General features: G+C 56.1%; 62 protein-coding genes, 4 tRNA genes and 1 rRNA gene (1 of these 67 running past the window's edge). 5 read left to right on the top strand and 62 right to left on the bottom strand.

The genetic code is table 11. From position 1 onward, the window contains the following. The 5 genes from BW43_RS24020 to BW43_RS24040 form a co-directional block, all read right to left on the bottom strand. A protein-coding gene (locus BW43_RS24020) for a sugar nucleotide-binding protein (RefSeq protein WP_032884551.1) crosses the window boundary here: on the bottom strand, positions 1–384 show its beginning. The gene continues 501 nt to the left of window position 1, outside the view; 384 of the gene's 885 nt are visible here — the first part of the coding sequence; it begins with the start codon at positions 382–384; the stop codon falls past the left edge of the window. Between the two features lie 112 nt (positions 385–496). Then, positions 497–2,581, bottom strand: a complete 2,085-nt coding sequence (locus tag BW43_RS24025; RefSeq protein ID WP_032884550.1) for a mechanosensitive ion channel family protein — start codon at positions 2,579–2,581, stop codon at positions 497–499. 58 nt (positions 2,582–2,639) lie between these two features. Continuing rightward, the gene (locus tag BW43_RS24030) at positions 2,640–3,470 is read right to left on the bottom strand and encodes a hypothetical protein (RefSeq protein WP_050442793.1); all 831 of its coding nucleotides are present in this window, start codon (positions 3,468–3,470) and stop codon (positions 2,640–2,642) included. Beyond that, positions 3,471–5,042 carry a hypothetical protein gene (locus BW43_RS24035; protein ID WP_032884549.1) on the bottom strand — a complete coding sequence of 524 codons (1,572 nt, stop codon included), beginning with the start codon at positions 5,040–5,042 and terminating at the stop codon, positions 3,471–3,473. 18 nt (positions 5,043–5,060) lie between these two features. Beyond that, the gene (locus BW43_RS24040; RefSeq protein WP_032884764.1) at positions 5,061–6,503 is read right to left on the bottom strand and encodes an OmpA family protein; all 1,443 of its coding nucleotides are present in this window, start codon (positions 6,501–6,503) and stop codon (positions 5,061–5,063) included. Between the two features lie 266 nt (positions 6,504–6,769). Between BW43_RS24040 and BW43_RS24045 the strand changes: the two genes are divergently transcribed. From BW43_RS24045 to BW43_RS24055, 3 genes are read left to right on the top strand one after another with little or no spacing between them, the layout of a single operon-like run. Then, complete coding sequence (locus tag BW43_RS24045; protein WP_032884548.1) at positions 6,770–7,549, top strand: endonuclease/exonuclease/phosphatase family protein; 780 nt, start codon at positions 6,770–6,772, stop codon at positions 7,547–7,549. Then, complete coding sequence (gene clsB, locus BW43_RS24050; RefSeq protein WP_032884547.1) at positions 7,546–8,814, top strand: cardiolipin synthase ClsB; 1,269 nt, start codon at positions 7,546–7,548, stop codon at positions 8,812–8,814. Before BW43_RS24045 ends, clsB begins: the two co-directional genes overlap by 4 nt. Then, complete coding sequence (locus tag BW43_RS24055) at positions 8,804–9,748, top strand: lysylphosphatidylglycerol synthase domain-containing protein (protein ID WP_099603296.1); 945 nt, start codon at positions 8,804–8,806, stop codon at positions 9,746–9,748. Before clsB ends, BW43_RS24055 begins: the two co-directional genes overlap by 11 nt. Before the next feature lie 5 nt (positions 9,749–9,753). On the opposite strand, the gene BW43_RS24060 is transcribed toward BW43_RS24055, so the two are convergent. From BW43_RS24060 to BW43_RS24070, 3 genes are all read right to left on the bottom strand, one after another. Beyond that, positions 9,754–10,509, bottom strand: a complete 756-nt coding sequence (locus BW43_RS24060) for a S9 family peptidase (RefSeq protein WP_032884545.1) — start codon at positions 10,507–10,509, stop codon at positions 9,754–9,756. Then, positions 10,499–11,608 carry a DUF3182 family protein gene (locus BW43_RS24065; protein ID WP_032884544.1) on the bottom strand — a complete coding sequence of 370 codons (1,110 nt, stop codon included), beginning with the start codon at positions 11,606–11,608 and terminating at the stop codon, positions 10,499–10,501. The genes BW43_RS24060 and BW43_RS24065 overlap by 11 nt, the downstream gene beginning before the upstream one ends. A gap of 171 nt (positions 11,609–11,779) precedes the next feature. Next, entirely contained in the window at positions 11,780–12,739 is a 960-nt protein-coding gene (locus BW43_RS24070) for a GlxA family transcriptional regulator (RefSeq protein WP_032884543.1), read from the bottom strand. Between the two features lie 96 nt (positions 12,740–12,835). Here BW43_RS24070 and BW43_RS24075 point away from each other — a divergent pair, with 96 nt between their 5' ends. Further along, complete coding sequence (locus BW43_RS24075; RefSeq protein ID WP_032884542.1) at positions 12,836–13,399, top strand: cysteine hydrolase family protein; 564 nt, start codon at positions 12,836–12,838, stop codon at positions 13,397–13,399. A 20-nt stretch (positions 13,400–13,419) separates the two neighbouring features. Here BW43_RS24075 and tam read toward each other — a convergent pair whose 3' ends face one another. From tam to BW43_RS24095, 4 genes are all read right to left on the bottom strand, one after another. After that, positions 13,420–14,181 carry a trans-aconitate 2-methyltransferase gene (gene tam, locus BW43_RS24080; protein WP_032884541.1) on the bottom strand — a complete coding sequence of 254 codons (762 nt, stop codon included), beginning with the start codon at positions 14,179–14,181 and terminating at the stop codon, positions 13,420–13,422. A gap of 89 nt (positions 14,182–14,270) precedes the next feature. Further along, a complete protein-coding gene (locus BW43_RS24085; protein WP_155989934.1) occupies positions 14,271–15,077 on the bottom strand; it encodes a hypothetical protein in 807 nt (268 codons plus the stop codon). A gap of 122 nt (positions 15,078–15,199) precedes the next feature. Continuing rightward, positions 15,200–15,715, bottom strand: a complete 516-nt coding sequence (locus BW43_RS24090) for a single-stranded DNA-binding protein (protein ID WP_003232445.1) — start codon at positions 15,713–15,715, stop codon at positions 15,200–15,202. A gap of 9 nt (positions 15,716–15,724) precedes the next feature. After that, positions 15,725–17,119: an MFS transporter gene (locus BW43_RS24095; protein WP_032884539.1), complete on the bottom strand. Its 1,395-nt coding sequence runs from the start codon at positions 17,117–17,119 to the stop codon at positions 15,725–15,727. Positions 17,120–17,297: 178 nt separating this feature from the next. Here BW43_RS24095 and uvrA point away from each other — a divergent pair, with 178 nt between their 5' ends. Further along, entirely contained in the window at positions 17,298–20,132 is a 2,835-nt protein-coding gene (gene uvrA / locus BW43_RS24100) for an excinuclease ABC subunit UvrA (protein WP_032884538.1), read from the top strand. A 63-nt stretch (positions 20,133–20,195) separates the two neighbouring features. Here the strand turns inward: uvrA and bfr are convergent, their stop codons facing one another. The 50 genes from bfr to rrf form a co-directional block, all read right to left on the bottom strand. Then, positions 20,196–20,660, bottom strand: coding sequence for a bacterioferritin (gene bfr / locus BW43_RS24105; RefSeq protein WP_032884537.1), 465 nt, complete (start codon positions 20,658–20,660; stop codon positions 20,196–20,198). Between the two features lie 155 nt (positions 20,661–20,815). Beyond that, entirely contained in the window at positions 20,816–22,264 is a 1,449-nt protein-coding gene (locus tag BW43_RS24110) for a catalase (RefSeq protein WP_032884536.1), read from the bottom strand. 237 nt (positions 22,265–22,501) lie between these two features. Beyond that, positions 22,502–22,888 (bottom strand): 50S ribosomal protein L17, encoded by a 387-nt coding sequence (rplQ, locus tag BW43_RS24115; protein WP_003176402.1) that lies wholly within the window; start codon positions 22,886–22,888, stop codon positions 22,502–22,504. Positions 22,889–22,929: 41 nt separating this feature from the next. After that, a complete protein-coding gene (rpoA, locus tag BW43_RS24120; protein ID WP_003176403.1) occupies positions 22,930–23,931 on the bottom strand; it encodes a DNA-directed RNA polymerase subunit alpha in 1,002 nt (333 codons plus the stop codon). Positions 23,932–23,953: 22 nt separating this feature from the next. Further along, positions 23,954–24,574 (bottom strand): 30S ribosomal protein S4, encoded by a 621-nt coding sequence (rpsD, locus tag BW43_RS24125; RefSeq protein WP_003176404.1) that lies wholly within the window; start codon positions 24,572–24,574, stop codon positions 23,954–23,956. An 18-nt stretch (positions 24,575–24,592) separates the two neighbouring features. Next, positions 24,593–24,982: a 30S ribosomal protein S11 gene (rpsK, locus tag BW43_RS24130; protein WP_002555466.1), complete on the bottom strand. Its 390-nt coding sequence runs from the start codon at positions 24,980–24,982 to the stop codon at positions 24,593–24,595. A 30-nt stretch (positions 24,983–25,012) separates the two neighbouring features. Beyond that, positions 25,013–25,369, bottom strand: a complete 357-nt coding sequence (rpsM, locus tag BW43_RS24135; RefSeq protein WP_003210063.1) for a 30S ribosomal protein S13 — start codon at positions 25,367–25,369, stop codon at positions 25,013–25,015. A 129-nt stretch (positions 25,370–25,498) separates the two neighbouring features. Beyond that, the gene (rpmJ, locus tag BW43_RS28090) at positions 25,499–25,615 is read right to left on the bottom strand and encodes a 50S ribosomal protein L36 (protein WP_002555468.1); all 117 of its coding nucleotides are present in this window, start codon (positions 25,613–25,615) and stop codon (positions 25,499–25,501) included. Between the two features lie 27 nt (positions 25,616–25,642). After that, positions 25,643–26,971: a preprotein translocase subunit SecY gene (gene secY, locus BW43_RS24140; RefSeq protein WP_017736663.1), complete on the bottom strand. Its 1,329-nt coding sequence runs from the start codon at positions 26,969–26,971 to the stop codon at positions 25,643–25,645. Next, positions 26,972–27,409 carry a 50S ribosomal protein L15 gene (gene rplO / locus BW43_RS24145; protein ID WP_003176407.1) on the bottom strand — a complete coding sequence of 146 codons (438 nt, stop codon included), beginning with the start codon at positions 27,407–27,409 and terminating at the stop codon, positions 26,972–26,974. 3 nt (positions 27,410–27,412) lie between these two features. Next, complete coding sequence (gene rpmD / locus BW43_RS24150) at positions 27,413–27,589, bottom strand: 50S ribosomal protein L30 (protein ID WP_003176408.1); 177 nt, start codon at positions 27,587–27,589, stop codon at positions 27,413–27,415. Positions 27,590–27,591: 2 nt separating this feature from the next. Further along, positions 27,592–28,092: a 30S ribosomal protein S5 gene (gene rpsE / locus BW43_RS24155; protein ID WP_003176409.1), complete on the bottom strand. Its 501-nt coding sequence runs from the start codon at positions 28,090–28,092 to the stop codon at positions 27,592–27,594. 3 nt (positions 28,093–28,095) lie between these two features. Then, positions 28,096–28,446: a 50S ribosomal protein L18 gene (rplR, locus tag BW43_RS24160; protein WP_003176410.1), complete on the bottom strand. Its 351-nt coding sequence runs from the start codon at positions 28,444–28,446 to the stop codon at positions 28,096–28,098. Positions 28,447–28,456: 10 nt separating this feature from the next. Beyond that, positions 28,457–28,990 (bottom strand): 50S ribosomal protein L6, encoded by a 534-nt coding sequence (gene rplF / locus BW43_RS24165; RefSeq protein ID WP_003176412.1) that lies wholly within the window; start codon positions 28,988–28,990, stop codon positions 28,457–28,459. A gap of 12 nt (positions 28,991–29,002) precedes the next feature. After that, positions 29,003–29,395, bottom strand: coding sequence for a 30S ribosomal protein S8 (gene rpsH, locus BW43_RS24170; protein ID WP_010566853.1), 393 nt, complete (start codon positions 29,393–29,395; stop codon positions 29,003–29,005). A 208-nt stretch (positions 29,396–29,603) separates the two neighbouring features. Continuing rightward, positions 29,604–29,909: a 30S ribosomal protein S14 gene (gene rpsN, locus BW43_RS24175; RefSeq protein ID WP_003176414.1), complete on the bottom strand. Its 306-nt coding sequence runs from the start codon at positions 29,907–29,909 to the stop codon at positions 29,604–29,606. Positions 29,910–29,922: 13 nt separating this feature from the next. Further along, positions 29,923–30,462, bottom strand: coding sequence for a 50S ribosomal protein L5 (gene rplE / locus BW43_RS24180; RefSeq protein WP_003176415.1), 540 nt, complete (start codon positions 30,460–30,462; stop codon positions 29,923–29,925). A 20-nt stretch (positions 30,463–30,482) separates the two neighbouring features. Then, the gene (gene rplX / locus BW43_RS24185; RefSeq protein ID WP_003176416.1) at positions 30,483–30,797 is read right to left on the bottom strand and encodes a 50S ribosomal protein L24; all 315 of its coding nucleotides are present in this window, start codon (positions 30,795–30,797) and stop codon (positions 30,483–30,485) included. Positions 30,798–30,808: 11 nt separating this feature from the next. Next, a complete protein-coding gene (gene rplN / locus BW43_RS24190; protein WP_002555479.1) occupies positions 30,809–31,177 on the bottom strand; it encodes a 50S ribosomal protein L14 in 369 nt (122 codons plus the stop codon). A 23-nt stretch (positions 31,178–31,200) separates the two neighbouring features. Continuing rightward, positions 31,201–31,467: a 30S ribosomal protein S17 gene (gene rpsQ, locus BW43_RS24195; protein ID WP_003176419.1), complete on the bottom strand. Its 267-nt coding sequence runs from the start codon at positions 31,465–31,467 to the stop codon at positions 31,201–31,203. Positions 31,468–31,469: 2 nt separating this feature from the next. Beyond that, entirely contained in the window at positions 31,470–31,661 is a 192-nt protein-coding gene (gene rpmC / locus BW43_RS24200) for a 50S ribosomal protein L29 (RefSeq protein WP_002555481.1), read from the bottom strand. Then, positions 31,661–32,074, bottom strand: a complete 414-nt coding sequence (gene rplP, locus BW43_RS24205) for a 50S ribosomal protein L16 (RefSeq protein ID WP_003232424.1) — start codon at positions 32,072–32,074, stop codon at positions 31,661–31,663. Before rplP ends, rpmC begins: the two co-directional genes overlap by 1 nt. Positions 32,075–32,086: 12 nt before the next feature. Continuing rightward, on the bottom strand, positions 32,087–32,773 hold the full coding sequence (rpsC, locus tag BW43_RS24210; RefSeq protein WP_003176422.1) for a 30S ribosomal protein S3: 687 nt from the start codon (positions 32,771–32,773) through the stop codon (positions 32,087–32,089). Positions 32,774–32,786: 13 nt separating this feature from the next. Continuing rightward, positions 32,787–33,119, bottom strand: a complete 333-nt coding sequence (rplV, locus tag BW43_RS24215) for a 50S ribosomal protein L22 (RefSeq protein ID WP_003103908.1) — start codon at positions 33,117–33,119, stop codon at positions 32,787–32,789. 11 nt (positions 33,120–33,130) lie between these two features. Further along, positions 33,131–33,406: a 30S ribosomal protein S19 gene (gene rpsS, locus BW43_RS24220; RefSeq protein ID WP_003232420.1), complete on the bottom strand. Its 276-nt coding sequence runs from the start codon at positions 33,404–33,406 to the stop codon at positions 33,131–33,133. A 16-nt stretch (positions 33,407–33,422) separates the two neighbouring features. Beyond that, on the bottom strand, positions 33,423–34,247 hold the full coding sequence (gene rplB, locus BW43_RS24225; RefSeq protein WP_032884535.1) for a 50S ribosomal protein L2: 825 nt from the start codon (positions 34,245–34,247) through the stop codon (positions 33,423–33,425). A 14-nt stretch (positions 34,248–34,261) separates the two neighbouring features. Beyond that, entirely contained in the window at positions 34,262–34,561 is a 300-nt protein-coding gene (rplW, locus tag BW43_RS24230; protein WP_002555488.1) for a 50S ribosomal protein L23, read from the bottom strand. Then, complete coding sequence (gene rplD, locus BW43_RS24235) at positions 34,558–35,160, bottom strand: 50S ribosomal protein L4 (RefSeq protein WP_017135963.1); 603 nt, start codon at positions 35,158–35,160, stop codon at positions 34,558–34,560. The genes rplW and rplD overlap by 4 nt, the downstream gene beginning before the upstream one ends. Before the next feature lie 12 nt (positions 35,161–35,172). Beyond that, complete coding sequence (gene rplC / locus BW43_RS24240; RefSeq protein ID WP_003194649.1) at positions 35,173–35,808, bottom strand: 50S ribosomal protein L3; 636 nt, start codon at positions 35,806–35,808, stop codon at positions 35,173–35,175. An 81-nt stretch (positions 35,809–35,889) separates the two neighbouring features. Continuing rightward, on the bottom strand, positions 35,890–36,201 hold the full coding sequence (rpsJ, locus tag BW43_RS24245) for a 30S ribosomal protein S10 (protein WP_003186070.1): 312 nt from the start codon (positions 36,199–36,201) through the stop codon (positions 35,890–35,892). A 158-nt stretch (positions 36,202–36,359) separates the two neighbouring features. After that, positions 36,360–37,553, bottom strand: coding sequence for an elongation factor Tu (gene tuf, locus BW43_RS24250; protein ID WP_003176426.1), 1,194 nt, complete (start codon positions 37,551–37,553; stop codon positions 36,360–36,362). A gap of 30 nt (positions 37,554–37,583) precedes the next feature. Then, entirely contained in the window at positions 37,584–39,689 is a 2,106-nt protein-coding gene (gene fusA, locus BW43_RS24255) for an elongation factor G (RefSeq protein WP_010206921.1), read from the bottom strand. A 30-nt stretch (positions 39,690–39,719) separates the two neighbouring features. Continuing rightward, the gene (gene rpsG / locus BW43_RS24260) at positions 39,720–40,190 is read right to left on the bottom strand and encodes a 30S ribosomal protein S7 (protein ID WP_002555493.1); all 471 of its coding nucleotides are present in this window, start codon (positions 40,188–40,190) and stop codon (positions 39,720–39,722) included. A gap of 118 nt (positions 40,191–40,308) precedes the next feature. After that, a complete protein-coding gene (rpsL, locus tag BW43_RS24265; protein WP_002555494.1) occupies positions 40,309–40,680 on the bottom strand; it encodes a 30S ribosomal protein S12 in 372 nt (123 codons plus the stop codon). 217 nt (positions 40,681–40,897) lie between these two features. After that, positions 40,898–45,097: a DNA-directed RNA polymerase subunit beta' gene (rpoC, locus tag BW43_RS24270; protein WP_032884534.1), complete on the bottom strand. Its 4,200-nt coding sequence runs from the start codon at positions 45,095–45,097 to the stop codon at positions 40,898–40,900. 64 nt (positions 45,098–45,161) lie between these two features. After that, on the bottom strand, positions 45,162–49,235 hold the full coding sequence (gene rpoB / locus BW43_RS24275; RefSeq protein ID WP_032884533.1) for a DNA-directed RNA polymerase subunit beta: 4,074 nt from the start codon (positions 49,233–49,235) through the stop codon (positions 45,162–45,164). A 219-nt stretch (positions 49,236–49,454) separates the two neighbouring features. Continuing rightward, entirely contained in the window at positions 49,455–49,820 is a 366-nt protein-coding gene (gene rplL / locus BW43_RS24280; RefSeq protein ID WP_003176432.1) for a 50S ribosomal protein L7/L12, read from the bottom strand. A gap of 78 nt (positions 49,821–49,898) precedes the next feature. Further along, complete coding sequence (rplJ, locus tag BW43_RS24285) at positions 49,899–50,399, bottom strand: 50S ribosomal protein L10 (protein ID WP_003232405.1); 501 nt, start codon at positions 50,397–50,399, stop codon at positions 49,899–49,901. A 199-nt stretch (positions 50,400–50,598) separates the two neighbouring features. Continuing rightward, positions 50,599–51,294 (bottom strand): 50S ribosomal protein L1, encoded by a 696-nt coding sequence (rplA, locus tag BW43_RS24290; protein WP_032884532.1) that lies wholly within the window; start codon positions 51,292–51,294, stop codon positions 50,599–50,601. Then, a complete protein-coding gene (gene rplK / locus BW43_RS24295; protein WP_003176435.1) occupies positions 51,294–51,725 on the bottom strand; it encodes a 50S ribosomal protein L11 in 432 nt (143 codons plus the stop codon). The genes rplA and rplK overlap by 1 nt, the downstream gene beginning before the upstream one ends. Positions 51,726–51,842: 117 nt before the next feature. Further along, positions 51,843–52,376 carry a transcription termination/antitermination protein NusG gene (gene nusG / locus BW43_RS24300; RefSeq protein ID WP_003176436.1) on the bottom strand — a complete coding sequence of 178 codons (534 nt, stop codon included), beginning with the start codon at positions 52,374–52,376 and terminating at the stop codon, positions 51,843–51,845. Between the two features lie 9 nt (positions 52,377–52,385). After that, a complete protein-coding gene (secE, locus tag BW43_RS24305; RefSeq protein ID WP_032884531.1) occupies positions 52,386–52,754 on the bottom strand; it encodes a preprotein translocase subunit SecE in 369 nt (122 codons plus the stop codon). Positions 52,755–52,799: 45 nt separating this feature from the next. Then, positions 52,800–52,875, bottom strand: a tRNA-Trp gene (locus BW43_RS24310). A 161-nt stretch (positions 52,876–53,036) separates the two neighbouring features. After that, a tRNA-Thr gene (locus tag BW43_RS24315) sits at positions 53,037–53,112 on the bottom strand. A gap of 25 nt (positions 53,113–53,137) precedes the next feature. Beyond that, positions 53,138–53,211: transfer RNA gene (locus tag BW43_RS24320), tRNA-Gly, on the bottom strand. A gap of 24 nt (positions 53,212–53,235) precedes the next feature. Continuing rightward, positions 53,236–53,320 (bottom strand) — tRNA-Tyr (locus BW43_RS24325). A gap of 142 nt (positions 53,321–53,462) precedes the next feature. After that, positions 53,463–53,909, bottom strand: coding sequence for a hypothetical protein (locus BW43_RS24330; protein WP_032884530.1), 447 nt, complete (start codon positions 53,907–53,909; stop codon positions 53,463–53,465). A gap of 7 nt (positions 53,910–53,916) precedes the next feature. After that, on the bottom strand, positions 53,917–54,666 hold the full coding sequence (locus tag BW43_RS24335) for a pantothenate kinase (RefSeq protein WP_032884529.1): 750 nt from the start codon (positions 54,664–54,666) through the stop codon (positions 53,917–53,919). After that, complete coding sequence (gene birA / locus BW43_RS24340; RefSeq protein WP_032884528.1) at positions 54,656–55,615, bottom strand: bifunctional biotin--[acetyl-CoA-carboxylase] ligase/biotin operon repressor BirA; 960 nt, start codon at positions 55,613–55,615, stop codon at positions 54,656–54,658. The genes BW43_RS24335 and birA overlap by 11 nt, the downstream gene beginning before the upstream one ends. A gap of 167 nt (positions 55,616–55,782) precedes the next feature. Next, positions 55,783–55,877, bottom strand: a 5S ribosomal RNA gene (gene rrf / locus BW43_RS24345); the annotation flags it as partial.

Raw genomic sequence — 55,877 nt, 5'->3', positions numbered from 1 at the left:
CTGGCCACGCAGGCCCAGGGGCACCGGCTCGTCCTTTTCGCTGTAGGCGGTGGCACGGGAGCCATCGAATACGCGGTAGCTGGACGGTTGCAGCAAGGTGATGTTGTGGTGTTGGCACAGTTCGGCCAGGCGCTCGATAGCGAACTCCTGCGAAGCCAAACGGGTTTCGCTGACGGCTTCGGCCTGGAACCAGTCGAAGTAGTAGGCGAGATTGATCAAGGCATCGGGACGGGTGTCGTCGAGCAATTGGGTAAGGCTCGCGGCATCCCAGCCGTCTTGGGGCGGTTTGGGTGCGAGGAAACCGATGTCTTCCTCTGCACCGAGGCGAATCAGCGCCTGCCCGAGGGCATTCCCGCCGCCCAATAACATAAGGCGCATTCGCATAGATTGAGCAGGCCCGGTCTGTTTGGAACGTTGGCTATGGTCGGCAGGCCCGTGGGCCTTGCCGCTGGCATTTGCCAGAATCGTTGCATTTTGCGGGTTTGTAGCGCAACCGTCACGGATTAAGTGTCTTGACGCCTGGCTCTGCGGGCTCATGCTCCAACGCCGCACGCTGGAGCAACATGACCTGCTGTGGATAAGTCTGCGCGAAGTGCACCTCGGGGCAGTTATCCACAAGCTTTTTCAGACGCTGGTTAAACGCGCGACTGACAGCATATTGCCCACCCGATACCGTGCGGAACTGCGCTGTGAGCACCACGCCATTGAGGTCCATCTTGTCGACACCAAACACTTCTAGCGGCCCTTGCAGGTTGTACTTGAGGAAGACATCGTCGCGGATCGACTGACCGGCTTCACGAATCAACTCCACAGCCTTGTCCACATCGGTGTCGTAGGTGAACTGCACCGAGAAGAACGCATAGGCAAATTGCCGCGACTGGTTGGTGACCGCCTTGATCTGCCCGAACGGCACCGAATGCACAAAGCCCTTGCCGTCACGCAGACGCAGGGTGCGGATAGTCAGGCCCTCGACGGTGCCGGCGTGGCCGGAGTCGAGCACCACCCAGTCGCCGATGGACAGCGTGTCTTCAATGATGATGAACAGCCCGGTGATCACATCCTGCACCAGTTGCTGAGAACCAAAACCAATGGCCAGGCCGACCACACCAGCACCCGCCAGCAGCGGCGCGACATTGATGCCAAGGTTGGCCATGGTGGTGATCGCGCAGATGACCACCAGGATGATCTTCACCGCATTACGCAACAGCGGCAGTATGGTTTTCACCCGCGTGCTCGGCTGGCGACTGGAGCGTTTGTTTACCGGCGGTTTCAGCGCTTCCTGGATCGCCGTGTCGAGCACCACCCAGAACAACCATGTCATCAGCAGAATCAAACCGATGCTGCTCAAAGAGTCGCTGATCGCCCGACCTACCGAGTTGCGCTGGGCAAACTCGAACAGGGACACGCCCCAGATCCGCCCAAGGATTTCGATAAAGGCGATCGCCATGACAATGCGAAGGATCGCGTGCAACAGGCTCAAGAAGCGATCTTTATAGGCGCTACTGCGCTGGATCGCTACCTGGCTGCGGGACTTGAACAGGTGTTGCAACACGGTGCTCAAGAACACGGTGCCAATTAGCAGAATCGTGGTGAACAGCGCGCAACGCAGGGCTTTCTGGTTATCGTCACCGGCGCCGATGAGGTTGATTGCCGAGACCAGCACCATCAATAGAATCGGCCAGTACCACAGGCCGGAAAACACCCGCAAAGATTGCTGCAACGCCGGATGTTTAAGGCGCTGGGCCAGTGGCCGATTGCGGATCAGATGGGCGACCGGCCGACGCAAGCGCACCACCAGCACGCCGAAAATCACCGCCGCGAACAGGCCGGTAAATACCGCAATACTGCTGGTGATATTGCCGCCAAGCTGGCGGGCAATTTGCGGGCTGGTCAGAGCATCGCTGAGGGCGGCGAGGAAGCCAATCAGGAACAGCGGCTTGGGGCAGTAATCGCGAATAATCTGCACCGCCGGCCGCTTGTGGCCGAAATTGAACATGACAATCACGCACAACAGCATCGAGGTGGAAAAGATCCCGCTGCTGGTGGCATAGGCAAAACACAGTGCCAACGCGCGCCCCACCGAAGTGGGCAGGAAGTGACTGACATAAAGGGTCAGCGGCAGGCAGATCAGCGCCGGGATCGTGTAGGGCACCACATACCCGAGCACCGCATGCAGGCGTTTGCGCTGTGCGACGAATGACCGTCGGCCCAAGCGCTGCACGATAAACCGCCCCAACAACGTCAGCACGGTAAATGCGCCGACCCACACACCTGACAGCAGCAGAAAATTCCCGGCCACACTCCACGGCGAACGTTCTGACGTTTGGTCGACCAACCGCCCGACTTCATCCGCCGCCCTGTCCGCACGCAGGCGCCAGGCGTCGATCAGGCTCTGATTGAGGTCGAGCTTGTCCTGCACGTCGTCGATGCTGGAACTGATGGCACCGAGCAGTCCGCCTTCCACCAGCAACTCTGGCTTGGCCGGCGTCTCGGGTTCGGGCGCAACCGCCGCGGCGTGCAGTGCGCCACTGCCGCAAAACAGCAGCGCACCGAGCAGTAATGCAGTCTTGAGATTCAGCAAAACACCGAGTTCCTTCAGAAGGGTCTGTAAGGAACTGACGGGTTTCAGCAGGGATGGTTCACTTCAGGTCGACATTCAGGCTTGGCGCGCCAAACGCTACCAACTGCGCGTTAGAGCCGGCGAAATAGCCTTTCCAGAAGCCTTCCAACGCTTGGATGGTCTTGCCGGAGCGATAAGCCTGCTTGACGTCCTTGGTCACCAACGCCGCACCGGCCACATAGACGCGCGCGCCCTGCAGGTCGGCGAACAGGCCTTTGTCGGCCACCCGCTTCAGCTCGGCGTCGGGTTGCAGGTCACGAATCCGGTTGTTGGCGTAGAAGCTGCCGAAGTCGCTGTTTTCCAGCATGTCGGAAATCAACAACACCACACGTTCCTGAGCCGGTTGCTGGCCCAGGTCTTTGCCGATATCACGCAACGACTGGAAGATCTCACTGCGCGCAATCTCTTCGGACGCTTCACGCAGCGTGGTCACAAACACCTTGCCAAAGGTCTTGTTGAAGAAGCTGCGTTGCTCGGCCAGGCACGTATCAAAGGTGCGCAGCGATTGCATGCCCACGCGCTCACGGACTTTCTCGTCGATGCCCTGGTTGAGTTCACCGGCAAAGCGCAATTGCATGAACTGCCCCGGCAGAAACGCCGAGAAGCTGTACAGTCGGACCTTATCGCCCGGCTGTACAAAGCGCTGCACCTGGGCCCAAGTGGCCTTCTGAATAACCTCAGGCATCGGGATCGTTTGATCAATGATCACCGTCAACTCGCGCCCCGCAGCCACTGGCCGAAACTCAGCGACCTTGGCGTACGGATAGCAATCCGGAATGTCGTTGCGCTCGCCGGCCACCGCCATCAAGGGCGCCAGCAACAGGGCACAGAAAAAGCGCGGGATCATCATTCAAGCACCTGTTGCGTCAAAGTCTTTAACCAACTGCTGTTCGGCACGCAGCGCCAGCACATCTTCCAGGGCGTGGCCTTTGGCACGGCTGATCGTTGCCAATTGCTCTTCGGTGTAGGCCGTCAGGTCTTTGCCGCGCAGGGCGTCGAGACCTTCCGAGGCAGCCACCGCCACTGGCGCCTGCACCGGGGCTGGTGCTGGTGCTGGTGCAGCGACTTCCGCTACCGCCGGTGCGGCAGGTGCGGCAGGTGCAACCGGAACATTGACGGGTTTGGCCGCCGGTTGCGGATTCCCTGGCAACGCCTGTTTGCGCGCCACGAAGGTCTCGAAACTGCGATTGTGTGCAGTGGTCAACGCCGCCTGCTGCTGGGCGTTGGTGGTGGTGCGCCCGGCGAGCTTGAGCTGCAATTTGCTCAATTTGTGATCGGCATGGGAGGCAATTTCCACGCGCTGGCTCTGCATCCAGTTTTCCAGGGCTTCGCCGCTGGAGAACTTGTGGGTGTGCTCCCAGGCAGTCTTGGACTCAACCCCGGCAAAACCGAAGATCGACGCCAGCCAGATACTGGTGATCTGAATCGCGATGTAGATCACCGACAGCACGATGAAGGTGATCAGCGAGGCTTTGCGGATCGCGTCCATCTTGTCGGTCAGGGTTTGCTTGTCTGCCTGATCGTTGATCGCCGCCGAATCGGCCGGCAGTTCGAACGGGCTGGCCGAGTCGTAATTCTGCTGGGCAAAGGCATGCGGGCTGCCGACCATTTCGGTCTCGATGCTTTTGAGCTGCATGGTGCGGATACCGAACGCCGCAATCGCGATAATCGCGATCCAGATACCGGTGGTGATCATCCAGCCACGGCTTGGTGTCACGGTGTGGTTGGTGTTGATGCGCGCCAGGATACGGTTGTAGTCCTTGCCGTCTTTATCGCTTTCGGTGTCTTTGATCCCGATGCCCGGCAACTCCTTGAGCTGATTCGGGCGATCGCTGTCGCTGTCGTTTTCCCACCAGTGGCGAGCCTTGCTGATCAGCGCGTTCTTGTGCGCAGCACGGCCGGTGACTTCGGCCAGGATCGCCGAGGCGACCGCCAGCAGGAAGGCAAACAACCAGCCCATCCAGCTTTGGTCATTGGCCGACAGGTTCTGGTTGATGAATGGCACCAGTACGTAGGCGAAACCCACGGCCTCGAACATGATCAGCATAAAAATCAGGGCAAACACCCAGAACGGTCGCTCCCGGCGGCCACGCTCGCCGATGGTGCGCAGGTAGGATTCGCTTTTATTAAAGAAGTCGACGTCTTCCGCGCCGATTTTTTCATAGCGCGAGTAGTACGCGTCGCACAGCTCGCTCTCGGATTTCGGCCAGCCATAAGCGTCGAGCATCAGGCTCTGCTTGGACAGGCGCGCTACCTTGCCGATCACGGGCACGCCGTGCCAAACACGCATGACGAAATAACCCACTTTTTCCCAATACGCTTGAATCAGGATCGCCGCCAGCAGCGTGGAAATCACCAGGCCGGTGATTAGCTTATTTGCCCAGAGCAGGGCCGTCAGCGCATTAAAGCTGAAGTCTTCCATGGTGTATGTCCTTGAGTCTTACGCGCGAATCGGCACGAAACGGGTAGTGAAAGCTTCACGGCTGCGCGGGTAGAACAACGCACCGTCCGTGGCTTCGGAGTTTTTCTTGCTGAACACCACGTCGATACACGACACCGGTGCCTTGGGGTCTTGGATGAAAACGCGATAGAGCACCAGGTCCTCACCTTCGTAGGTGTTGGCCACGGCTTTGCTTTTGATCGACTTGCGGTTGCCGTCCTTGTAGCCCTGCACCACTTCGATGAAGGGTTGGCGGTCGACGCTGGCGCCGTCACGCAGGATCGAAACCGGTGACAGCGTCACCAGGTGGCCATTGACCACATTCGCCCACACGCGGTTGTTGTAGCCCGGCAGGTACTCGGTGGTGACTTGGGTGTCGAGCGCCTTGCCGCTGGCGAGGTTGAACACCTTGCCGGTTTCTCGCGGGCGGTCGGCTTCGCAACTGCTGTTGGGCAGATCGTTGGCTTGCGCGCTGCTGACCAGAGCGAACCCGGCCTTTTTCGGCGCGATGCCTTGGGCCAGGGTCCAACGCGTGTCGCTGGCCGGCTGGCCGCCAAAGTCGACCAGGGCGGTACCGGCATCGGCGGGCTTGCTCTCGGCAGCCGGTTTGGTGGTGGCAGCAGGCTTGTTTTTCGGCGCGCGGGCGACGGTGCGCGCAGGCTCGGTCGAGGTACCGTGCGCCAGGTATTTGGAGTTGTTCTGTTCGGCGTTGACCCGTTTGACCAGCATGTTGCGGTCAGTCACTTCAACGATCTCAACCCGACGGTTCTTGCCGCGTTGCTGCACATCGCTGTTGTCGGCGATTGGCCGCGAAGCCCCCGCCCCCTGGAAAAACATACGCTGCGGGGCGATGCCTTGCTCGGCCAGGATCGACGCCACGGCGCGGGCACGTTGCTCGGACAACCGCTGGTTGGTGGCGGCGCTGCCGGTAGCGTCGGTGTGGCCGACGACCAGAATCGCCGCTTGGCTGTTCTGGCCCTGCTTGGGCGCGAACGCGGCGGCCAACTTGCGGACCTGGCGCTGACCATTGGCGCTCAACTGCGCGCTGCCGGTGGCGAACATGCCTTCATCCTGCACTTGGGCAACGATGCCCGCTTCAGTCGGTGCCGGCGCGCGGGCGTTGCCGCTGGCGACCTCCTGGCTTTGCAGGGTTTGCACCTGGATATTCAGGTTCTCTTCCTTGGCGATCCGCTCCAGTTCCTGCAAACGGTTCTGCCACAAGTTACCCGCCACACAACCGGCCGCCGCGCCCACACCACCGCCGACGATCGCCTTTTTGGCATCGCCCGTGATCGCATACGTCAGGCCTGCACCGAGCAATGCACCACCGGCGCAACCGATGGCCGTGCCGTAGTTTTTGCCCGCGTCGTTAAGCGTCGCGCAGCCGCTGAGCGCCACGGCGCCAGCAAGCAGGCTGATTTTTCGGGTAAAGGAGGTATTCACTTGATGGGTTCCGGCCTTCATGAAAAGAGCCGCCGACCCACTGCCAACGCCGAATACGCGCCAACTGCATCATCCATGAACAGGCCCTGCACAATCGTTGAATGGGGTAAATAGCGCGGGATTGGATCACGTCAGTGATGGCAATTCAACAGCATTTGTAACTCCATGCGTCCTTCAGAACCGTCCGTAGGACGCTCGAAACTTTCTCCAGCCGCCAGCAGTCAGCCATTACATGAAGCCAAGCCCCACTCTTCACAGGAATACACATGACTGCGATCCCCGACTGGGTGCCCGTTACCCCCAGCGTCGCCATCACGCGCTTTACAGTGCTGACGGTCAATATCCACAAGGGCTTCACCGCCCTGAACCGACGCTTCATCCTGCCCGAGCTGCGAGAAGCGGTGCGCAGCGTGGGCGCAGACATGGTGTTCCTGCAGGAAATCCATGGCACCCACGAGCGCCATCCGCAGCGCTACAGCGACTGGCCGAACATGCCGCAGTACGAGTTTCTGGCCGACAGTATCTGGCCGCAGTTCGCTTACGGGCGTAACGCGGTTTACCCCCATGGCGACCACGGCAATGCGCTGCTGTCGAAATTCCAGATCGTGAGCTACGACAACCTCGACATCTCCCAAAGCGGCCATGAAAACCGTGGCCTCCTGCATTGCGTGTTGCGCTTGCCGGGCAGCGGGCAGGAAGTGCACGCAATCTGTATCCACCTGGGCTTGCGCGAGGTGCATCGCCAGCAGCAATTGCGTTTGCTGGAGCAGCGCATCCGCGAGATTCCCGCCGATGCGCCGTTGGTGGTCGCCGGCGATTTCAACGACTGGCGCCAGCGGGCCGATTTGAGCCAAAGCGGCCTCACCGAGGTGTTCGTGCACACCCTTGGCAAACCGGCGCGCACCTTCCCGGCACGCCTGCCGTTGCTGCCGCTGGACCGCATTTATGTGCGCAACGTGAAGGTTCACAACCCACAGGTGCTGACCACACGGCCGTGGTCCCATCTTTCAGACCATGTGCCGCTGTCGGTGGAGATTGAGCTATGAACGTTGCGGTCGAGCACATCTCTACCGACCAGCCGCCGGACGAAACCAAGGCACGCGACCTGGATTACGGCTGGCAAAGCGGTAATCAGGTCGAGTTGCTGGAGAACGGCGAAGCGTACTTTCCCAAGGTATTCGAGGCGCTGCGCCAAGCCCGGCGCGAGATCCTGCTGGAGACCTTTATCCTTTTCGAAGACAAGGTTGGCCATGAGCTGCAACGTATCCTGATCGAGGCGGCGCAGCGTGGGGTCAAGGTCGTGGTCAGCCTGGATGGCTTTGGCTGCGGCGAGCTGAGCGCGGGGTTTCTCGGTGAGCTGGCCGAGGCCGGCGTGACGGTGCAGATGTTCGATCCGGCGTCCAAGACGCTGGGGATTCGCACAAACTGGTTCCGCCGCCTGCACCGCAAGATTGTGGTGGTGGACGCCACCGTGGGGTTTATCGGCGGGATCAACTTCTCTGCTGATCACTTGGGGGATTTCGGCCCCGAGGCCAAACAGGATTACGCGGTGCAGGTAATTGGCCCGGCGGTGGCAGACTTGCATCACTTTGCCTTGGCACAAAGTGGTCGCCAGGTGCGCACGCGGCGCGGGTGGCGACGGCGCCAGCAGCGGCCTTCAGCGTGGTCGAGCGAGCACGGCGACGGCCTGGTACGGTTGATTTACCGTGACAACCTGCAACACCGCGACGATATCGAAGAAGCGTATATCCATGCCCTGAGCAAGGCCCAACACCGAGCGGTGATCGCCAACGCGTATTTCTTCCCCGGCTACCGCCTGCTGCGGGAAATCCGCAACGCCGCGCGCCGCGGCGTGCATGTGCAGTTGATCATGCAGGGCCAACCCGACGTGCTGCTGGCCAAACTGGCAGCACGCATGCTCTACGACTACCTGCTCAAAGACGGTGTAGTGATTCACGAATACTGCCAGCGCCCGCTGCACGGCAAAGTCGCATTGGTGGATGACGAGTGGAGCACTGTAGGTTCGAGCAACTTGGACCCATTGAGCCTGGCACTGAACCTGGAAGCCAACGTGTTGATTCGCGACCGCGCGTTTAATCAGCAACTGTACGAGCGCCTCGAAGTGCTCAGTAAAAATCACTGTCAGACCATGCCGGAAAACCGCAAGCCACGCCTGTGGTTGTGGCGATTGACCGTCGGCTTCCTGGTGTTCCATGTGATGCGCCATTTCCCCGCGCTGACCGGTTGGCTGCCTGCGCACAAACCGCGCTTGAAACCCTTCGTGCATGAGGAACAGCGCCATGAAAGCTGAGCGTTTCAAGCGTTGGAAGAAGCCCCTGACCATCGCCTTCTTCCTGCTGCTGATCGTGCTGTTCACCCTGCTCGCCCGCAGGATCGACTGGAGCGAGGTGGTCCAGACGCTGGGTGATTTCAAACTGCGTACCTTGCTGATAGCAGGCGCGTTGACCCTGTGCAGCTTTATCGTCTACGCCTGCTTCGACCTGATCGGCCGCACCTACATCCGCCAGCCATTGCGCTGGAAGCAGATTCTGCCGGTGGGCATCATCAGCTACGCGTTCAACCTCAACCTCAGCGCGTGGGTCGGCGGCATCGCCATGCGCTATCGGCTGTATTCGCGGTTGGGCGTGAGCACCGGCAATATCGCCAAGATTCTGGGCCTGAGCCTGGCCACCAATTGGTTTGGCTACATGGCGCTGGCGGGCGCGGTTTTCAGCAGCGGGCTGGTGACCATGCCGCCTGGCTGGAAGCTGAGCAGCGGCGCGCTGCAAGGGGTGGGTGTATTGCTGGTGTTGGCCAGCCTGGGCTACCTAGCGGCCTGCCAATTTTCGAAAAAACGCGCGTGGTCGATCCGAGGCATCGAGATCAACCTCCCATCGCTGCGCATGGCCTGCTTGCAACTGGCGTTGGGCGCGTTGAACTGGTCGCTGATGGCGGCGGTGATTTTTACCCTGCTGCCCGCCAAGTTGGACTATCCGCTGGTACTGGGTGTGTTGTTGATCAGCGCGATTGCCGGCGTAGTCACCCATATCCCAGCCGGGCTTGGGGTGCTGGAAGCGGTGTTTATCGGGCTGTTACAGCATGAGGCGTCGCGGGGCAGTTTGCTGGCGGGGTTGATTGCGTATCGGGCGATCTACTTCATCTGCCCGCTGCTGATTGCACTGGTGATGTACTTGGGCGTGGAAGCCAAGGCCAAGGCGTTGCGGGTGAAGAAAACACCCGCCTGAACGCACTACTGGGATTGGATGATGCTCAACCGCTCGCCGACCACCATCTCGGTGATCCAGTCCACCAGGATCGAGGTGTAGGCCTGTTGGGAAACCGGATCGCTGAGGGAGTGGTCAGCGCCATCGATGATGCGGTGAGTCAGGGAATGGGTCTGCTGGCACGCGGCGCGGTAACTCATGATGGTGGCGTGGGGCACATGGTCATCGGTTTCCGATTCGACAATCAGCACATCACCGGTAAACGCCGCACAAGCATGTAAGGCGCGGTTGGTCTCGGCATGCACCAGGGTGCTGCGGTAATCCATCAAATCGACCTTATCCAGATCGCGCTTGGGCTTGAGCCATTCCTGATCGCGGTACAACGCCGGCACACGCAGCGCCAGCCAGCGTACCGGGCGCAGCGAAGTGAGGATTGCAGCCAGGTAGCCGCCATAACTGGTGCCCACGACCGCCACCGCCGAGGTGTCGATGGCAGGATGGGCGAGCAGCCGGTCATACGCCGCCAGCAGGTCCCGCAGGTTGTCTTCGCGGGTGACGCGGTTCAATGGAATACCGTTGCCAGCATGACCGCGCAGGTCGAAGGTCAGGCACACACACCCCAGGCCGGCGATGCCTTTGGCCCGCTCCAGATCCCGCTCTTGGCTACCGCCCCAGCCGTGCACAAACAACACGCCCGGCACTTTGGATTTAGGGCTCAGAAACGTGCCGCTCATTTGTTCGTCGTCGATATCGATGGAAATGGTTTCACTTCTAGCCGTCATAAGATTTAACCGTCACGTACTTGAGAAGAAATTCGCTGTTTTCCGCGGGGCCGCGGTACACCTCAATGGCATCCGCCGGCAGCGCTTGGTCCACGTAGGTTTCTACCGAGGACACATGAATGGCTTTAAGGCCCGGGTGGTTGATGAAGCTCTGCAGCGCCGCGACTTCCGCGCTGCTGGCGCCGCCCATGCGCCAGGATTGTTCGAGCACGCCACTACGACGCTGGCCGTGGCTATCCAAGCCTTGAGCGATGTCGTAGTTGCGCCGTGAGGCATAGAAGCCGGGGTAGGCTTCATCAGCTGCCGTGTCGAAGACCTGCGCTTGCTCGATGGCCAGGCGTACGTCCTCGGGCAGATCGAGCTTAAGCAAGTCTTCGTAATAACCGGGTACGACCAGCAGGTCGGATCCGCCATAGACACCTTCGCCCTCCCCGTCTTCGGTCAGGTATTGCTCGCCGCAGTAACTGAACACGTGATCGCCGATAAAACTCTGGCCCACGCTATGGGTGACCACATCATGCAGGTCCTGCTCCAACACCACGCCTTCGTCGAACAATTGCACGGCCTCAGGCCTGGCCAGCACGGCTTTGAAGGCATCGAGGCTGTGGATAACTTCCTGGCCGCGTCCAGCGCAGGCGTGCACTGGTTTCAGGCGAATGGGCCCGTCGTTGAGCAAACGCGTGGCAGCGGGCAGTGCGTCTTCGAGCGCGAATACACTGAGGCCTTCCAACACGACTTTTTTTACCCGCTCGCAGAACAACGACGACCACCCCTCTGGCGCCTTGGCCTCAGGGCTTAACAAACCATGGCTGATGGCTTTGGTGCAGATGAAGTCGTGATCGACATAGCCGCCCCATAGATCTTCGGGGCCTTTGACGTTAAGGGCCCGGGCTTGCGCCGGGCCCACAAGAGTTTGCGTGGGCAGTAAATACAGCTCACGGCCAGCATGTTTTTGCGGATCGTAGCTGCCACCGAATTTAAGCCCCAGAATTTGCGCCAGCCAGCGGGCCAGGGCGAGGTTTGTGTGGACTTCATGCTGAGGTGCGCCCTCTCGTATGGAGTAAGCGACCACCCATTTTTTGCGTTGTGTCGGGGTCATGCTTCCCCCTTGGCCTTCCGGCCATGTGTGTATCAAGAAGGCTGCAGGGATCAGGCCAAAACACGGAGGGGCGGGACCGGTTTGAAATCAATCAGTTACTGAAAAACCGATGGCATTTGGCCTGTTTTATTCTGCACGACGAGGCGTCAAGTGCGCGGCGTTCTGCACGATTCACACGCCAAAACGGCTGCGATAATCACTGGGCGCCAGACCTGTGATTTTCTTGAAAATGGCGCGAAAGGCGCTGGGATCCTGATAGCCCACGGTCCAGGCGATATGGTCGATGGTGCCGTTGGTGAACTCCAACATCTGCCGCGCCTTGCCCACACGCAGGTGCTGGCAGTATTCGGTGGGTTTCAAGCCAGTGGCGCCGCGAAAGCGCCGCAGGAAAGTTCGTTCTTCCAACCCCGCCTCTTGCGCCATGGTCGCGACGGACACATCTACCGCCCCGCTGGCTTGCAACCAATGTTGAACCTTGAGAATGGCCGCGTCGCCATGACCGAGGATCGGCGCAAAGTTACTGCCGCACTGGCTGGCGCTGTCGCTGTGTTCGATGACCAAGAACCGCGCGGTGTCGGCAGCGATGCTCGGCCCCATGAGACGGTCAACCAGACGCAGGCCCAGTTCGGACCACGCCATCAGCCCCGCCGTAGTAATCAGGTCGCCGTCATCGACAATAGGTTTGTCCGCCTCCAGGCGCACGGAGGGGTAGCGTGCGGCAAAAGACTTGGCGGAAGACCAATGGGTAGTAGCGCTGCGCCCATCCAGCAAGCCACTGCGCGCCAGCATGATCGAGCCGATACAGACGCCACCGAGTACGGTCCCCGTCGCGTGCTGCTGACGAAGCCACTCCAACAGCGCAGGCGGCGCTTGTTCTTCGGTGAACTCACCGATCGACGGGGGCACCAGCACGGCCATCATCGGCTGGTCGGGGCCTGGGTGGCTGTCGAATACCCTTTTCAGCGAGCCATCGGCACTTACCTGCCAATGACTGATACGCAGCAGCGGCAGTTGTGCAGACTGATGCTCGGCCGCAATCCGGTTGGCCACGCCGAACAGGTCGGTCAGGCCATGCACGGCGGCCAATTGCGCCCCTTCGTAGATCAACACGCCCAGCTCAACAACAGCCATTGTCAGTTTTCCCCCTGTTATTGTCGGTGCAGCCAATCCCCGGCGCCGGCGCCAGCTAAGATACTGGGCCCATCAACCCATCACGAGGCAATACCCATGGCCAAGCAAGCGCTCATCCTAATCGATATCCAGAACGACTACTTCCCCCAGGGCAAGTGGCCGCTTGATGGTGTGGAAGCTGCGGCGGACAAGGCTGCGCAGGTGCTCAAGGCGTTCCGCCAGGCAGGTGATGCGGTGATTCATGTGCGCCATGAATTCACGTCCGAAGATGCACCGTTCTTCACGCCTGGGTCACAAGGCGCGCAGTTGCATCCAAAGGTACTGAACGAAAGCAATGAGCCTGTGGTGCTTAAACATTTCGTGAACTCGTTTCGTGAAACCAATCTGCGCGCCTTGCTGGAACAACGCAGCATCACCGAACTGGTGGTGGTCGGCAGCATGAGCCACATGTGCGTCGATGCCGTGGTGCGGGCCGCAGCGGATCTGGGCTACAAGGTCACGGTGATTCATGATGCCTGCGCCACCCGCGATCAGGAGTTCAACGGGCAGGTGATTCCGGCCGCGCAGGTGCATGGCGCGTACATGGCCTCGTTGGCGTTTGGGTATGCGGGCGTGGTGTCGGCGGAGGAGTATTTGAAGGCGCAAGCAGCGGCGGCGTAAACGCTGCTTGCCTGGGTGTTTTAGCGGGTCGCGATAATAAAGAGGCGCGGGAACGGCAGTAACACAGTGCCATCCGCCAGGGCTGGATACGCCTGGGCAATCCGCGCCTGATATTCCTGTAGAAAGGCGGCTTTTTCACCATCGGTCAAAGGCGCAAGGAATGGACGCAATCCCGTGCCCTTGAACCACTCCACCACAGCCCCGTGATCCGCCAACGGGTGCAGGTAGGTCGTGCGCCATACGTCAACGGCAGCGCAGTGCTTGCTCAGCAACTCGTAGTAGTAGCTCGCCGCGTACCGCTCATTGTGTTTGACCGTATCAAGCTTTGCAGACCACGGGCCATCGGCCGCGACTTCACGCGCAAGCCGGTGTGCAGGCTCATCGAGGTTGTCCGGGGTTTGCACTGCCAGCGTGCCGCCGAGCGTCAGTTGGTTGACCAGATGAGGGTAAAGCGTGCTGTGGTTGGGCACCCATTGCAGCGAAGCGTTGGCCAGGATCACGTCGAATTTTTGCGCGGGACTCCAGGCGCCGATATCGGCCAGTTCAAAGCTCAATTCCGGCAGGCGTTTGCGGGCGTCGATCAACATATCGTCGGAGCTGTCCATGCCGATGACATGTGCTTGAGGGAAGCGCTCGGCCAGCACTTCAGTGGAGTTGCCAGGGCCGCAACCCAGGTCAACGGCGGTTTTCACGTCACTATTTGGAATGGCTGCAACCAAGTCACGGACCGGACGGGTGCGTTGTTGCTCGAACATCGTGTACTGCTTGGCAGACCAGGTCATCGCGGCTTTCCTTGTTCTTTGGAAGGGGCTACAGCCTAAATCGTGTGACCCATGAGGACAAATGCCAGGGCCGGAGATCTTCTATGCCGTCATTTCATCCGCTTCAGAAAACTCATGTACGGATCGCCATTGAGGATGAAGTCTTCGCGCATCCGGCCGTCAAGCATGGGTTCAAGACTGGTAGGGGTGAGTAATTTGTGCTTTGGCAGACGAAACGCCTGTTCATGGTCCGAGTAGGTATACCGTTGGAAATGCAGTGCATTGCCTATCCAGTGGACGTCGTTGTAGAGGTAATGCCAGTTTTTGTCACTGGGCGTACTCAGGTAAAAAACCCCGTTCACATCTCGGGTAATTTCATACATCACAAAATTACTGGAGCTCCATTTGCCGACGTAGCGGTCCATACCCGGATGGTCGGGAATGGCAGGGGCAGCGACGAAATCACTGTCAGTGTAGGGCGTACTCCGGGCCTGCTCGGCCTTGAGCTGAGGGTAGCGTTCGCACACAGAATCGATGCTGTCGACTTTTTCAAGGTCGTACCTGATTTCCATGCCATCCGTTCGGGAAGTGAACTGCATGGCCTCGGGAGAAAAGGTCAGCACCTTCAGCTCAATGGTTTTGGTCGGTAATATCATGTTGATTACCTCCCCATTGTCAGCCACGGAATAAGCGACCACGTTCGTCGGTTCCCGAGTTGATTTCACGCAGTCGAAAGCGTGCATCAACAATTGGCCATCGGACCTGAACTCAGCCACGGTCGTTTGACCTTCGTTCAATGACTGCATGGCCCAGAGGCCGACAATCAGGTTTTTAGAAGCTTTTGGCTCAGCGTGTAACGCGGTGCAGCCGGCCGCCAAAACGACGGCCAATACGTAGCGCAGCAGTGTGTTCGACACGATGTTCATCCATGACTGTGTGGGTCGGCGGTTCTCAATGCGAACCTACAAACAAAAAAGCCCCAAGAGCAGGGCTCATGGGGCTTTTCGGGAAAGCTTTACGGATTGCTCCGAGCGATATCCTAGAAAGGAATATCGTCATCAAAGCTATCGAAATCCGGAGCCGGTTGCGGAGCGGCCTGTTGTGGCGCTGGACGCGACTCACGCTGTGGCTGCTGGCTTGGCTGTGGACGCGACTGCTGTGGACGCGGTGCCGAGTTGGACATGCCGCCCTGGCCCTGTTGATCGCCTTGTGGACGACCGCCCAGCAGTTGCATGGTGCCTTGCATGTCGACCACGATTTCAGTGGTGTAACGCTTGATGCCGTCTTTTTCCCACTCGCGGGTCTGCAGTTTGCCTTCGATGTAGACCTGCGAACCTTTGCGCAGGTATTCGCCGGCGATCTCTGCAACCTTGCCAAACATCGACACACGGTGCCACTCGGTTTTCTCGACCTTCTGGCCGGTTTGCTTGTCGGTCCACTGTTCGCTGGTCGCCAGACTCAGGTTGGTCACGGCGTTACCGTTAGGCAAGTAGCGAACTTCGGGATCCTGGCCGCATGTACCGACCAATATGACTTTGTTAACCCCACGGGCCATAACGTTCTCCTAAGCTGGGCGCGCTGTCGGCACTGGATTGACCAGTTGCTCAAGCGTCGCGCGATCCAATAATTCGGTGTCCAATTTGATGTAAATGGCCGCCTCTTCAGCGACCACGACTGCATCTGTTACCCCTACGACTGCCTTCAGGCGCTCTACCAGACCGCTTTCACGGATCGCCTCAGGCGATAGCGGCAAACGCAGACTTGTGACGTAGGGAGGTTCGCGCATGGTAACAGCAAAGACCAGCCAAAGTGCAGCAAGCCCGGCGCATCCGAGGAACACAACCGACAAACCGCCATGCTGGAACATCCAGCCGCCCATGATGCCGCCCAACGCCGAGCCAAGGAACTGGCTGGTGGAATACACCCCCATGGCCGTGCCTTTGCCACCCGCCGGTGAAACTTTACTGATCAGCGAAGGCAATGAAGCCTCCAGCAGGTTGAACGCGGTAAAAAACACCACCGTCCCGATCACAAGCGCCCGAAGGCTGTCGCCGAACTGCCAGAAGAATAGTTCAGTGAGCATCAATGTCGCGACGGCACCCAGGAGAACTCGTTTCATTTTGCGTTTCTTCTCGCCGTAGATGATGAGCGGAATCATGGCGAAGAACGAAATCAGCAGAGCAGTGAGGTAGACCCACCAGTGCTGCTCCTTGGGCAGCCCGGCTTTTTCCACCAGGGCCAGGGGCAAGGCGACGAAGCTGCACATCAGCATTGCGTGTAATACGAAGATACCTAAATCCAGGCGCAGCAGGTCTGGGTGCTTGAGCGTCGGCAACAACGCCTTGCGTGCGACACCCGACTCCCGGTGCTGCAACGTGCCGGTGGAGCGCGGCACCATAAAGGCCACGATCACGATCCCGAACAACGCCATGCCGCCGGTGGCCAGGAATAAGCCGTGCAGGCCGAAAGCACGAGTCAGCAAGGGACCGACCACCATGGCCACCGCAAACGACAGGCCAATGGTCATGCCGATCATGGCCATGGCCTTGGTGCGGTGTTGTTCGCGGGTCAGGTCAGAGAGGAGCGCCATCACCGCAGCGGAAATCGCCCCAGCACCCTGCAGGATACGCCCGGCGATCACACCCCAGATGGAATCGGACTGCGCCGCGAGCACACTGCCGAGGGCGAAGACGATCAGCCCGAGGTAAATCACCGGACGACGGCCAATGCGGTCGGAAATGATCCCAAAAGGGATCTGAAAAATCGCCTGGGTCAGGCCGTAGGCGCCAATCGCCAGGCCGATCAGTGCGGGGGTCGCGCCTGCCAGATCCATTCCATAGGTCGCCAGTACCGGCAACACCATGAACATGCCAAGCATACGGAACGCGAACACCAGGGCCAGACCGCTTGCTGCTCGGGTCTCGCCGCTACTCATGCGTTCGCTGTGGGGATCGTGCATGGAAAAACCTCGTGTGAACCGGCGGCGATTCTACCAGTCCCATCGATTGAGAGGGTATATGCGGCGCTTTGCCGCGCAGCTTTCATGTAAGGCTGCACCCGGCACTTTGACAGTGTATATTCATCCAGTCTTTAGCCGTATACTCCGGCATTATTTACGCCCGCCGTGCGAGGCCATCTTGGACAAGATCCTGATTCGTGGGGCTAGAACCCACAACCTGAAGAACATCGACCTGACCCTGCCCCGGGACAAACTGATTGTCATCACCGGCTTGTCCGGCTCGGGCAAGTCGTCCCTGGCGTTCGACACGCTGTATGCCGAAGGTCAGCGCCGCTATGTGGAATCGCTGTCGGCCTATGCCCGGCAGTTCCTGTCGATGATGGAAAAGCCTGACGTCGACACCATCGAAGGTCTGTCGCCGGCGATTTCCATCGAACAGAAGTCGACATCCCACAACCCACGCTCCACCGTGGGCACCATCACCGAAATCTACGACTACCTGCGCCTTCTGTACGCGCGGGTAGGTATTCCGCGCTGCCCGGACCACGACATTCCGCTGGAAGCCCAGACCGTCAGCCAGATGGTCGACTTGGTACTGGCCCAGCCGGAAGGCGCCAAGCTGATGCTGCTGGCCCCGGTGATTCGCGAGCGTAAGGGCGAGCACCTTTCTGTTTTCGAAGAGCTGCGTGCCCAGGGTTTTGTACGCGCACGCATCAACGGCAAGCTGTATGAGCTGGATGAAGCGCCAAAGCTCGACAAGCAGAAGAAGCATTCGATCGATGTAGTGGTCGACCGTTTCAAAGTGCGCGCCGACCTGCAGCAGCGTCTTGCCGAGTCATTCGAAACCGCGCTGAAACTGGCGGACGGTATTGCCCTGGTGGCGCCGATGGATGACGAGCCGGGTGAAGAGATCATCTTCTCCGCACGCTTTGCCTGCCCGATCTGTGGCCACGCCATCAGCGAGCTGGAACCCAAGCTTTTTTCCTTCAACAACCCGGCCGGCGCTTGCCCGACCTGCGATGGTCTTGGGGTAAAGCAATTCTTCGACATCAAACGCCTGGTCAACGGCGAGCTGACGTTGGCGGAGGGGGCAATACGCGGCTGGGACAGGCGTAATGTCTACTACTTCCAGATGCTGGGTTCACTGGCGTCTCACTATAAATTCAGCCTTGAAGTGCCATTCAACCAACTGCCGGCAGATCAGCAGAAGGTCATCCTTAATGGCAGTGGCTCGCAGAACGTCGACTTTAAATACCTGAACGACCGTGGCGACATCGTCAAGCGCTCCCACCCGTTCGAAGGCATCGTGCCGAACTTGGAGCGGCGCTACCGCGAGACCGAATCGGCGAGCGTGCGCGAAGAGTTGGCGAAATTCCTCAGCACTCAACCTTGCCCGGATTGCCGTGGCACTCGCCTGCGTCGTGAGGCGCGGCATGTATGGGTGGGTGAGAAGACGCTGCCGGCAGTGACCAATCTGCCGATTGGCGATGCCTGTGAATACTTCGGTGTCCTCAAGCTGACAGGACGCCGTGGGGAGATTGCCGACAAAATCCTCAAGGAAATCCGTGAGCGGTTGCAGTTCCTGGTTAACGTGGGCCTGGATTATCTTTCGCTGGATCGCAGTGCCGATACTCTGTCGGGCGGTGAAGCGCAGCGTATTCGCCTGGCCAGCCAGATTGGTGCCGGGCTGGTAGGCGTTTTGTACATCCTTGATGAGCCGTCCATTGGTTTGCACCAACGGGATAACGACCGACTGCTGGGTACGCTGAAACACCTGCGGGATATCGGCAACACGGTAATCGTAGTCGAGCACGACGAAGACGCGATTCGCCTGGCGGATTATGTGGTCGATATTGGCCCAGGTGCCGGCGTACATGGTGGGCATATTGTTGCCGAGGGTACGCCGGCCGAAGTCATGGCTCACCCGGACTCGTTGACCGGCAAGTACTTGTCTGGCCGCGTGAAGATTGAAGTACCGGCTAAACGCACGCCGCGCAACAAGAAGATGGCGCTACACCTCAAAGGCGCACGCGGGAACAACCTGCGTAATGTCGACCTTGAAATTCCGCTGGGCTTGCTGACCTGCGTGACCGGTGTTTCTGGATCGGGCAAGTCGACACTGATCAACAACACCCTGTTCCCACTGAGCGCAACCGCCCTGAACGGTGCAACCACCCTGGAAGCGGCGGCACATGACAGCATCAAAGGCCTGGAGCATTTAGACAAGGTCGTCGACATCGACCAAAGCCCGATTGGCCGCACGCCGCGTTCTAACCCAGCGACCTACACTGGGCTGTTTACACCGATTCGCGAGCTGTTCGCCGGTGTTCCGGAGTCACGCTCGCGTGGCTACGGTCCTGGCCGGTTCTCGTTCAACGTCAAGGGCGGGCGCTGTGAGGCGTGCCAAGGCGATGGTCTGATTAAGGTGGAGATGCACTTCCTGCCGGATATTTATGTGCCGTGCGACGTATGTAAGAGCAAGCGCTATAACCGCGAAACCCTGGAGATCAAGTACAAGGGCAAGAACATCCACGAAACCCTGGAGATGACCATCGAGGAAGCTCGCGTGTTCTTCGACGCGGTTCCAGCATTGGCGCGCAAGCTGCAAACACTGATGGATGTAGGCCTGTCGTATATCAAGCTGGGACAGTCGGCGACCACGCTGTCCGGGGGTGAGGCGCAGCGGGTGAAGCTCTCTCGCGAGCTGTCCAAGCGCGATACGGGCAAGACTCTGTATATCCTCGATGAGCCGACCACGGGCCTTCACTTCGCAGATATCCAGCAACTGCTGGACGTGCTTCACCGATTGCGCGACCACGGCAACACTGTGGTCGTGATTGAGCACAACCTTGATGTGATCAAGACTGCTGACTGGTTGGTGGATCTGGGGCCGGAAGGCGGTTCCAAGGGTGGCCAGATCATCGCGGTAGGTACACCGGAGCAAGTCTCCGAAATGCCGCAGTCCCACACCGGTTACTACTTGAAGCCGCTGTTGGAGCGTGATCGGGCCTGATGTATGCCCCATAAAAAAGCCCCTGTCACTTTGCGGTGACAGGGGCTTTTTAGTAGCCGGAAATCAGAACTGCGATTGCAGATAATTCTCCAGCCCTACCAACTTGATCAGGCCCAACTGCTTTTCCAGCCAGTAGGTGTGATCTTCTTCGGTGTCGTTTAACTGCACACGCAGGATTTCCCGCGTGACGAAGTCACTGTGCTGCTCGCAGAGCTCGATGCCCTTGCAGAGCGCAGCACGCACCTTGTACTCAAGGCGAAGATCGGCTGCGAGCATGTCAGGTACGCTGGTGCCCACGTCCAGATCATCGGGACGCATGCGCGGCGTGCCTTCGAGCATCAGGATACGACGCATCAGCGCGTCAGCGTGCTGTGCCTCTTCTTCCATCTCGTGGTTGATACGCTCATAGAGTTCGGTAAAACCCCAGTCTTCGTACATACGCGAGTGGATGAAATATTGGTCACGAGCTGCCAGTTCGCCCGTCAGCAACGTGTTGAGGTAATCGATTACGTCGGGGTGACCTTGCATCGCCCTACATCTCCCTGCTTGAAAGTCTGTAGTTTGAACCATGATGACTCGGAGGTCACGGGACTAACGGCATAAAAGTGAAGATTTCCGGAGAAAAGTAGCGAAAATAACGCAAAAACCGCCCAAATGAGGGCGGTTCTGCTTATCGTTTAGAGTCAGTTAAGCGATACACCCAATGCCTTTGCGATTGCTTCTCCATATGCAGGGTCCGCTTTGTAAAAGTGCGCCAATTGACGCTGAACCACATCATTGGAAACCCCAGCCATTGCACCCGCGATGTTATTGGTGAGCAGGGCTTTCTGATCATCGTTCATCAGGCGGAACAGCGCCCCGGCGTGGCTGTAGTAGTCAGTGTCTTCCCGATGATCGTAACGATCAGCGGCACCGCTCAGGGCCAAGGCTGGCTCGGCGTACTGCGGAGCTTGCTTAGGTGCATCGGCGTAGCTGTTTGGCTCGTAGTTAGGGGCGGCACCACCGTTGCTGCCGAAAGCCATCGACCCGTCACGCTGGTAGCTATTTACCGGGTTGCGCGGCGCATTTACCGGCAACTGCTGGTGATTGGTGCCAACACGGTAGCGGTGGGCATCAGCGTAGGCAAAAACCCGACCTTGCAGCATGCGGTCTGGGGACAGGCCAACACCTGGGACCATATTGCTCGGGCCGAATGCTGCCTGCTCAACTTCAGCAAAGTAGTTTTGCGGGTTGCGATTGAGCTCAAGCTCACCAACTTCGATCAACGGAAATTCCTTCTGCGACCAGGTTTTGGTCACGTCGAAAGGATTCTCGTAGTGAGCGTTAGCCTGGGCTTCAGTCATGATCTGGATGCAGACGCGCCATTTCGGGAAATCACCGCGCTCGATCGCACCGAACAGATCACGCTGGGCGTAATCGGGGTCGGTACCGGCCAAGCGTGCAGCATCGGCTGGAGCCAGATTCTTGATCCCCTGCTTGGTTTTGTAGTGCCATTTCACCCAGTGACGCTCACCATTAGCATTGATCAGGCTGTAAGTGTGGCTGCCAAAGCCGTGCATGTGACGGTAGCCGTCTGGAATGCCACGGTCCGAAAACAAGATGGTCACTTGGTGCAGCGCCTCAGGGGAGTGCGACCAAAAGTCCCACATCATCTGTGCGCTTTTGAGATTGCTTTGCGGCAGACGCTTCTGAGTGTGAATGAAGTCAGGGAATTTCAGCGGGTCGCGAATGAAGAACACCGGAGTGTTGTTCCCCACGATGTCCCAGTTGCCTTCCTCAGTGTAGAACTTCAAGGCAAAACCACGTGGGTCGCGCTCGGTATCAGCAGAACCACGCTCACCGCCCACAGTTGAGAAGCGCAGGAAGGTCGGGGTCTGCTTACCCACAAATTCAAACAGCTTGGCGCTTGTGTACTGAGTGATGTCTTGGGTGACTGTAAACGTTCCGTAGGCACCCGACCCTTTGGCGTGTACGCGGCGCTCAGGAATGTTTTCACGGTTGAAGTGAGCGAGCTTCTCGATCAGATGGAAATCGTCGAGCAACAGCGGGCCACGCGGGCCAGCAGAACGGGAATTCTGGTTATCTGCAACGGGAGCACCGCTGGCGGTAGTAAGGATTTTATTCTGGCTCATGCTCAATTTTCCTCAGGTCGGACTTAGAACTGCCGGCTAATCGGCTTGGGAGGATTATTGATCAGCAACATGACACGTACAAATTCATTAAATTTCACGCATCAATAGAAAATTACTACCAATAACCTCAACCGCATAGTGCCAAGCCCCTACCCCGAAAACTTGTACAAATCGCGCTTTTGTTACGCGCACAAAAAACCGGGCACTAGGCCCGGTTCTTTGTTACAGCTTGTCGTCTTACTCGGCGCTTACAGCTTCGCCGGCAGTAGCACGATCAACCAACTCAACGTACGCCATAGGGGCGTTGTCACCAGCGCGGAAACCGCACTTGAGGATGCGCAGGTAGCCACCCTCACGGGTAGCGTAACGCTTGCCCAGGTCGTTGAAGAGCTTACCAACGATAGCTTTCGAACGAGTACGGTCGAAAGCTAGACGGCGGTTAGCCAGGCTGTCTGTCTTAGCCAAAGTAATCAGCGGCTCAGCAACGCGACGCAGTTCTTTAGCTTTCGGCAGTGTAGTTTTGATCAGCTCGTGCTCGAACAGCGACACCGCCATGTTTTGAAACATGGCCTTGCGGTGCGAGCTGGTACGGCTCAGGTGACGACCACTTTTACGATGACGCATGGTTCATTCCTTACCAAACTCACGTTCGGTGATTACGACGATCAGGCAGTCGCCTTGTCGTCCTTCTTAAGACTTGCAGGCGGCCAGTTGTCGAGGCGCATGCCGAGGGACAGACCGCGGGAGGCCAGAACGTCCTTGATTTCAGTCAAGGATTTCTTGCCCAGGTTCGGAGTCTTCAACAGTTCTACTTCGGTACGCTGAATCAGGTCGCCGATGTAGTAAATGTTTTCCGCCTTAAGGCAGTTAGCCGAACGTACAGTCAGTTCCAGATCGTCAACCGGGCGAAGCAGGATCGGATCGATCTCGTCTTCCTGCTCGATTACCACTGGTTCGCTGTCACCTTTGAGGTCGACGAACGCAGCCAACTGCTGTTGCAGAATGGTTGCAGCGCGGCGGATAGCCTCTTCAGGATCCAGAGTACCGTTGGTTTCCAGATCAATAACCAGCTTGTCCAGGTTAGTACGCTGTTCGACACGGGCGTTTTCCACCACGTATGCGATACGGCGAACCGGGCTGAACGAAGAGTCGAGCTGCAAGCGACCAATGCTGCGGCTTTCGTCTTCATCGCTCTGACGCGAGTCGGCCGGTTCATAACCACGACCACGAGCTACAGTGAGCTTCATGTTCAGGGCGCCGTTAGACGCCAGGTTAGCGATTACGTGATCGGGATTAACGATCTCGACATCATGATCCAGCTGAATATCGGCAGCGGTAACCACCCCCGAACCCTTCTTCGACAAGGTCAGCGTAACTTCGTCACGGCCGTGCAGCTTGATAGCCAGACCTTTAAGGTTCAACAGGATTTCAATTACGTCTTCCTGTACACCTTCGATGGCGCTGTACTCGTGGAGCACACCGTCAATCTCGGCCTCGACTACTGCACAGCCGGGCATTGAGGACAACAGGATGCGGCGCAGCGCGTTGCCCAGGGTGTGGCCAAAACCACGCTCGAGAGGCTCGAGTGTGATCTTGGCGCGGGTTGGACTGACAACCTGCACATCAATGTGGCGGGGTGTCAGGAACTCATTTACCGAAATCTGCATGGATGCACCTATTTTCTAGCCCTTACTTGGAGTAGAGCTCGACAATCAGGCTTTCGTTGATGTCGGCGGACAGATCACTGCGAGCAGGAACGTTCTTGAAAACGCCCGACTTCTTCTCAGTGTCTACTTCTACCCATTCTACGCGGCCACGTTGGGCACACAGATCGAGAGCTTGGACAATGCGAAGTTGGTTTTTTGCTTTCTCGCGAACTGCGACCACGTCACCAGCACGAACCTGATAAGACGGAACGTTTACGGTCTGACCGTTAACGCTGATCGACTTGTGCGATACCAGCTGACGGGATTCGGCACGAGTCGAACCAAAGCCCATACGGTATACAACGTTGTCCAGACGGCATTCGAGCAATTGCAGCAGGTTTTCACCAGTTGCACCTTTCTTGCCAGCAGCTTCTTTGTAGTAGCCGCTGAACTGACGCTCGAGAACGCCGTAGATACGACGAACCTTCTGCTTTTCACGCAGTTGGGTGCCGTAATCGGACTGGCGACCGCGGCGTTGGCCGTGGATACCAGGTGCTGCTTCAATGTTGCACTTCGATTCGATCGCGCGCACGCCGCTCTTCAGGAAGAGATCGGTGCCTTCGCGACGAGCGAGTTTGCATTTTGGACCAATGTAACGAGCCATTCTTTACAATCTCCTGGATTACACGCGGCGCTTCTTCGGCGGACGGCACCCGTTGTGCGGGATTGGCGTCACGTCGGTGATGCTGGCGATCTTATAGCCACAGCCGTTCAAAGCACGGACAGCAGACTCACGACCTGGACCTGGACCTTTGACGTTAACGTCGAGGTTTTTCAGGCCATATTCCAGCGCAGCTTGACCAGCACGTTCAGCAGCTACTTGAGCAGCAAACGGGGTGGACTTGCGGGAACCGCGGAAACCCGAACCACCGGAGGTAGCCCAAGAAAGCGCGTTACCTTGACGGTCGGTGATGGTCACGATTGTGTTGTTAAAAGATGCATGGATGTGGGCGATGCCATCAACCACTGTCTTTTTAACTTTTTTACGAGGACGAGCAGCAGGTTTTGCCATGATTAATTTCCTGTCGATTCGCGTGGGCGATTACTTGCGGATCGGCTTACGCGGACCTTTACGGGTACGCGCGTTAGTCTTGGTACGCTGACCGCGTACTGGAAGACCACGACGATGACGCAGACCACGGTAGCAACCGAGGTCCATCAAACGCTTGATTTTCATGTTGATTTCGCGACGCAGGTCACCTTCAGTGGTGAACTTCGCCACTTCGCCACGCAACAGCTCAATCTGCTCGTCGCTCAGATCCTTGATCTTAGCGGCTGGGTTTACCCCAGTGTCTGCGCAAATTTTCTGCGCAGTAGTGCGACCAACACCATAGATGTAGGTCAGCGAGATAACAGTGTGCTTGTTATCTGGAATGTTAACGCCTGCAATACGGGCCATTCAGTGGGACTCCAATTGACAGCTACCTACGCCCCGGAAGCCAAGAAATAGGGCGCGAGATAATATCGCTGTAATAACAAATAATCAACCCGGCAGCGCACTAGCTGCCGGGCTTCAAGCGGATCACACTCAGCCTTGGCGCTGTTTGTGACGCGGTTCCGCGCTGCAAATTACTCGAACAACACCTTCGCGGCGAATAATCTTGCAGTTACGGCACAGCTTTTTCACCGATGCACGAACTTTCATCACCAACTCCTCGAACCTTATAGGTACTCAGCGCAACATGCCGCTGCCGTAACCCTTCAGGTTGGCTTTCTTCATCAGGGATTCGTACTGGTGCGAAACGAGGTGCGATTGTACTTGGGACATGAAGTCCATCACAACCACGACCACGATCAGCAACGAGGTCCCGCCAAGGTAGAACGGAACGTTTGCTGCAACCACAAGGAACTGGGGCAACAGGCAGACGGCCGTCATATATAGAGCACCGAACAGGGTCAAACGAGTCAGAACGCCATCAATGTAGCGCGCAGACTGCTCACCTGGACGGATACCCGGAATAAAGGCACCGGACTTCTTCAGGTTTTCCGCTACGTCTTTCGGATTGAACATCAACGCCGTATAGAAGAAGCAGAAGAAAATAATCCCTGCACTAAACAGCAGAATATTCAACGGCTGACCAGGAGCGATCGACTGAGAGAGGTCCTGCAGCCAGCCCATATTTTCAGACTGGCCAAACCAGGTACCCAACGAAGCCGGAAACAGCAAAATGCTGCTCGCGAAAATTGCCGGAATAACACCGGCCATATTCACTTTCAGCGGCAAGTGGCTAGTCTGCGCAGCAAAGACCTTACGGCCCTGCTGACGCTTGGCGTAGTGAACAGCAATACGACGCTGGCCACGCTCAATGAACACCACAAAACCGATAATCGCTACTGCCAGCAAACCGATAGCAACTAGGGCGAAGATATTGATATCACCCTGACGTGCAGACTCGAAAGACTGCCCAATCGCTCTCGGAAGACCGGCGACGATACCTGCGAAAATCAACATCGAGATACCGTTACCAACACCGCGCTCAGTAATCTGCTCACCCAGCCACATCATGAACATCGCACCAGCCACAAATGTGGATACCGCGACGAAATGGAAGCCAAAGTCACCAGTGAACGCAACGCCCTGCCCAGCCAGGCCAACGGACATGCCGATAGCCTGAACCAGAGCGAGAGCAACAGTGCCGTAGCGGGTGTACTGGCTAATCTTGCGACGGCCAGCTTCACCTTCCTTCTTCAACTGCTCCAGCTGCGGGCTGACGGCGGTCATCAACTGCATGATGATCGATGCCGAGATATACGGCATGATCCCCAGTGCAAAGATGCTCATCCGCTCCAGCGCGCCGCCGGAAAACATATTGAACAAGCTAAGAATGGTCCCCTCATTCTGTCGAAACAGGTCTGCGAGTCGGTCCGGGTTGATACCTGGAACCGGGATGTGTGCGCCTATTCGGTAGACGATAATCGCCAGGAACAGAAAACGCAGACGAGCCCAAAGTTCAGACATACCGCCTTTGCCGAGCGCTGAGAGAGCACCTTGCTTAGCCATTTATTCCTCGAACTTGCCGCCAGCTGCTTCGATAGCCGAACGCGCACCTTTGGTGGCGCCGATTCCCTTGCCGATAGTGACAGCGCGAGTCACTTCACCGGACAGCATGATTTTCACACGCTGTACGTTGACGTTGATCACGTTGGCATCTTTCAGGGTCTGCACAGTAACGATGTCGCCTTCCACTTTAGCCAGCTCGGACAGACGCACTTCTGCGCGATCCATAGCTTTCAGGGATACGAAACCGAACTTAGGCAGGCGACGATGCAGCGGCTGTTGACCGCCTTCAAAGCCTGGAGCAATGGTGCCACCGGAGCGGGAGGTTTGACCTTTGTGACCACGGCCACCAGTCTTACCCAAACCGCTACCGATACCACGGCCCGGACGATGCTTTTCGCGACGGGAGCCCGGCGCTGGACTCAGATCATTGAGTTTCATCGATTAACCCTCTACACGCAGCATGTAGTAAGCCTTATTGATCATCCCGCGATTCTCGGGAGTATCCTGGACTTCTACAGTGTGACCGATGCGACGCAGACCCAAACCTTTAACACACAGTTTGTGGTTAGGAATGCGGCCGGTCATGCTTTTGATCAGCGTTACTTTAACGGTAGCCATGATCAGAAGATCTCCTTGACAGTCAGACCACGCTTAGCAGCGATGGACTCAGGAGATTGCATGGCTTTCAAACCTTTGAAAGTGGCGTGAACCACGTTTACAGGGTTAGTCGAGCCGTAGCACTTGGCCAGAACGTTCTGAACACCAGCAACTTCGAGGACAGCACGCATAGCGCCGCCAGCGATGATACCGGTACCTTCAGAGGCAGGCTGCATGTACACCTTCGAAGCGCCATGGGCGGACTTCATTGCGTACTGCAGAGTGGTACCGTTCAAATCAACTTGGATCATGTTGCGACGAGCAGCTTCCATTGCCTTCTGGATCGCAGCAGGCACTTCACGTGACTTGCCACGGCCGAAGCCAACGCGCCCTTTACCATCACCTACCACGGTCAACGCAGTGAAAGTGAAGATACGGCCGCCTTTAACGGTTTTAGCTACGCGGTTAACTTGAACCAGCTTCTCAATGTAGCCTTCGTCGCGCTTTTGGTCGTTATTTGACATAACTTAGAACTCCAGCCCAGCTTCACGAGCAGCATCAGCCAGCGCTTTCACGCGGCCGTGGTACTTGAAGCCAGAGCGGTCGAAAGCCACTTGCGAGACGCCCGCGGCCTTAGCACGCGTAGCGACCAGCTGGCCAACCTTAGTGGCCGCGTCGATGTTGCCAGTGGCACCATCACGCAGTTCTTTATCCAAAGTCGAGGCGCTTGCCAGGACTTGGTTGCCGTCGGCCGAGATGACCTGGGCGTAGATGTGCTGCGACGAGCGGTACACGCAGAGACGCACGACTTCGAGTTCGTGCATTTTCAGGCGTGCTTTGCGAGCGCGACGCAGTCGAGTAACTTTTTTGTCGGTCATTTGCTATGCCCTACTTCTTCTTGGCTTCTTTACGACGGACGACTTCGTCCGCGTAGCGCACACCTTTGCCTTTGTAAGGCTCTGGTGGACGGAAGTCGCGGATCTCAGCGGCCACCTGACCTACCAGCTGCTTATCAATACCCTTGATCAGGATATCGGTTTGGCTAGGGGTCTCAGCGGTGATGCCTTCCGGCAGTTCGTAATCCACTGGGTGCGAGAAGCCAAGGGCAAGGTTCAAAACCGTGCCTTTTGCTTGCGCTTTGTAACCAACACCGACCAGCTGGAGCTTGCGCTCGAAGCCTTGGCTTACGCCTTGGACCATGTTGTTTACCAACGCACGCGTGGTACCGGCCATTGCGCGAGTTTGTTGATCGCCATTGCGAGCAGCGAAACGCAGCTCACCAGCTTCTTCAACGATCTCAACGGACGAATGGATGTTCAGTTCAAGAGTGCCCTTGGCACCCTTCACCGAAAGCTGTTGGCCTGCGAATTTGACTTCGACACCGGCTGGCAGCTTAACGGGGTTCTTAGCGACGCGAGACATGCTTATCCCCCCTTAGAACACAGTGCAAAGAACTTCGCCGCCGACACCGGCAGCGCGCGCAGCACGATCCGTCATCACACCTTTGTTGGTGGAGACGATAGACACGCCAAGACCGCCACGAACTTTCGGCAGATCTTCAGCGGACTTGTACTGACGCAGGCCTGGACGGCTAACGCGCTTCACTTCCTCGATGACCGAACGGCCTTCGAAGTACTTCAGCTCGATGGACAGCAGTGGCTTGGTTTCGCTGCTGATCTGATAACCCGCAATGTAGCCTTCGTCTTTCAGGACTTTGGCAACAGCTACCTTCAACTTGGAAGATGGCATGCTTACGACGGACTTTTCAGCCATCTGGGCATTACGGATACGAGTTAGCATGTCCGCTAACGGGTCCTGCATACTCATGGGCTAGACGCTCCTAATACAAAAAAATTAGCCTTGCGGCTACATATGTCGCCGAGAATCTCCGAGCGTAAAAAACACGGGCTCAGGCGAGCCGCGTATTTTAGACACACTCCGGAAATGAAACAAGCCCCAAAAGGGGCTTGTTCCAAATTCAAGGTCACCGGCGGTCAGTATCTTGCGATGCAGCCCCCCTAGACGCTGAAAGTACTTACCAGCTAGCTTTAACCAGACCTGGTACGTCACCACGCATTGCCGCTTCACGCAGTTTGTTACGGCCGAGGCCGAACTTGCGGTAAACGCCGTGTGGACGACCGGTCAGGCGGCAGCGGTTACGCATGCGCGAAGCGCTTGCGTCACGTGGCTGCTTCTGCAAAGCAACTGTAGCTTCCCAACGCGCTTCTGGACTTGCGTTCAGATCAACGATGATTGCTTTCAGTGCTGCACGCTTCTTGGCGTACTTGGCAACCGTGAGCTGACGCTTCAGCTCGCGGTTTTTCATGCTCATCTTGGCCATGGTCCTACTCCAATCAGTTGCGGAACGGGAATTTGAAAGCACGCAACAGAGCGCGACCTTCATCATCGTTCTTGGCAGTGGTGGTCAGGGTGATGTCCAGACCGCGGAGAGCATCGATCTTGTCGTAGTCGATTTCCGGGAAGATGATCTGCTCTTTCACGCCCATGCTGTAGTTACCACGACCATCGAAGGACTTGGCATTCAGGCCGCGGAAGTCGCGAACCCGAGGCAGGGAGATCGACAGCAGACGATCCAGGAATTCGTACATACGCTCACGGCGCAGAGTCACTTTGACGCCGATCGGCCAACCTTCACGGACTTTAAAGCCAGCGATGGATTTCCGAGCGTAAGTCACAACGACTTTTTGACCGGTGATCTTTTCCAGGTCAGCAACAGCGTGCTCGATGACTTTTTTGTCACCGACCGCTTCGCCCAAACCCATGTTCAGGGTGATTTTGGTAACGCGTGGAACTTCCATCACGTTCGAGAGCTTAAGTTCTTCCTTAAGCTTCGGTGCGATTTCTTTCCAGTAAATCTCTTTTAGTCGTGCCATGGTCTTCTACCTAGCAGTGTTCAAGCATCAACCGCTTTTTGGGTCGACTTGAAGACACGAATTTTCTTGCCATCTTCTACTTTAAAACCAACGCGGTCAGCCTTGTTGGTTTCGCCGTTGAAAATGGCGACGTTAGAAGCGTCCAGAGGAGCTTCTTTTTCGACGATACCGCCCTGCACGCCCGACATAGGGTTAGGCTTGGTATGGCGCTTAACCAGATTCAGACCACCAATAACCAGACGGTTATTAGCGAGAACCTTAAGAACCTTACCGCGCTTACCTTTGTCTTTGCCGGCGATCACGATGATCTCGTCGTCACGACGAATCTTTTGCATGTCGGATCTCCTTACAGCACTTCTGGGGCGAGCGAGACGATCTTCATGAACTTCTCAGTACGAAGTTCACGCGTCACTGGCCCAAAGATACGGGTGCCGATCGGCTCTTGCTTGTTGTTCAGAAGAACAGCAGCGTTGCCATCAAAGCGGATAATAGAGCCGTCTGCACGGCGTACACCGTGACGAGTGCGGACTACAACAGCAGTCATCACTTGGCCTTTTTTCACCTTACCGCGAGGAATTGCTTCCTTCACGGTAACTTTGATGATGTCACCGATACCAGCGTAACGACGATGGGAGCCACCCAGCACCTTGATGCACATAACACGGCGAGCGCCGCTGTTATCGGCCACATCGAGCATGGATTGAGTCTGAATCATATAATTTCTCCGACCCCTAGTCCTTAGACTTCCACAGCGCGTTCGAGAACATCAACCAGCGCCCAAGACTTGGTCTTGGCCAGCGGACGAGTTTCACGAATAGTGACCTTGTCGCCGATGTGGCACTGATTGGTTTCGTCGTGCGCGTGCAGCTTAGTCGAACGCTTAACATATTTACCGTAGATCGGGTGCTTAACGCGACGCTCGATCAAAACGGTGATGGTTTTGTCCATCTTGTCGCTGACAACACGGCCAGTCAGCGTACGGACAGTCTTTTCGGCTTCAGCCATGATCACTTACCTGCCTGCTGGTTGAGCACAGTCTTCACGCGAGCAATGTCACGCTTAACTTGCGAGAGCAGATGAGACTGCCCCAACTGGCCAGTTGCTTTCTGCATACGCAGATTGAACTGGTCGCGCAGCAGGCCGAGCAGTTGCTCGTTCAGCTGCTGTGCGGATTTTTCACGAAGTTCATTCGCTTTCATCACATCACCGTCCGTTTAACAAAGGCGGTGGCGAGCGGCAGCTTTGCAGCAGCCAGGGCAAAAGCCTCACGCGCCAGCTCTTCAGTTACACCCTCGATTTCATACAGGACTTTGCCTGGCTGAATCTGGGCTACCCAGTATTCCACGTTACCCTTACCTTTACCCATCCGAACTTCGAGGGGCTTTTTGGAGATCGGCTTGTCCGGGAATACACGGATCCAGATCTTGCCGCCACGTTTAACGTGACGGGTCAGTGCACGACGCGCTGACTCGATCTGACGAGCGGTGAGACGACCACGAGCTACAGACTTCAGCGCGAACTCGCCGAAGCTGACTTTGCTACCGCGCTGAGCCAGACCACGGTTGTGGCCTGTCATCTGCTTGCGGAACTTCGTACGCTTTGGTTGCAACATTTGGCGTACCCCTTACTTAGCAGCTTTTTTACGAGGCGCTGGTGCTTGTGGTTTCAGTTCTTCTTGGCGACCACCAATTACTTCGCCTTTGAAGATCCAAACCTTTACACCGATCACACCATAAGTGGTGTGAGCTTCGTAGTTGGCATAGTCGATGTCGGCACGCAGGGTGTGCAGTGGCACACGACCTTCGCGATACCATTCAGTACGTGCGATTTCAGCACCGCCGAGACGACCGCTCACTTGGATTTTGATGCCTTTGGCACCAATGCGCATGGCGTTCTGTACGGCGCGCTTCATAGCGCGACGGAACATTACGCGACGCTCCAGCTGCTGAGCTACGCTCTGCGCAACCAGCATACCGTCGAGCTCCGGCTTACGGATCTCTTCGATATTGATGTGCACAGGCACACCCATTTGCTTGGTCAGGTCCTGACGCAGTTTCTCAACATCTTCACCTTTCTTCCCGATAACGATACCTGGACGAGCGGTGTGGATGGTGATACGTGCAGTTTGTGCCGGACGATGGATATCGATACGGCTTACGGACGCGCTTTTTAGTTTGTCTTGGAGATACTCACGCACCTTCAGATCAGCGAACAAATAGTCCGCATAAGTCCGACCGTCTGCGTACCAGACGGAGGTGTGCTCCTTGACGATTCCCAGGCGAATGCCAATGGGATGTACTTTCTGACCCATCTCTTCGACTCCGTTACTTGTCAGCAACCTTGACAGTGATATGGCAAGACCGCTTGACGATGCGATCAGCACGGCCTTTGGCACGTGGCATGATGCGCTTCAGCGAACGCCCTTCGTTGACGAAAACGGTGCTGACCTTCAGGTCATCAACGTCTGCGCCTTCGTTATGCTCGGCGTTGGCTACGGCCGACTCCAGCACTTTCTTCATGATCTCGGCGGCTTTCTTACTGCTGAAAGCCAACAGGTTGAGCGCTTCGCCCACCTTCTTCCCGCGGATCTGGTCGGCGACCAAGCGGGCTTTCTGGGCGGAGATTCGAGCGCCCGACAACTTAGCGGCTACTTCCATTTCCTAACCCCTTAACGCTTGGCTTTCTTGTCTGCCACGTGCCCACGATAAGTGCGGGTACCGGCAAACTCGCCTAGTTTGTGGCCGACCATGTCTTCGTTCACGAGAACTGGGACGTGCAAGCGACCGTTGTGTACAGCGATGGTCAGACCGACCATTTGTGGCAGGATCATCGAACGACGCGACCAGGTTTTCACCGGCTTGCGATCGTTCTTTTCCGCCGCCACTTCGATCTTCTTCAGTAGGTGAAGATCAATAAAAGGACCTTTTTTCAGAGAACGTGGCACTGTCGTATCCCTCTATTTACTTGCGACGACGGACGATCATTTTGTCGGTACGCTTATTACCACGAGTCTTCGCGCCCTTAGTCGGGAAGCCCCATGGCGATACCGGATGACGACCACCAGAGGTACGACCTTCACCACCACCGTGTGGGTGGTCAACCGGGTTCATGGCAACACCACGAACGGTTGGGCGAACGCCACGCCAGCGCTTGGCACCAGCTTTACCCAGCGAACGCAGGCTGTGCTCGGAGTTCGAGACTTCACCTAGGGTCGCGCGGCATTCAGCCAGAACTTTACGCATCTCACCAGAACGCAGACGCAGGGTCACGTAGACACCTTCACGAGCGATCAGCTGAGCCGAAGCACCAGCGGAACGAGCAATTTGCGCGCCTTTACCTGGCTTCAATTCGATGCCGTGTACGGTGCTACCAACTGGAATGTTACGCAGCTGCAGAGCGTTGCCCGGCTTGATCGGCGCCAAGGCACCTGCGATCAGCTGGTCGCCAGCACTCACACCTTTAGGTGCGATGATGTAGCGACGCTCGCCATCTGCGTACAGCAGCAGAGCGATGTGAGCAGTACGGTTTGGATCGTATTCGATACGCTCAACAGTGGCAGTGATGCCATCTTTGTCGTTGCGACGGAAGTCGACCAAACGATAATGCTGCTTATGGCCACCACCGATGTGACGAGTGGTAATACGACCATTGTTGTTACGACCACCAGTCTTCGATTTTTTCTCGAGCAGCGGTGCGTGAGGAGCGCCTTTATGCAGCTCCTGGTTGACCACCTTGACCACAAAACGGCGGCCAGGGGAAGTCGGTTTGCATTTAACGATTGCCATGATGCACCCCTTCCTTACTCAGCACTGCTGCTGAAATCGAGATCTTGGCCTGGCTGAAGGGAGATAACTGCCTTCTTCCAGTCATTACGCTTGCCCAGACCGCGAGCAGTGCGCTTGCTCTTACCCAGAACATTCAGGGTAGTAACACGCTCTACTTTCACGCTGAACAGGCTTTCGACGGCCTTCTTGATTTCCAGCTTGGTTGCGTCAGTTGCAACCTTGAAAACGAACTGGCCTTTCTTGTCAGCCAGAACCGTAGCCTTTTCGGAAACGTGCGGGCCAAGCAGAACTTTAAATACGCGTTCCTGGTTCATCCCAGCAGCTCCTCGAATTTCTTCACGGCCGACACGGTGATCAACACCTTGTCGTATGCGATCAGACTAACTGGATCGGAACCTTGCACGTCACGTACATCAACGTGTGGCAGGTTGCGAGCAGCCAGGTACAGGTTCTGATCAACAGCTTCAGACACGATCAAAACATCGGTCAGGCTCATGTTGTTCAGTTTGCCCAGCAGATCTTTGGTTTTTGGACTTTCAACAGCGAAGTCCTGAACCACGACCAGACGATCAGTACGCACGAGTTCAGCAAGGATGGAGCGCAGAGCTGCGCGGTACATCTTCTTGTTGAGCTTCTGAGTGTGATCCTGTGGACGAGCTGCGAAAGTGGTACCGCCGCCACGCCAGATTGGGCTACGGATAGTACCGGCACGAGCACGGCCAGTGCCTTTCTGACGCCATGGGCGCTTACCGCCACCACGAACGTCGGAACGGGTCTTTTGCTGCTTGCTACCTTGACGGCCGCCGGCCATATAGGCCACGACTGCTTGGTGAACGAGCGTCTCGTTGAATTCGCCGCCAAATGTCAGTTCGGAAACTTCGATCGCTTGAGCGTCATTTACATTTAATTGCATGTCAGCTTCCCCTTAACCGCGAGCCTTGGCCGCTGGACGTACAACCAGGTTGCCGCCAGTAGCGCCAGGAACAGCACCCTTGACCAACAACAGATTGCGTTCAGCGTCGACGCGCACTACTTCGAGGGACTGCACGGTCACGCGCTCAGCGCCCATATGACCGGACATTTTTTTGCCCTTGAATACACGACCAGGAGTCTGGCACTGGCCAATAGAGCCCGGGACGCGGTGGGAGACGGAGTTACCGTGAGTGTTATCTTGACCACGGAAATTCCAACGCTTGATCGTACCCTGGAAGCCTTTACCTTTGGACTGACCGGTTACATCAACCAGTTGACCAGCGGCAAAGATTTCAGCGTTGATCAGATCGCCAGCCTGGTAGTCGCCATCTTCAAGACGGAACTCCATAACAGTGCGACCAGCTGCAACGTTTGCTTTAGCGAAGTGACCTGCTTGAGCAGCAGTCACGCGCGAAGCACGACGCTCGCCGACAGTGACTTGCACTGCACGATAGCCATCGGTCTCTTCAGTTTTGAACTGGGTGACGCGATTCGGTTCGATCTCAATGACCGTAACCGGAATGGAGACACCTTCTTCGGTGAAAATACGGGTCATACCGCATTTACGACCGACTACACCAATAGTCATGTTGTAAACCTCATGAGTGTACGGGGCTTTCACCCGCTATGGCCGCCCATTTCAGAGCGTTACACGACTAAGACCCAAGTCTTAGCCGAGGCTGATCTGAACTTCCACACCGGCCGCCAGATCAAGCTTCATAAGTGCATCAACGGTTTTATCCGTTGGCTGGACGATGTCCAGTACGCGCTTATGAGTACGGATCTCGTACTGGTCACGCGCGTCTTTGTTGACGTGCGGGGAGACCAGAACGGTGAACCGCTCTTTACGGGTAGGCAGTGGAATTGGACCACGCACTTGAGCACCAGTACGTTTCGCGGTTTCCACGATTTCCTGGGTGGATTGGTCGATCAGGCGATGGTCAAAAGCCTTCAACCTGATACGGATTTGCTGATTTTGCATTGGATTTCAGACTCCGGCTGCTATTCCCACCGAGCGCAATACGCCCGTTAAAAGGAGGCGCAATTCTATAGACGGCCCAGATGGGTGTCAACCCAATAAAAAGGCCCCCGCTAAGCGGGGGCCTCCTCAAAACATCAGAGCTATCTCAGAAGAGATAATTACTCGATGATTTTAGCTACAACGCCAGCACCAACGGTACGGCCGCCTTCACGGATTGCGAAGCGCAGACCGTCTTCCATAGCGATGGTTTTGATCAGGGTGACAACCATTTTGATGTTGTCGCCTGGCATTACCATTTCTACGCCTTCCGGCAGTTCGCAGTTACCAGTAACGTCGGTAGTACGGAAGTAGAACTGTGGACGGTAGCCTTTGAAGAACGGAGTGTGACGACCGCCTTCTTCTTTGCTCAGCACGTACACTTCAGCTTCGAACTTGGTGTGCGGCTTAACCGAACCCGGCTTAACCAGAACCTGGCCACGCTCAACGTCGTCACGCTTGGTACCACGCAGCAGAACGCCGCAGTTCTCGCCCGCACGACCTTCGTCGAGCAGCTTACGGAACATTTCAACACCGGTGCAGGTGGTGACGGTAGTGTCACGCAGACCAACGATTTCCAGTGGATCTTGAACCTTAACGATACCGCGCTCGATACGACCAGTCACAACAGTACCACGACCGGAGATCGAGAATACGTCTTCGATTGGCATCAGGAACGGCTTGTCGATAACACGAACTGGATCTGGGATGTAGCTGTCCAGAGTCTCAACCAGTTTACGAACGGACGTGGTGCCCATTTCGTTGTCGTCTTTGCCTTCCAGAGCCATACGAGCAGAACCGATGATGATCGGAGTGTCGTCACCTGGGAAGTCGTAAGTGCTCAGCAGATCGCGCACTTCCATCTCAACCAGTTCCAGCAGCTCAGCGTCGTCTACCAGGTCAGCCTTGTTCAGGTAAACCACGATGTACGGAACGCCAACCTGGCGGGACAGCAGGATGTGCTCACGGGTTTGTGGCATCGGACCATCAGCGGCCGAGCAAACCAGGATCGCGCCGTCCATCTGGGCAGCACCGGTGATCATGTTCTTCACATAGTCGGCGTGACCTGGGCAGTCAACGTGAGCGTAGTGACGGATCAGCGAGTTGTATTCAACGTGCGCAGTGTTGATGGTGATACCACGAGCTTTTTCTTCTGGCGCGCTGTCGATTTTATCGAAATCAACGATTGCGGAACCGAACACTTCGGAGCAAACGCGAGTCAGAGCAGCAGTCAGAGTGGTTTTACCATGGTCAACGTGACCGATGGTGCCAACGTTGACGTGCGGTAGGGAACGATCAAATTTTTCTTTAGCCACGACAATTAACTCCTTGCCTAAAGGACTGAATCAGCCTTGTTTTTTGGATACAGTTTCAGCGATGTGCGCCGGAGCTGTGTTGTATTTTTTGAATTCCATAGAGTAGCTTGCGCGACCCTGGGACATGGAGCGAACGTCGGTCGCATAACCGAACATCTCACCCAACGGAACCTCGGCGCGAATCACTTTGCCGGAAACCGTGTCTTCCATACCCAAGATCATGCCGCGACGACGGTTAAGGTCGCCCATGACATCACCCATATAGTCTTCAGGTGTAACAACTTCTACCGCCATGATTGGCTCAAGCAACTCACCACCGCCCTTTTGGGCCAGTTGCTTGGTTGCCATGGAAGCAGCCACCTTAAACGCCATCTCGTTGGAGTCGACGTCGTGGTAAGAACCGTCAAAAACGGTTGCTTTCAGGCCGATCAGCGGATAGCCGGCAACAACACCGTTCTTCATCTGCTCTTCGATACCCTTCTGGATAGCAGGGATGTATTCCTTAGGAACAACACCACCCACTACTTCGTTCACGAATTGCAGACCTTCCTGACCTTCGTCAGCAGGAGCAAAACGGATCCAGCAGTGACCGAACTGACCACGACCGCCGGACTGACGAACGAACTTGCCTTCGATTTCACAGTTTTTCGTGATGCGCTCACGATAGGAAACCTGAGGCTTACCGATGTTGGCTTCGACGTTAAACTCACGGCGCATCCGGTCAACCAGGATGTCCAGGTGCAGCTCGCCCATGCCAGAGATGATCGTTTGACCAGTCTCTTCATCAGTCTTAACGCGGAAAGATGGATCTTCCTGAGCAAGCTTGCCCAAAGCGATACCCATTTTTTCCTGGTCATCCTTGGTCTTAGGCTCTACGGCAACCGAAATAACTGGCTCCGGGAAGTCCATGCGAACCAGGATGATTGGCTTAGCAGCGTCGCACAAAGTCTCACCAGTGGTGACATCCTTCATGCCGATCAGGGCCGCGATGTCACCAGCGCGCACTTCCTTGATCTCTTCACGGGCGTTTGCGTGCATTTGCACCATACGACCCACGCGCTCTTTCTTACCTTTAACCGAGTTGATCACACCGTCGCCGGACGCCAACACGCCCGAGTAAACGCGGACGAAAGTCAAGGTACCCACGAATGGGTCGGTAGCGATCTTGAACGCCAGGGCCGAGAACGGCTCGCTGTCGTCTGCATGACGCTCCATTTCCTCTTCCTCGTTATCAGGGTTGGTACCCTTGATAGCAGGAATGTCGGTTGGAGCAGGCAGGTAGTCGATCACAGCATCGAGAACCAGGGGAACACCCTTGTTCTTGAACGAGGAACCGCAAACAGCCAAGACGATCTCACCAGCGATAGTACGCTGACGCAGAGCGGCCTTGATTTCCACGTTGGTGAGTTCTTCACCTTCGAGGTACTTGTTCATCAGCTCTTCGCTGGCTTCGGCAGCAGCCTCAACCATGTTGTTGCGCCACTCGTCAGCCAGTTCCTGCAGTTCAGCAGGGATAGGCTTACGAACAGGAACCATACCTTTGTCGGAATCATTCCAGTAGACCGCTTCCATGTTGATCAGATCGATCTGACCCTGGAAGTTGTCCTCGGAACCGATAGCCAGTTGGATTGGCACCGGAGTGTGACCCAGACGCTGCTTGATCTGACCGATCACGCGCAGGAAGTTGGCACCAGCACGGTCCATCTTGTTTACGTAAACAAGACGTGGAACGCCGTATTTGTTGGCTTGACGCCATACGGTTTCCGACTGAGGCTCAACACCCGAAGTACCACAGAACACAACGACAGCGCCATCGAGTACGCGCAGGGAACGTTCAACTTCAATGGTGAAGTCTACGTGGCCCGGGGTATCGATTACGTTGAAGCGATGCTCGTCTTTGTACTGCTTCTCAGAACCTTTCCAGAAGGCGGTAATAGCAGCAGAAGTAATGGTAATACCACGCTCCTGCTCCTGAACCATCCAGTCTGTGGTCGCGGCGCCATCATGCACCTCGCCCATTTTGTGACTTTTGCCGGTGTAAAACAGTACGCGCTCGGTGGTGGTGGTTTTACCAGCATCCACGTGAGCAACGATACCGATGTTACGGTAGCGGCTAATCGGAGTAGTACGAGCCATAAAGCCCTCGCAAAATTAGTGAAGCTAAGATTAGAAGCGGTAGTGCGAGAAAGCTTTGTTAGCTTCAGCCATACGGTGCACGTCTTCACGCTTCTTAACAGCAGCACCTTTACCTTCAGCAGCGTCCAACAGTTCGCCAGCCAAACGCAGAGCCATAGACTTCTCGCCGCGCTTACGGGCGAAGTCTACCAACCAGCGCATTGCCAGGGCGTTACGACGGGACGGACGAACTTCAACCGGAACCTGATAAGTAGCGCCGCCTACACGGCGCGACTTCACTTCGACCAGCGGAGCGATGGCGTCGAGAGCTTTCTCGAAGATTTCCAGGGGGTCGCTGTTCTTGCGTTCTTTAACCTTTTCCAGCGCGCCATAAACGATACGCTCGGCAACGGCTTTCTTGCCGCTTTCCATCACGTGGTTCATGAACTTGGCCAGAATTTGGCTTCCGTATTTTGGATCGTCAAGCACTTCGCGCTTGGCTGCTACGCGTCTTCTTGGCATGGATAAGCCCTCAAACGGTCTTCAGGTTCGCTCGGAATCAGTGCCCTTTCGGGACGCCTCCGACCTTACTCTTATCGACTCAGAAAATAAGATGGTTCAGTTTTACAAAAAGCCGCTACTACTTAGGCTTCTTGGTACCGTACTTCGAACGACCCTGGTTACGACCTTTAACGCCGGAAGTATCCAAGGAGCCGCGTACGGTGTGATAACGAACACCTGGCAAGTCTTTTACACGACCGCCACGAATCAGCACCACGCTGTGCTCTTGCAGGTTGTGGCCTTCACCGCCGATGTACGAGGAAACCTCGAAACCGTTGGTCAGACGCACACGGCACACTTTACGCAGTGCCGAGTTAGGTTTTTTCGGCGTAGTGGTATACACGCGAGTGCATACGCCACGACGTTGCGGGCAGTTCTGCAGCGCAGGCACGTCGGATTTCTCGACGATACGCTTACGCGGCTGACGTACCAGCTGGTTGATAGTTGCCATCTACTAGCTCCACTGTTGTCTTGCGACGCTATTGTCTTGCAAGAAAAGCAAAAATGGCAGGAACGAGTTCCCGCCAAATTTAGGGGTACAAGAGTCTAAAGAGGATCTTGCCCCCAGTCAAGGCAAGGCCCCGACCTCCCCTCTCGTCGAACCGGGGCAAAATTGCCTCGATCCGACGAATGGGACTGCCAGGGCCCAGACTTATTTATTGCAGAACTCAGTTACCGCTTGAGTTCAGCGCTTCGGTCAGTGCAGCTTCCACTTCACTGGCGCTTACGCGCAGCGGCTTGTCAGCATCACGGCGGCGCTTACGCTCGCTGTGGTAAGCCAAACCGGTACCAGCCGGGATCAGACGACCCACGACCACGTTTTCTTTCAGGCCGCGCAAGTAATCGCGCTTACCGGTTACCGCTGCTTCGGTCAGTACGCGAGTGGTCTCCTGGAAGGAGGCCGCCGAGATGAACGACTCAGTAGACAACGACGCCTTGGTGATACCCAGCAGAACACGAGTGAACTTGGATACGAATTTCTCGTCGCCAGCCAGACGCTCGTTCTCTACCAGTACGTGAGTCAGTTCCATCTGGTCGCCCTTGATGAAACTGGAATCGCCGGATTCAGCGATTTCAACTTTACGCAGCATCTGACGCAGGATGGTCTCAATGTGCTTATCGTTGATCTTCACGCCTTGCAGACGATAAACATCCTGGATCTCGTTAACGATGTACTTGGCCAGCGCACTCACACCCAGCAGACGCAGGATGTCGTGTGGATCGCTCGGGCCGTCGGAGATAACTTCGCCGCGGTTTACCTGTTCGCCTTCGAAGACGTTCAGGTGACGCCACTTCGGAATCAGCTCTTCGTACGGATCGCTACCGTCGTTCGGGGTAATAACCAGACGGCGCTTGCCTTTGGTCTCTTTACCGAACGCGATGGTGCCGCTGACTTCAGCCAGAATCGATGCTTCTTTCGGACGACGAGCTTCGAACAAGTCGGCAACACGCGGCAGACCACCGGTGATGTCACGGGTCTTCGAAGTTTCTTGCGGGATACGAGCGATAACATCACCGATCGCAATCTTCGCACCATCCGCTACACCGACCAGGGCGTTAGCTGGCAGGAAGTACTGAGCGATTACGTCAGTGCCTGGCAGCAACAAGTCCTTGCCGTTGTCATCGACCATCTTAACGGCAGGACGGATGTCTTTACCGGCAGCTGGACGATCTTTCGCGTCGAGTACTTCAATGTTGGTCATACCGGTCAATTCGTCAGTCTGACGCTTGATCGTGATGCCTTCTTCCATGCCCACGTAGGTCACGGTACCTTTCATTTCGGTAACGATTGGGTGAGTGTGCGGATCCCACTTGGCCACGATTGCGCCAGCGTCGACCTTGTCACCTTCTTTAACCGAAATCACAGCACCATACGGCAGCTTGTAACGCTCACGCTCACGACCGTAGTCGTCAGCGATTGCCAGCTCACCGGAACGGGATACCGCAACCAGACAGCCATCCACTCGCTCAACGTGCTTCAGGTTGTGCAGACGGACAGTACCGCCATTCTTCACCTGAACGCTGTCAGCTGCGGAGGTCCGGCTTGCCGCACCACCGATGTGGAACGTACGCATGGTCAGCTGGGTACCCGGCTCACCGATGGATTGGGCAGCGATAACGCCGACCGCTTCACCGATATTCACCTGGTGACCACGAGCCAAGTCACGGCCATAGCACTTGGCGCAAATACCGTAGCGGGTTTCGCAGCTAATCGGCGAGCGAACAATCACTTCGTCGATGCTGTTGAGTTCGATGAACTCGACCCACTTCTCATCAACCAGAGTGCCGGCAGGAACGATGATTTCCTCAGTACCTGGCTTGAACACGTCACGCGCAATAACACGACCCAATACGCGCTCACCCAGCGGCTCTACAACGTCACCGCCTTCAATGTGCGGAGTCATGAGCAGGCCGTGCTCGGTGCCGCAATCGATCTCGGTTACAACCAGATCTTGTGCAACGTCTACCAGACGACGTGTCAGGTAACCGGAGTTAGCGGTTTTCAACGCGGTATCCGCCAGACCTTTACGAGCGCCGTGAGTGGAGATGAAGTACTGAAGTACGCTCAAACCTTCACGGAAGTTCGCAGTAATCGGCGTTTCGATGATGGAACCGTCCGGCTTGGCCATCAGGCCACGCATACCGGCGAGCTGACGGATCTGCGCAGCAGAACCCCGCGCGCCCGAGTCGGCCATCATGTACATCGAGTTGAAGGACTCCTGGTCGACTTCGACGCCATGACGGTCGATGACTTTCTCTTTCGAGAGGTTGGCCATCATCGCCTTGGAAACTTCATCGTTCGCCTTGGACCAAAGGTCGATCACTTTGTTGTACTTCTCGCCCTGTGTTACCAGGCCCGAGGCGTACTGGCTTTCGATCTCTTTCACTTCGTCAGTAGCAGCACTGATGATGCGGGCTTTTTCATCCGGAATAACAAAGTCGTTAACACCGATGGAAACGCCGGAAATGGTCGAATAAGCAAAACCGGTGTACATCAACTGGTCAGCGAAGATAACAGTCTCTTTCAAACCAACCACGCGGTAGCACTGGTTGATCAACTTGGAGATCGCCTTTTTCTTCATCGGCAGGTTGACGACATCGTACGACAGACCTTTTGGCACAACTTGATACAACAGTGCACGGCCGACAGTAGTGTCGACGATACGAACGTTGCTCACGCTTCCGCCATCACGATCGTTGACGGTTTCGTGGATCCGCACCTTGACCTTGGCGTGCAATGCGGCTTCGCCGGCACGGAACACACGGTCAACTTCCTGCAAGTCCGCAAATACACGACCTTCGCCTTTGGCGTTGATCGCTTCACGCGTCATGTAGTACAGACCCAATACAACGTCCTGCGACGGAACGATGATTGGCTCACCGTTGGCTGGCGACAGAATGTTGTTGGTCGACATCATCAACGCACGCGCTTCCAGCTGGGCTTCCAGCGTCAGCGGTACGTGCACGGCCATTTGGTCGCCGTCGAAGTCGGCGTTGTACGCAGCACAGACCAGAGGGTGCAGCTGAATAGCCTTACCTTCGATCAGTACCGGTTCAAACGCCTGGATACCCAGACGGTGAAGGGTCGGTGCACGGTTGAGGAGGACCGGGTGTTCGCGAATCACTTCAGCAAGAACGTCCCAAACCTCTGGCAGTTCGCGCTCGACCATTTTCTTGGCCGCTTTGATGGTGGTCGCGAGACCGCGCATTTCCAGCTTGCCGAAGATGAACGGCTTGAACAGCTCGAGAGCCATCTTCTTAGGCAGACCGCACTGGTGCAGGCGCAGGGTCGGGCCTACGGTAATTACCGAACGACCGGAGTAGTCAACACGCTTACCGAGCAAGTTCTGACGGAAACGACCTTGCTTACCCTTGATCATGTCGGCCAGGGATTTCAGAGGACGCTTGTTGGAACCCGTGATAGCGCGACCACGACGACCGTTGTCAAGCAGGGCATCAACCGCTTCTTGCAACATACGCTTTTCGTTGCGCACGATGATGTCCGGAGCGGACAGATCAAGCAGGCGCTTCAAGCGGTTGTTACGGTTGATCACGCGACGGTATAGGTCGTTGAGGTCGGAGGTCGCAAAACGACCGCCGTCCAACGGTACCAGCGGACGCAGGTCTGGCGGCAGAACCGGCAGAACGGTCAGCACCATCCACTCTGGCAAGTTGCCGGAACCCTGGAAGGCTTCCATCAACTTCAGACGCTTGGACAGCTTCTTGATCTTGGTTTCGGAGTTGGTTTGCGGTATTTCTTCACGCAGACGGCCAATCTCGTGTTCCAGGTCGATAGCGTGCAACAGTTCGCGGACCGCTTCGGCACCCATGCGGGCATCGAAATCGTCGCCGAACTCTTCCAGCGCTTCGAAGTACTGCTCGTCGTTCAGCAACTGACCCTTTTCAAGGGTGGTCATGCCTGGGTCGATAACGACATAGCTCTCGAAGTAGAGAACGCGCTCGATATCACGCAGGGTCATGTCCATCAGCAAACCGATACGGGACGGCAGCGATTTCAGGAACCAGATGTGAGCAACCGGCGAAGCCAGTTCGATGTGCGCCATGCGCTCACGACGAACCTTGGCCAGTGCAACTTCAACGCCACACTTCTCGCAGATCACACCACGGTGTTTCAAGCGCTTGTACTTACCGCACAGGCACTCGTAATCCTTTACCGGGCCAAAGATCTTGGCGCAGAACAGGCCGTCACGTTCAGGTTTGAACGTACGGTAGTTGATGGTTTCCGGTTTTTTAACTTCACCGAACGACCACGAACGGATCATCTCAGGCGATGCCAACCCAATACGGATGGCGTCGAACTCTTCGACTTGACCCTGGTTTTTCAGCAAATTCAGTAGGTCTTTCAAGGCCTTTCCTCCTGGCGGAGCAGAGAGCGGGCTAAACAGCCCCGCTCTCGATTCGCGTCACGTGTTATTCGGTTTCCAGATCGATATCGATGCCGAGGGAACGAATTTCTTTGATCAACACGTTGAAAGACTCGGGCATGCCCGGCTCCATACGGTGATCGCCGTCCACGATGTTTTTGTACATCTTGGTCCGACCGTTCACATCGTCCGACTTCACTGTGAGCATTTCTTGCAGAGTGTAAGCAGCACCGTATGCTTCCAGTGCCCAGACCTCCATCTCCCCGAAACGCTGACCACCGAACTGAGCCTTACCACCCAGCGGCTGCTGGGTAACCAGGCTGTACGAACCGGTAGAACGAGCGTGCATCTTATCGTCTACCAAGTGGTTCAGCTTCAGCATGTACATGTAGCCAACAGTAACCGGGCGCTCAAACTTGTTGCCGGTACGGCCGTCGAACAGCTGCATCTGGCCGCTTTCTGGCAGGTCTGCCAGTTTCAGCATGGCCTTGATTTCGCTTTCCTTGGCACCGTCGAACACCGGGGTAGCCATCGGAACGCCACCGCGCAGGTTCTTCGCCAGATCCAGGATTTCCTGGTCGGAGAAGGTGTCCAACTCTTCGTTGCGACCGCCGATCTCGTTGTAGATCTCGTGCAGGAACTTACGCAGGTCTGCGACCTTGCGCTGCTCTTCGATCATACGGTTGATCTTCTCGCCCAGACCTTTGGCCGCAAGGCCCAGGTGGGTTTCAAGGATCTGACCAACGTTCATACGCGAAGGTACGCCCAGCGGGTTGAGGACCACGTCGACCGGAGTGCCATTGGCATCGTGCGGCATGTCTTCAACGGGCATGATCACGGAGACCACACCTTTGTTACCGTGACGACCGGCCATCTTGTCGCCCGGCTGGATGCGACGACGGATTGCCAGGTAAACCTTGACGATTTTCAGAACGCCTGGAGCCAGGTCATCGCCCTGCTGCAGTTTGCGCTTCTTATCTTCGAACTTGTCGTCCAGCAGACGGCGGCGATCAACGATGTACGCCTGGGCCTTCTCGAGCTGCTCGTTCAGAGCATCTTCAGCCATGCGCAGTTTGAACCATTGGCCGTGCTCAAGACCGTCGAGGATTTCGTCGGTGATGTCCTGACCTTTCTTAAGACCTGCGCCGCCTTCAGCCTTGTGGCCTACCAAAGCGGAACGCAGACGCTCGAAGGTCGCGCCTTCAACGATACGGAACTCTTCGTTCAGGTCCTTGCGGATCTCGTCGAGCTGAGTCTTCTCGATGGACAGCGCACGAGCATCACGCTCAACGCCATCACGGGTGAAGACCTGTACGTCGATGACAGTACCCTTGGTACCAGTAGGTACACGCAGGGAGGTGTCTTTAACGTCGCTGGCTTTTTCACCGAAGATGGCACGCAACAGCTTCTCTTCCGGAGTCAGTTGGGTCTCGCCTTTCGGAGTGACCTTACCAACCAGGATGTCGCCTGCGCCAACTTCAGCACCTACGTAAACGATACCGGCTTCGTCCAGCTTGTTCAGTGCAGCTTCACCCACGTTCGGGATGTCCGCAGTGATCTCCTCCGGCCCAAGCTTGGTGTCACGTGCCACACAGGTCAGTTCCTGAATGTGGATCGTGGTGAAGCGGTCTTCTTGAACAACACGCTCGGACAGGCAGATGGAGTCTTCGAAGTTGAAGCCGTTCCACGCCATGAACGCGATGCGCATGTTCTGACCCAGTGCCAGTTCACCCATGTCGGTGGACGGGCCGTCGGCCATGATGTCGCTACGCTGGACGCGATCACCCTTGCTCACCAGCGGTCGCTGATTGATGCAGGTGTTCTGGTTCGAGCGGGTGTATTTGGTCAGGTTGTAGATGTCGACACCGGCTTCGCCAGTTTCAACTTCATCATCAGCAACACGAACCACGATACGGCTGGCATCAACAGAGTCGATCACGCCGCCACGACGAGCCACGACGCAAACGCCGGAGTCACGCGCTACGTTACGCTCCATGCCGGTACCTACCAGTGGCTTGTCAGCGCGCAGGGTCGGTACAGCTTGACGCTGCATGTTGGAACCCATCAACGCACGGTTGGCGTCATCGTGCTCCAGGAACGGGATCAGCGACGCTGCAACCGAAACTACCTGCTTCGGCGAAACGTCCATCAAGGTGACGTCTTCCGGCGCCTTAACGGTGAACTCATTCAGGTGACGAACAGCTACCAGCTCGTCAATCAGGACTTTCTTGTCGTTCATCGTGGCCGAAGCCTGAGCGATCACGTGATCAGCTTCTTCGATGGCGGACAGGAACACGATCTCGTCAGTGACCAGAGCGTCTTTCACCACACGGTACGGGCTCTCGAGGAAACCGTATTGGTTGGTGCGCGCGTAGGCCGCCAAGGAGTTGATCAGACCGATGTTCGGACCTTCCGGTGTTTCGATCGGGCAAACGCGACCGTAGTGCGTCGGGTGTACGTCACGAACTTCAAAGCCAGCACGCTCACGGGTCAGACCGCCCGGGCCCAGAGCGGAAACACGGCGCTTGTGGGTGATCTCGGAGAGAGGGTTGTTCTGGTCCATGAACTGCGAGAGCTGGCTGGAACCGAAGAACTCTTTCACCGCCGCAGCCACTGGCTTGGCGTTGATCAGGTCTTGCGGCATCAGGCCTTCGCTTTCAGCCATCGACAGACGCTCTTTGACCGCACGCTCAACACGCACCAGACCAACACGGAACTGGTTCTCGGCCATTTCGCCTACGCAGCGAACACGACGGTTACCCAGGTGGTCGATGTCATCGACGATGCCTTTACCGTTACGGATGTCGACTAGAGTCTTCAGTACCGCAACGATGTCTTCTTTGCACAACACGCCCGAACCTTCGATCTCGGTACGACCGATACGACGGTTGAACTTCATCCGACCGACCGCAGACAGGTCGTAACGCTCAGGGCTGAAGAACAGGTTGTTGAACAGGGTCTCAGCAGCGTCTTTGGTTGGTGGCTCGCCAGGACGCATCATGCGATAGATCTCGACCAGCGCTTCCAGTTGGTTGCTGGTGGAGTCAATCTTCAACGTGTCAGAGACGAACGGACCGCAGTCGATATCGTTGGTGTACAGGGTCTCGATGCGAACAACCTGAGCCTTGGCGATTTTGGCCAGGATCTCAGTGTTCAGCTCGGTATTGCACTCAGCCAGGATTTCGCCTGTAGCCGGGTGAACGATGACCTTGGCGGTAGTGCGACCCAGGACGTAGTCCAGAGGCACTTCCAGCGACTTGATACCGGCCTTTTCGATCTGGTTGATGTGGCGCGCAGTAATACGACGGCCAGCCTCAACGATTACCTTGCCATTCTCATCCTGGATATCCAGGACAGCAATTTCACCACGCAGACGCGATGCGATGAGCTCCAGGCTGAGGGTTTCATCCTTCAGGCTGAATACGTTGGTGGTGTAGAAAGCGTCCAGCACCTGCTCGGTGGTATAGCCGAGCGCGCGCAGCAGCACAGAAGCTGGCAGCTTACGGCGACGGTCGATACGCACGAACACGCAGTCTTTAGGATCGAACTCGAAGTCCAACCAAGAACCGCGGTACGGAATGATCCGCGCGGAGTACAGGAGTTTGCCGGAGCTGTGCGTCTTGCCGCGGTCGTGATCGAAGAACACACCCGGTGAACGATGCAGCTGAGAAACGATAACACGCTCGGTACCGTTGATAACGAAGGTACCGTTTTCAGTCATCAGTGGGATTTCACCCATGTAGACTTCTTGCTCTTTGATGTCCTTGATCGCTTTATTCGACGACTCTTTGTCGAAAATGATCAGACGGACTTTTACCCGCAAAGGTACGGCGTACGTAACACCGCGCAACACGCATTCTTTGACATCAAATGCCGGTTCGCCCAGGCGATAACCGACGTACTCCAGCGCAGCATTGCCGGAGTAGCTGATGATCGGGAAAACGGATTTGAAGGCCGCATGCAGGCCCACGTCGCGGAACTGATCTTTGGTCGCTCCCGCCTGCAAGAATTCACGATACGAATCCAGCTGGATAGCCAGAAGGTACGGGACATCCATGACGTCCGGCAACTTGCTAAAGTCCTTGCGGATACGTTTTTTCTCAGTATATGAGTAAGCCATCAGCGTTCCCCAGCTTGGTCACCTGCTTGTTTGGCCCCTCCGACGGGAGCAGCCAGAAAATCTTGCAAACCCCATGGTTTGCACCACCACTTCGGGTGGCTACAGCGCGTTAATGGCGGCGACCGAGTCGACAGCCAATAACGGAAAAAGGCCGGTGGCAAGAGCCACCAGCCATCAGCCTTCAGCTTAACGCTTGGGCTGGAGACGCAAAGTCGATGCTTACTTCAGCTCGACTTTAGCGCCTGCTTCTTCCAGAGTAGCTTTGGCTTTGTCAGCTGCGTCTTTCGACACTGCTTCCAGAACCTGGGCAGGAGCGCCGTCAACTACAGCCTTGGCTTCTTTCAGGCCCAGACCGGTCAGTTCACGTACTGCCTTGATCACGTTTACTTTCTTCTCGCCAGCTTCCAGCAGCATGACGTTGAATTCGGTTTGCTCTTCAGCAGCAACAGCAGCAACTGCTGGGCCAGCGGAAGCAGCGGCAGCGGAAACGCCGAATTTTTCTTCGAAAGCTTTGATCAGCTCAACAACCTGCAGAACCGACATTTCAGCTACGGCGTTGAGGATATCGTCTTGGGAGATAGACATTGCTGTATTTCCTGAATTGGGGGACGGCCTACGCGGCCATCGAAATAAACAAAAATACGCGAGAGAAGTCGCTCAGCCTTAGGCTGCGGCAGCTTCTTTTTGCTCGCGAACTGCAGCCAGAGTACGAGCCAGCTTGCTGGTAGCGCCTTGAATCACGCTCATCAGCTGCGAAATGGCTTCGTCGCGGGTCGGCAATGTTGCCAGTACGTCGATTTGGTTAGCTGCGAGGAACTTGCCCTCGAACGCAGCTGCCTTGATCTCGAACTTATCCTGACTCTTGGCGAATTCCTTGAACAAACGGGCAGCAGCGCCTGGATGATCTTTGGAGAAAGCGATCAGAGTCGGGCCGGTGAACACGTCATTGAGAACACTGTATTCAGTGTCAGCAACAGCGCGCTTGAGCAGGGTGTTACGTACAACACGTACGTATACACCAGCTTCACGAGCCTCTTTACGGAGTCCGGTCATAGCGCCTACTGTCACACCACGGGCATCAGCCACGACAGCGGACAGGGCAGCTTTGGCAGCCTCGTTGACTTCAGCGACGATGGCCTTCTTGTCTTCGAGATTAATTGCCACGGGTTTAACTCCTGCTTGTTACCGTTTCATCTGGCCTAGGCCGGATGTCGTTTTGGTGTCTGATTCGGTAAGGAACCGGGAGCACCATCTGCGTAGGCTTTTGGTTTAAGACTTGCGTCGCCTACGGTCTTGGATAGCCCCCGCCAGGCAGGGACCCCAATTTTTTCAATTGACGCAATCGCTTGCGTCAATCTGTGTCTTATACGTCCAGCGAGCCTTGGTCGATGACCAGACCTGGGCCCATAGTGGTGCTCAGGGTAACGCGCTTGACGTAGATACCTTTAGAAGAAGCTGGCTTGATACGCTTAAGATCAGCGATCAGGGCTTCAACGTTTTCCTTCAGCTTGACGGCGTCGAAACCGACCTTGCCAACGGAGGTGTGAATGATGCCGTTTTTGTCGGTGCGATAACGAACCTGACCAGCCTTGGCGTTTTTAACCGCGGTAGCTACGTCTGGCGTTACAGTGCCGACTTTAGGGTTAGGCATCAGGCCACGCGGACCAAGGATCTGACCCAACTGACCTACAACACGCATTGCATCCGGGGAGGCAATAACTACGTCGTAGTTCAGGTCGCCGCCTTTCATTTCGGCAGCCAGGTCGTCCATGCCAACGCGATCAGCGCCAGCGGCCAGAGCAGCTTCAGCTGCCGGGCCTTGGGTGAAGACGGCTACACGTACAGTCTTGCCAGTACCGTGTGGCAGCACAGTAGCGCTACGAACGACTTGGTCGGACTTACGCGGGTCCACACCCAGGTTTACAGCAACGTCAACGGACTCGCTGAATTTGACAGTCGACAGCTCGGTCAACAGGGCTGCAGCGTCTACAAAGCTGTAGGCCTTGCCTGCTTCGATTTTGCCGGCGATAGCCTTTTGGCGCTTGGTCAGCTTAGCCATTACACACCCTCCACGTTAAGGCCCATGCTACGAGCAGAACCGGCGATGGTACGCACGGCTGCATCCATATCAGCTGCAGTCAGATCCGCGTTTTTGGTTTTCGCGATTTCTTCCAGCTGAGCACGAGTTACAGTGCCGACTTTAACGGTGTTAGGACGAGCGGAACCGCTAGTCAGACCAGCAGCCTTCTTCAGCAGAACCGAAGCCGGGGTCGACTTAGTTTCGAAAGTGAAGCTACGGTCGCTGTATACAGTGATGATCACTGGAGTCGGCAGACCTGGTTCAAGACCCTGAGTACGGGCGTTGAAGGCCTTGCAGAATTCCATGATGTTCACGCCATGCTGACCCAGAGCTGGACCAACAGGTGGGCTTGGGTTGGCCTGAGCGGCCTTCACTTGCAGCTTGATGTAAGCGGTAATTTTCTTGGCCATGAGGCACTCCAATTACGGGTTCAAACGCCTCGAAAGGCTCCCCGGTTACTTGCGCGTTTATCCCAGTGACGACAAAACCCCACAGCCTAAGGCTGCGGGGTTGGGATGCTTAGCCAGCTAGACCTTCTCGACCTGGCTGAACTCCAACTCTACAGGAGTAGAGCGACCGAAAATGAGCACTGCCACTTGGATCCGGCTCTTCTCGTAGTTAACCTCTTCGACAGTGCCGTTAAAATCAGCAAACGGACCATCTGTAACACGAACAACCTCACCCGGCTCGAACAAAGTCTTCGGCTTAGGCTTGTCACTACCATCAGCAACGCGACGCAGAATTGCTTCTGCCTCTTTATCAGTGATCGGAGCAGGCTTATCAGCGGTACCGCCAATGAAACCCATGACACGAGGCGTATCCTTGACCAAATGCCAAGTACCTTCATTCATGTCCATCTGAACCAAAACATAGCCAGGGAAGAACTTACGCTCACTTTTACGCTTCTGACCATTCCGCATTTCAACCACTTCTTCAGTGGGAACCAGAATTTCGCCGAAGCCATCTTCCATGCCTGCCAGCTTCACGCGCTCTAGCAAAGAGCGCATAACATGCTTCTCGTAACCCGAGTAAGCATGAACAACGTACCAACGCTTAGCCACGGGACACCCTTAGCCAACAATCAAGGAAACAAGCCAACCGAGCAGGGAATCAAGCCCCCACAACAGCAACGCCATAACCAGAACAACAGCCACAACAATCAACGTGGTCTGCGTGGTTTCTTGGCGAGTCGGCCAAACGACTTTACGGATTTCGGTGCGAGCTTCCTTTACCAGTACCGCAAAAGACTTGCCTTTAGCAGTCTGCAAGCCCACAAAGGCAGCCACAGCAGCAATAACAAGCAAAGCGAGCACACGGTACAGGATCGGCGAAGCAGAATAGTACTGATTGCCAACTACGCCTACGACCACCAACGCTACAACAACTAGCCACTTGACGAGATCGAAACGAGAGCTTTGAGCTTCAGCCTTAGGAGTCATCTATGAAGATCCTGTGAAAAGAAAGCCAGACACACCACGTGAATCTGGCAGGTCAGGAGGGAATCGAACCCCCAACCTACGGTTTTGGAGACCGTCGCTCTGCCAATTGAGCTACTGACCTAAAACAAAATCAGGCCGACCATTATGCAGGCCTGAAAAAGACTTTACAACAACCAACCCCAACAGACTTGAGACAACCTGGCAAAACCACCAGATACAAAACACTCAAGCCGAGGCAGCTGTTAAAACAAAGGCAGATATTTTCATATCTGCCTTGTTATATGGAGCTCTTGAGCGGATTTGAACCGCTGACCTCACCCTTACCAAGGGTGTGCTCTACCAACTGAGCTACAAGAGCAAAACACATGCACAACCTGCAAACTTGGAGCGGGTAGCGGGAATCGAACCCGCATCATCAGCTTGGAAGGCTGAGGTTCTACCACTAAACTATACCCGCGGAGCTTGCAGCTCACGCTAAAAATGGTGGAGGGGGAAGGATTCGAACCTTCGAAGTCGTAGACGTCAGATTTACAGTCTGATCCCTTTGGCCGCTCGGGAACCCCTCCTAAGCGAGCCGGCATTTTACATTACGCCGACCTTCTGTCAAGCATTTTCTCATTTAAATTATGAGGTTAGCTGCATTGACGCCGCATCTCATTAAATCCCCCTAAAGGTCTTCACTGCGAAGCGGGCGCCATTCTATGCAAACTATTCGACAGTTGCAATGCCTTCGCACAGCATTATTTTATGTTTTAACTCATTGAATTCCTTAACAAGGTTTTCAAAGGGCAGATCTTCAGCCAGGCGCCGGCTTTCCGGGGCCACCCGGAGCCAGTAACCTTGAGCATCTGGCGTACTCAGCAGTTGAACCTTGACCTTTATATCCAAGCTAGTGAGACGCTGCTCGACAGATTGCGCTTGGCGCTGGTCTGTAAATCCACCAATGTACAAACAGGTACTTTGCGAATCAGATACCTTTGCCCGCTCCCTGCGGATCACTGCATCCGAAGATTCACTCAGCAGACGAATATCCTGCTGAGCACCTCGATAGAGACTCAGAGGAGTAACGTCTTTAGCGCGCAGCGGGGCCTCTTGCTGGTGCCATATGTAGTAAAAGGCGTTGAGGATCAGTAAAAGCAAAAACAGCCAACGCATAAACACCTCAAGATAACGGGCACGCCATCGCCAGACCAACGAAAACCAAATCAGGAACGAGTCGAGCCTGCGGCACAGAGCCCAATACCAAATCAGCATCTCCGCCAGTCAGGAATATACTGAAGTCATCGCCCCAGTAGCTGCGCGCGAGCTCTACCTGGGTCAGAACAAATCCTCGAAGCATCAACGCACAGCCTCGCTCTACTGCCTCGACTGTTGTACGACCTGGTGAGAGGCACTCCAAAGCCCTTTCAGCAGCGGCATCGCCATACCTTATCTTTCGCGTATGTGTACGCAGCTGATTCCTCATGAGAGACATGCCCGGACAAATAAAGCCTCCCAGGTGCTCGCCATCCTCAGCTATAAAATCTGCAGTCGCCGCAGTGCCAAAATCGAGCACCAAGCAGGCACCCGAGGCCAATTTAAATCCACCGAGCATTGCCAACCAGCGATCCAGACCAAGGCGCTCAAAATCTTCGTAGCCGTTACGTACCCCAGCCACTTCACGAGCTGAAGCAGCACTGGTAACAACAACACCAAATGTATCCACAAGCGCTTCAACCAGTTTTTCCGTCTCTTCCTGCGCACGGACGCTCACTAACCTGCAACGCGTCAGCAACAACTCAGGCAGCGCCAGCAGGCTATCAATCAAGGCAGCATCCGAACCTGCAACACCTTCAGCCGAGGCGTTCACCCCGCTCGAATCAAGCACACGCCATTTGATAAAGCTATTCCCACAGTCGAGCTCAAGAATCATCACGCAACCTCAGGCTTAGCTCACCACCACTGTATATTTTCTCAACACCATCAACACTCAAACGCAAAGCACCTTGACGATCAACACCCAGCACCACTCCATCGACCTGGTTGACACCGGCTATAAGCGACACAGCCCTCCCCTGCCAAGCGTGATTTTTCTCCCACTCATTCTGAAGCTCGGCAAAACCTAGCACCCGGTGTCGACCCAAGTAGCCTTGCAACTGCAAACCCAGCCGGGCAATCAGGGCGTTTCGATCAACAGGAAAACCCGTCTCTAACTGCACTGATGTCCATTGCTGATCAACCTCGCCAGCCTTCTGCATATTGACGTTGATGCCTATTCCAAGGACAACGTGACAGATATCAGCAGGATCCCCTACGAGCTCCAGCAAAATCCCGGCAATTTTCTTTTGCCCTACGAGAACGTCGTTTGGCCATTTTAAAGTCGCAGTCTGAACTCCAGACTCACGCAGGGCTTGCATGACCGCCAATCCAACCACAAGACTTAAGCCTTCCAACTGCCGAAGACCATCCTCAATACGCAATACAAGGCTGTAATAGACATTCTGGGCAAATGGACTGACCCACTTTCGACCACGCCTGCCTCTTCCCGCCGTTTGCTGCTCCGCAAGCACCAGAAAGGGCGTCGCGCACTCAACCCCAGCAAGACGCAAAGCTTCCGCATTTGTTGAGTCAATGGAATCGTAGATATGGATAGGCCATGCTAAATCAGGGGCATGCTGCTCAATTTCCGCAGCACTCAAGAAAACCAATGGGGATGCTAATTGATACCCCTTTCCACGAACCTTATGAACAGGCAGATTCAATTCGGCCTCAAGGTGCTGGAGTTGCTTCCAGACAGCACTGCGACTGACGCCCAGGGCGGCGCCAAGTGCTTCCCCGGAATGAAATCGGCCATCTTTCAGAAGTTCTAACAACGTCAGCATGCAAGTATCGCCTCACAATGAGGAACGCATGATAGCCATGCGAAAGACCATTGCATAGAAAGGCAGGCGTCTAGCCCTGAAGGCGGCCATGAGAAAACCTGCCGGCACTTTCCGATCGCCCAAAACAAAACCCCATCTGCTTTCGCAAATGGGGTTTCGGAATTTAATCTTGACGATGACCTACTCTCACATGGGGAAACCCCACACTACCATCGGCGATGCATCGTTTCACTACTGAGTTCGGGATGGGATCAGGTGGTTC

This window comes from Pseudomonas sp. RIT357, from assembly GCF_000632245.1.
Lineage (GTDB): Bacteria > Pseudomonadota > Gammaproteobacteria > Pseudomonadales > Pseudomonadaceae > Aquipseudomonas > Aquipseudomonas sivasensis.
Note: the sequence above shows the minus strand (reverse complement) of the source record. Positions and strands in the feature narration are given on the sequence as shown.

What these genes read in the sequence shown, in the direction of transcription:
- rpsL (WP_002555494.1), bottom strand. Translation starts at nt 40,680, where the DNA reads ATGGCAACTATCAACCAGCTGGTACGTCAGCCGCGTAAGCGTATCGTC.
- rpmC (WP_002555481.1), bottom strand. Translation starts at nt 31,661, where the DNA reads ATGAAAGCGAATGAACTTCGTGAAAAATCCGCACAGCAGCTGAACGAG.
- secY (WP_017736663.1), bottom strand. Translation starts at nt 26,971, where the DNA reads ATGGCTAAGCAAGGTGCTCTCTCAGCGCTCGGCAAAGGCGGTATGTCT.
- rpsK (WP_002555466.1), bottom strand. Translation starts at nt 24,982, where the DNA reads ATGGCAAAACCTGCTGCTCGTCCTCGTAAAAAAGTTAAAAAGACAGTG.
- rplX (WP_003176416.1), bottom strand. Translation starts at nt 30,797, where the DNA reads ATGCAAAAGATTCGTCGTGACGACGAGATCATCGTGATCGCCGGCAAA.
- BW43_RS24335 (WP_032884529.1), bottom strand. Translation starts at nt 54,666, where the DNA reads ATGATTCTTGAGCTCGACTGTGGGAATAGCTTTATCAAATGGCGTGTG.
- rplD (WP_017135963.1), bottom strand. Translation starts at nt 35,160, where the DNA reads ATGCAATTAAATGTAAATGACGCTCAAGCGATCGAAGTTTCCGAACTG.
- rplN (WP_002555479.1), bottom strand. Translation starts at nt 31,177, where the DNA reads ATGATTCAGACTCAATCCATGCTCGATGTGGCCGATAACAGCGGCGCT.
- BW43_RS24110 (WP_032884536.1), bottom strand. Translation starts at nt 22,264, where the DNA reads ATGAGCCAGAATAAAATCCTTACTACCGCCAGCGGTGCTCCCGTTGCA.
- BW43_RS24045 (WP_032884548.1), top strand. Translation starts at nt 6,770, where the DNA reads ATGACTGCGATCCCCGACTGGGTGCCCGTTACCCCCAGCGTCGCCATC.
- BW43_RS24035 (WP_032884549.1), bottom strand. Translation starts at nt 5,042, where the DNA reads ATGGAAGACTTCAGCTTTAATGCGCTGACGGCCCTGCTCTGGGCAAAT.
- BW43_RS24095 (WP_032884539.1), bottom strand. Translation starts at nt 17,119, where the DNA reads ATGCACGATCCCCACAGCGAACGCATGAGTAGCGGCGAGACCCGAGCA.
- BW43_RS24065 (WP_032884544.1), bottom strand. Translation starts at nt 11,608, where the DNA reads ATGACCCCGACACAACGCAAAAAATGGGTGGTCGCTTACTCCATACGA.
- bfr (WP_032884537.1), bottom strand. Translation starts at nt 20,660, where the DNA reads ATGCAAGGTCACCCCGACGTAATCGATTACCTCAACACGTTGCTGACG.
- rplW (WP_002555488.1), bottom strand. Translation starts at nt 34,561, where the DNA reads ATGAACCAGGAACGCGTATTTAAAGTTCTGCTTGGCCCGCACGTTTCC.
- BW43_RS24075 (WP_032884542.1), top strand. Translation starts at nt 12,836, where the DNA reads ATGGCCAAGCAAGCGCTCATCCTAATCGATATCCAGAACGACTACTTC.
- rpmD (WP_003176408.1), bottom strand. Translation starts at nt 27,589, where the DNA reads ATGGCTACCGTTAAAGTAACGCTGATCAAAAGCATGACCGGCCGCATT.
- BW43_RS24090 (WP_003232445.1), bottom strand. Translation starts at nt 15,715, where the DNA reads ATGGCCCGTGGGGTTAACAAAGTCATATTGGTCGGTACATGCGGCCAG.
- rplR (WP_003176410.1), bottom strand. Translation starts at nt 28,446, where the DNA reads ATGACCGACAAAAAAGTTACTCGACTGCGTCGCGCTCGCAAAGCACGC.
- birA (WP_032884528.1), bottom strand. Translation starts at nt 55,615, where the DNA reads ATGCTGACGTTGTTAGAACTTCTGAAAGATGGCCGATTTCATTCCGGG.
- rpsD (WP_003176404.1), bottom strand. Translation starts at nt 24,574, where the DNA reads ATGGCTCGTTACATTGGTCCAAAATGCAAACTCGCTCGTCGCGAAGGC.
- rplL (WP_003176432.1), bottom strand. Translation starts at nt 49,820, where the DNA reads ATGTCTATCTCCCAAGACGATATCCTCAACGCCGTAGCTGAAATGTCG.
- rpmJ (WP_002555468.1), bottom strand. Translation starts at nt 25,615, where the DNA reads ATGAAAGTTCGTGCATCGGTGAAAAAGCTGTGCCGTAACTGCAAGATT.
- tam (WP_032884541.1), bottom strand. Translation starts at nt 14,181, where the DNA reads ATGACCTGGTCTGCCAAGCAGTACACGATGTTCGAGCAACAACGCACC.
- BW43_RS24060 (WP_032884545.1), bottom strand. Translation starts at nt 10,509, where the DNA reads ATGACGGCTAGAAGTGAAACCATTTCCATCGATATCGACGACGAACAA.
- rplQ (WP_003176402.1), bottom strand. Translation starts at nt 22,888, where the DNA reads ATGCGTCATCGTAAAAGTGGTCGTCACCTGAGCCGTACCAGCTCGCAC.
- rpsC (WP_003176422.1), bottom strand. Translation starts at nt 32,773, where the DNA reads ATGGGTCAGAAAGTACATCCCATTGGCATTCGCCTGGGAATCGTCAAG.
- rpoA (WP_003176403.1), bottom strand. Translation starts at nt 23,931, where the DNA reads ATGCAGATTTCGGTAAATGAGTTCCTGACACCCCGCCACATTGATGTG.
- rplK (WP_003176435.1), bottom strand. Translation starts at nt 51,725, where the DNA reads ATGGCCAAGAAAATTACCGCTTACATCAAGCTGCAAGTGAAGGCCGCT.
- rplV (WP_003103908.1), bottom strand. Translation starts at nt 33,119, where the DNA reads ATGGAAGTAGCCGCTAAGTTGTCGGGCGCTCGAATCTCCGCCCAGAAA.
- rpsH (WP_010566853.1), bottom strand. Translation starts at nt 29,395, where the DNA reads ATGAGTATGCAGGACCCGTTAGCGGACATGCTAACTCGTATCCGTAAT.
- rpsQ (WP_003176419.1), bottom strand. Translation starts at nt 31,467, where the DNA reads ATGGCTGAAGCCGAAAAGACTGTCCGTACGCTGACTGGCCGTGTTGTC.
- rplB (WP_032884535.1), bottom strand. Translation starts at nt 34,247, where the DNA reads ATGGCAATCGTTAAATGCAAACCGACTTCCCCTGGCCGCCGTTTTGTG.
- secE (WP_032884531.1), bottom strand. Translation starts at nt 52,754, where the DNA reads ATGACTCCTAAGGCTGAAGCTCAAAGCTCTCGTTTCGATCTCGTCAAG.
- rpsN (WP_003176414.1), bottom strand. Translation starts at nt 29,909, where the DNA reads ATGGCCAAGATGAGCATGAAAAACCGCGAGCTGAAGCGTCAGCTCACG.
- rpsG (WP_002555493.1), bottom strand. Translation starts at nt 40,190, where the DNA reads ATGCCAAGAAGACGCGTAGCAGCCAAGCGCGAAGTGCTTGACGATCCA.
- clsB (WP_032884547.1), top strand. Translation starts at nt 7,546, where the DNA reads ATGAACGTTGCGGTCGAGCACATCTCTACCGACCAGCCGCCGGACGAA.
- rplC (WP_003194649.1), bottom strand. Translation starts at nt 35,808, where the DNA reads ATGACTATTGGTGTAGTCGGTCGTAAATGCGGTATGACCCGTATTTTC.
- rplP (WP_003232424.1), bottom strand. Translation starts at nt 32,074, where the DNA reads ATGTTGCAACCAAAGCGTACGAAGTTCCGCAAGCAGATGACAGGCCAC.
- rplF (WP_003176412.1), bottom strand. Translation starts at nt 28,990, where the DNA reads ATGTCTCGCGTCGCTAAGAACCCCGTTAAGCTGCCAGCCGGTGTCGAA.
- BW43_RS24030 (WP_050442793.1), bottom strand. Translation starts at nt 3,470, where the DNA reads ATGATGATCCCGCGCTTTTTCTGTGCCCTGTTGCTGGCGCCCTTGATG.
- rplE (WP_003176415.1), bottom strand. Translation starts at nt 30,462, where the DNA reads ATGGCACGACTAAAAGAGATTTACTGGAAAGAAATCGCACCGAAGCTT.
- BW43_RS24070 (WP_032884543.1), bottom strand. Translation starts at nt 12,739, where the DNA reads ATGGCTGTTGTTGAGCTGGGCGTGTTGATCTACGAAGGGGCGCAATTG.
- rplA (WP_032884532.1), bottom strand. Translation starts at nt 51,294, where the DNA reads ATGGCTAAGCTGACCAAGCGCCAAAAGGCTATCGCCGGCAAAATCGAA.
- rpsJ (WP_003186070.1), bottom strand. Translation starts at nt 36,201, where the DNA reads ATGCAAAATCAGCAAATCCGTATCAGGTTGAAGGCTTTTGACCATCGC.
- BW43_RS24055 (WP_099603296.1), top strand. Translation starts at nt 8,804, where the DNA reads ATGAAAGCTGAGCGTTTCAAGCGTTGGAAGAAGCCCCTGACCATCGCC.
- rpsM (WP_003210063.1), bottom strand. Translation starts at nt 25,369, where the DNA reads ATGGCCCGTATTGCAGGCGTTAACATTCCAGATAACAAGCACACTGTT.
- rpoB (WP_032884533.1), bottom strand. Translation starts at nt 49,235, where the DNA reads ATGGCTTACTCATATACTGAGAAAAAACGTATCCGCAAGGACTTTAGC.
- BW43_RS24330 (WP_032884530.1), bottom strand. Translation starts at nt 53,909, where the DNA reads ATGCGTTGGCTGTTTTTGCTTTTACTGATCCTCAACGCCTTTTACTAC.
- rplO (WP_003176407.1), bottom strand. Translation starts at nt 27,409, where the DNA reads ATGAAACTCAATGATCTGAGTCCAGCGCCGGGCTCCCGTCGCGAAAAG.
- fusA (WP_010206921.1), bottom strand. Translation starts at nt 39,689, where the DNA reads ATGGCTCGTACTACTCCGATTAGCCGCTACCGTAACATCGGTATCGTT.
- rpsE (WP_003176409.1), bottom strand. Translation starts at nt 28,092, where the DNA reads ATGTCAAATAACGACCAAAAGCGCGACGAAGGCTACATTGAGAAGCTG.